The 57,671-nt window shown below is 56.4% G+C and carries 36 protein-coding genes, 4 tRNA genes and 1 other annotated feature (1 of these 41 running past the window's edge); of the genes, 24 read left to right on the top strand and 16 right to left on the bottom strand.

Annotation, left to right across the window (positions count from 1 at the left end; genetic code table 11):
* The 4 genes from A6U95_RS28535 to A6U95_RS28520 all read right to left on the bottom strand — a co-directional run.
* A protein-coding gene (locus A6U95_RS28535; protein ID WP_065686955.1) for a type I secretion system permease/ATPase crosses the window boundary here: on the bottom strand, window positions 1–847 show its 5' end (the start). Its footprint begins 1,292 nt before the window's first position; only the first 847 of its 2,139 coding nucleotides appear in the window; it begins with the start codon at window positions 845–847; the stop codon falls past the left edge of the window.
* Window positions 848–873: 26 nt separating this feature from the next.
* On the bottom strand, window positions 874–2,271 hold the full coding sequence (locus tag A6U95_RS28530) for a TolC family outer membrane protein (protein WP_173409791.1): 1,398 nt from the start codon (window positions 2,269–2,271) through the stop codon (window positions 874–876).
* Between the two features lie 186 nt (window positions 2,272–2,457).
* Entirely contained in the window at window positions 2,458–23,757 is a 21,300-nt protein-coding gene (locus tag A6U95_RS28525; protein ID WP_065686954.1) for an Ig-like domain-containing protein, read from the bottom strand.
* A 680-nt stretch (window positions 23,758–24,437) separates the two neighbouring features.
* Window positions 24,438–25,829: an MFS transporter gene (locus A6U95_RS28520; protein ID WP_065686953.1), complete on the bottom strand. Its 1,392-nt coding sequence runs from the start codon at window positions 25,827–25,829 to the stop codon at window positions 24,438–24,440.
* 203 nt (window positions 25,830–26,032) lie between these two features.
* On the opposite strand from A6U95_RS28520, the gene pncC reads away from it, so the two are divergent.
* The 13 genes from pncC (at window position 26,033) to luxS (ending at window position 35,894) form a co-directional block, all read left to right on the top strand.
* A complete protein-coding gene (gene pncC, locus A6U95_RS28515; RefSeq protein WP_065686952.1) occupies window positions 26,033–26,521 on the top strand; it encodes a nicotinamide-nucleotide amidase in 489 nt (162 codons plus the stop codon).
* Between the two features lie 112 nt (window positions 26,522–26,633).
* Complete coding sequence (gene recA / locus A6U95_RS28510) at window positions 26,634–27,698, top strand: recombinase RecA (RefSeq protein WP_065686951.1); 1,065 nt, start codon at window positions 26,634–26,636, stop codon at window positions 27,696–27,698.
* A 58-nt stretch (window positions 27,699–27,756) separates the two neighbouring features.
* On the top strand, window positions 27,757–28,290 hold the full coding sequence (recX, locus tag A6U95_RS28505) for a recombination regulator RecX (protein ID WP_065686950.1): 534 nt from the start codon (window positions 27,757–27,759) through the stop codon (window positions 28,288–28,290).
* A 131-nt stretch (window positions 28,291–28,421) separates the two neighbouring features.
* Window positions 28,422–31,049, top strand: a complete 2,628-nt coding sequence (gene alaS / locus A6U95_RS28500) for an alanine--tRNA ligase (RefSeq protein ID WP_065686949.1) — start codon at window positions 28,422–28,424, stop codon at window positions 31,047–31,049.
* A gap of 254 nt (window positions 31,050–31,303) precedes the next feature.
* Window positions 31,304–31,489, top strand: coding sequence for a carbon storage regulator CsrA (gene csrA / locus A6U95_RS28495; protein ID WP_004091602.1), 186 nt, complete (start codon window positions 31,304–31,306; stop codon window positions 31,487–31,489).
* Window positions 31,490–31,821: 332 nt separating this feature from the next.
* Window positions 31,822–31,914, top strand: a tRNA-Ser gene (locus A6U95_RS28490).
* 3 nt (window positions 31,915–31,917) lie between these two features.
* Window positions 31,918–31,994: transfer RNA gene (locus A6U95_RS28485), tRNA-Arg, on the top strand.
* A gap of 61 nt (window positions 31,995–32,055) precedes the next feature.
* Window positions 32,056–32,132, top strand: a tRNA-Arg gene (locus A6U95_RS28480).
* A gap of 51 nt (window positions 32,133–32,183) precedes the next feature.
* A tRNA-Arg gene (locus tag A6U95_RS28475) sits at window positions 32,184–32,260 on the top strand.
* Between the two features lie 318 nt (window positions 32,261–32,578).
* Window positions 32,579–33,145 (top strand): fructose-1-phosphate/6-phosphogluconate phosphatase, encoded by a 567-nt coding sequence (gene yqaB, locus A6U95_RS28470; protein WP_065686948.1) that lies wholly within the window; start codon window positions 32,579–32,581, stop codon window positions 33,143–33,145.
* A complete protein-coding gene (locus A6U95_RS28465) occupies window positions 33,142–33,570 on the top strand; it encodes a YqaA family protein (RefSeq protein WP_024530730.1) in 429 nt (142 codons plus the stop codon). The genes yqaB and A6U95_RS28465 overlap by 4 nt, the downstream gene beginning before the upstream one ends.
* A gap of 81 nt (window positions 33,571–33,651) precedes the next feature.
* Complete coding sequence (gene gshA, locus A6U95_RS28460) at window positions 33,652–35,214, top strand: glutamate--cysteine ligase (protein WP_065686947.1); 1,563 nt, start codon at window positions 33,652–33,654, stop codon at window positions 35,212–35,214.
* A 164-nt stretch (window positions 35,215–35,378) separates the two neighbouring features.
* Entirely contained in the window at window positions 35,379–35,894 is a 516-nt protein-coding gene (gene luxS, locus A6U95_RS28455; RefSeq protein ID WP_021182180.1) for an S-ribosylhomocysteine lyase, read from the top strand.
* Between the two features lie 60 nt (window positions 35,895–35,954).
* On the opposite strand, the gene A6U95_RS28450 is transcribed toward luxS, so the two are convergent.
* Window positions 35,955–37,244, bottom strand: coding sequence for an HlyC/CorC family transporter (locus A6U95_RS28450; RefSeq protein ID WP_065686946.1), 1,290 nt, complete (start codon window positions 37,242–37,244; stop codon window positions 35,955–35,957).
* Between the two features lie 64 nt (window positions 37,245–37,308).
* A complete protein-coding gene (locus A6U95_RS28445; RefSeq protein ID WP_024530732.1) occupies window positions 37,309–38,103 on the bottom strand; it encodes an inner membrane protein YpjD in 795 nt (264 codons plus the stop codon).
* 166 nt (window positions 38,104–38,269) lie between these two features.
* On the opposite strand from A6U95_RS28445, the gene ffh reads away from it, so the two are divergent.
* The 6 genes from ffh (at window position 38,270) to A6U95_RS28415 (ending at window position 42,465) form a co-directional block, all read left to right on the top strand.
* Window positions 38,270–39,631, top strand: a complete 1,362-nt coding sequence (ffh, locus tag A6U95_RS28440; protein WP_021182183.1) for a signal recognition particle protein — start codon at window positions 38,270–38,272, stop codon at window positions 39,629–39,631.
* Window positions 39,632–39,845: 214 nt separating this feature from the next.
* Window positions 39,846–40,094 (top strand): 30S ribosomal protein S16, encoded by a 249-nt coding sequence (gene rpsP / locus A6U95_RS28435; protein WP_004932501.1) that lies wholly within the window; start codon window positions 39,846–39,848, stop codon window positions 40,092–40,094.
* 18 nt (window positions 40,095–40,112) lie between these two features.
* Complete coding sequence (gene rimM / locus A6U95_RS28430; RefSeq protein ID WP_021182184.1) at window positions 40,113–40,661, top strand: ribosome maturation factor RimM; 549 nt, start codon at window positions 40,113–40,115, stop codon at window positions 40,659–40,661.
* 52 nt (window positions 40,662–40,713) lie between these two features.
* Complete coding sequence (gene trmD / locus A6U95_RS28425; RefSeq protein WP_021182185.1) at window positions 40,714–41,457, top strand: tRNA (guanosine(37)-N1)-methyltransferase TrmD; 744 nt, start codon at window positions 40,714–40,716, stop codon at window positions 41,455–41,457.
* Window positions 41,458–41,534: 77 nt separating this feature from the next.
* Window positions 41,535–41,891 (top strand): 50S ribosomal protein L19, encoded by a 357-nt coding sequence (gene rplS / locus A6U95_RS28420; RefSeq protein WP_024485183.1) that lies wholly within the window; start codon window positions 41,535–41,537, stop codon window positions 41,889–41,891.
* A gap of 193 nt (window positions 41,892–42,084) precedes the next feature.
* Window positions 42,085–42,465, top strand: coding sequence for a VOC family protein (locus A6U95_RS28415; RefSeq protein WP_065686945.1), 381 nt, complete (start codon window positions 42,085–42,087; stop codon window positions 42,463–42,465).
* Here the strand turns inward: A6U95_RS28415 and A6U95_RS28410 are convergent.
* The 6 genes from A6U95_RS28410 to A6U95_RS28385 form a co-directional block, all read right to left on the bottom strand.
* Window positions 42,462–43,109: a helix-turn-helix domain-containing protein gene (locus A6U95_RS28410; protein ID WP_065686944.1), complete on the bottom strand. Its 648-nt coding sequence runs from the start codon at window positions 43,107–43,109 to the stop codon at window positions 42,462–42,464. The two genes, A6U95_RS28415 and A6U95_RS28410, sit on opposite strands and share 4 nt — an antisense overlap.
* A 121-nt stretch (window positions 43,110–43,230) precedes the next feature.
* On the bottom strand, window positions 43,231–43,449 hold the full coding sequence (locus A6U95_RS28405) for an ogr/Delta-like zinc finger family protein (RefSeq protein WP_025120391.1): 219 nt from the start codon (window positions 43,447–43,449) through the stop codon (window positions 43,231–43,233).
* 58 nt (window positions 43,450–43,507) lie between these two features.
* Window positions 43,508–44,062, bottom strand: a complete 555-nt coding sequence (locus tag A6U95_RS28400; protein WP_065686943.1) for a lysozyme — start codon at window positions 44,060–44,062, stop codon at window positions 43,508–43,510.
* Window positions 44,046–44,264, bottom strand: a complete 219-nt coding sequence (locus tag A6U95_RS28395) for a holin (RefSeq protein WP_021808134.1) — start codon at window positions 44,262–44,264, stop codon at window positions 44,046–44,048. Before A6U95_RS28395 ends, A6U95_RS28400 begins: the two co-directional genes overlap by 17 nt.
* Before the next feature lie 279 nt (window positions 44,265–44,543).
* Window positions 44,544–45,308, bottom strand: coding sequence for a DUF481 domain-containing protein (locus tag A6U95_RS28390; RefSeq protein WP_065686942.1), 765 nt, complete (start codon window positions 45,306–45,308; stop codon window positions 44,544–44,546).
* 203 nt (window positions 45,309–45,511) lie between these two features.
* Window positions 45,512–46,858 (bottom strand): anaerobic C4-dicarboxylate transporter, encoded by a 1,347-nt coding sequence (locus tag A6U95_RS28385; protein WP_021182193.1) that lies wholly within the window; start codon window positions 46,856–46,858, stop codon window positions 45,512–45,514.
* 663 nt (window positions 46,859–47,521) lie between these two features.
* Here A6U95_RS28385 and A6U95_RS28380 point away from each other — a divergent pair.
* Window positions 47,522–48,595, top strand: coding sequence for a 3-deoxy-7-phosphoheptulonate synthase (locus tag A6U95_RS28380; RefSeq protein ID WP_065686941.1), 1,074 nt, complete (start codon window positions 47,522–47,524; stop codon window positions 48,593–48,595).
* A gap of 6 nt (window positions 48,596–48,601) precedes the next feature.
* A complete protein-coding gene (tyrA, locus tag A6U95_RS28375) occupies window positions 48,602–49,723 on the top strand; it encodes a bifunctional chorismate mutase/prephenate dehydrogenase (protein ID WP_065686940.1) in 1,122 nt (373 codons plus the stop codon).
* Between the two features lie 39 nt (window positions 49,724–49,762).
* On the opposite strand, the gene pheA is transcribed toward tyrA, so the two are convergent.
* From pheA to bamD, 4 genes are all read right to left on the bottom strand, one after another.
* Entirely contained in the window at window positions 49,763–50,920 is a 1,158-nt protein-coding gene (gene pheA / locus A6U95_RS28370) for a bifunctional chorismate mutase/prephenate dehydratase (RefSeq protein ID WP_065686939.1), read from the bottom strand.
* A gap of 84 nt (window positions 50,921–51,004) precedes the next feature.
* Window positions 51,005–51,130: a sequence feature (Phe leader region), on the bottom strand.
* Complete coding sequence (gene pheL, locus A6U95_RS31340; protein WP_192958309.1) at window positions 51,082–51,129, bottom strand: pheA operon leader peptide PheL; 48 nt, start codon at window positions 51,127–51,129, stop codon at window positions 51,082–51,084. It overlaps the preceding feature by 48 nt.
* Window positions 51,131–51,254: 124 nt before the next feature.
* Window positions 51,255–51,599, bottom strand: a complete 345-nt coding sequence (gene raiA, locus A6U95_RS28365) for a ribosome-associated translation inhibitor RaiA (protein WP_021182197.1) — start codon at window positions 51,597–51,599, stop codon at window positions 51,255–51,257.
* Between the two features lie 312 nt (window positions 51,600–51,911).
* A complete protein-coding gene (gene bamD / locus A6U95_RS28360; protein ID WP_021808131.1) occupies window positions 51,912–52,643 on the bottom strand; it encodes an outer membrane protein assembly factor BamD in 732 nt (243 codons plus the stop codon).
* Between the two features lie 132 nt (window positions 52,644–52,775).
* Here bamD and rluD point away from each other — a divergent pair, with 132 nt between their 5' ends.
* From rluD to clpB, 3 genes are all read left to right on the top strand, one after another.
* Window positions 52,776–53,753, top strand: coding sequence for a 23S rRNA pseudouridine(1911/1915/1917) synthase RluD (gene rluD / locus A6U95_RS28355; RefSeq protein WP_065686938.1), 978 nt, complete (start codon window positions 52,776–52,778; stop codon window positions 53,751–53,753).
* Window positions 53,753–54,484, top strand: a complete 732-nt coding sequence (gene yfiH, locus A6U95_RS28350; RefSeq protein ID WP_065686937.1) for a purine nucleoside phosphorylase YfiH — start codon at window positions 53,753–53,755, stop codon at window positions 54,482–54,484. Before rluD ends, yfiH begins: the two co-directional genes overlap by 1 nt.
* A gap of 130 nt (window positions 54,485–54,614) precedes the next feature.
* Window positions 54,615–57,188: an ATP-dependent chaperone ClpB gene (gene clpB / locus A6U95_RS28345; RefSeq protein ID WP_021808129.1), complete on the top strand. Its 2,574-nt coding sequence runs from the start codon at window positions 54,615–54,617 to the stop codon at window positions 57,186–57,188.
* The last annotated feature ends 483 nt before the right edge of the window (window positions 57,189–57,671 follow it).

Raw genomic sequence — 57,671 nt, 5'->3', positions numbered from 1 at the left:
CGAACGGCATATCCGCCGCCGCACCCACGGTGGTGGAGGTCAGCAATTCCCGTACCTGATCGATCTCCCGCAACTGCGAGATAAACGAGCCGGTCGATTTTGGCCGCGCTTCGTTTTTGATTGCCAGGGCGCGGGCAAACAGCATACCGGAGATCTTCAGGTCGATTTTCTTGCCCATCAGATCGGAGATCACGGTGCGCGACAGGCGGATGGCATACTCCAGCGCCGCCGCGATCAGCACCCCAAAGAACAGCACCCACAGGGTGGAGTAAGACTGAGCCGGAATAACCCGGTCATAGACCTGCATCGAAAACAGAATACCGGCGAGTGCCAGTACGTTGCTGATGATTGATGCCAGCGAGATCTCGCCGATTTGCCGTTTGGCCCCGCGAAAGTGTTGCCAGAACCAATGTTTGCGGTAGGGCTGTACGAAGTCGTCGATGCGCGCATCCTGCCCGCGCTTCGCCGCTCCCAGCAGCACAATGGTGCCTTGCCCTTTCAGCAGTAGTTCCACCAGCTCGGCCTCTCGTTGCACGTCGCCGCTGTCGTTGAGCCAATACAGCGCCTTGCCTTCGCTGTCGAGGGATTCGATCACCATCAGGCCGCCGTCATCGATCTCGATCAGCGCGGGCAGGATCTCGTTACGCCAGCGGACTTTCTCCCGTGGCTGCAAGCTGACGCTAAGCCCCATCAGGTGGCCCAGGCGTTCCAGGCGGCGCGGGGCCGGCAGTTGTTCATACCAGCGCATTTGCTGGCGGATGGATTTGATATCGACAGCCAGACCGTAGCCGTTGGCCGCCCGGGCCATGGCTGCGATCCAGGCTTCGAGTGATGCAGGTTGTGACATAAGCGCTCCTGGCAAAATCATTCAGACTATAGCGACGGTAAGTTGTCGCCACTGGCTCGTTGGCGCTCGATACCCAACATATCCAATAAGTTGTCGACCGCAGAGGCGTAGCGCACCGCTGCGTCCCAGCCGTCGTACAGGGCGATGACGCGTGAGCTTTCTGCCTGCAGTACGTCTTGTTCCACGCTGAGCAGGTCGTTCAGGCTGCGCTTGCTGAGCTTGTACTCGTCCTGGTAGACGCTGCGGGTGTAGTCCGCGCTGCTCAACTGCTGTGCTCCGGCCAGCTCTCGCTGCTGCGCCCCAATCAGATCCGCATAGGCGGTGGAGGCTTTCTGGTTCATGTCCAGCTTGGCGGCCTCGACCTGAGCCTGTGCCGCCTGACGATCGCCCTCGGCGGCATCGACCTTGGCATTGACCGCGCCGCCCTGGTAGATCGGGGCTTGCACCACTAGCTGCAACTGATCGTTCCAATAGGATTGGGCGTCTTTGCCATCGCTCTCATAGCGGGTGCGGCCAGCCTGGACCGAGATGGTAGGCCAGTGCTGGGCCTCGGCCTGGCGAATGCGCTGGGTAGCGGCCTCCTGCTTGGCCTGGGCGCTGAGCACCGCATTGCTTTTTTGATAGGGCAGCGACTTGAGGGTGATTTTCTGTTGCAACAGTTGCTGCGGCAGGTCCGGCAGTTTATCCGGCACGACGCCGGTCAATACGGTAAGCTGCGCCAGGGCCGAACGGTGCTGGGCGCGATACTGTTCCAGCGTGGCGTTCATCCCGGCGATGCGGGTTTGCGCCTGTAACACGTCGGATTGCGAACTGAGGCCAGCATTGGCCCGCAGCTCGGCGATTTCCTTGACCCGGTTCAGTGACACCAGGTTGCGCTCCGCCGCAGTGCCCAAGTCCTGATAGCGTTTGACCTGCAGGTAAGCCTGCAGCGTTTGCTGGCCCACCTCGGTCATGGTTTGGTACAGCGTGTAGCGATAGGCGTCGGAGAGGTTATTTTGCTCCTCAATGCTGCCGCTGGTTTTGCCGAAGTCATACAGCAACTGGTTCAGGGTTACACCTGCTGAGGCGTTGTTGTTCAAGGTGCCGGAGGAGTCGGTCTGGCTGGATTTGCCAAAATTGCTGTTGAGGGCAATTTGCGGGAACCAGGCGCTTTGCGCCAGCGCCAGATCGGCTTTACCCACGTTAATCTGTGCCGAAGCCTGGGCGATCTGCGGGTTACGAGCAAAGGCTCGCAGGATCGCATCCTGTAACGTCAGCGTCATTACCGAACGTTCTGTCGGTGCGGCTTGCCAGTTAAATTCGACCTGCGGTGCGGCGAGAGTCTGACCTGTCAGCCCGCCTAATCCGCCTAATAACAGTCCGATTGTGGCCGCACGCCGTAGCGTGAGCCGAGCTCCATCCATGCCATAAAGGTGTCTTTTCATTATCGCTACCACGTCTTTGCCGATAACCGCGCTTGGTTGCCGTTTCGGCTTTGTTATTGTGACGATCGTTAATTTCGGCGGCCCGTCTCCCGAACGTAACCGCCGCACTACCTTGGCCTGAACTCTGTCATTCCCATGCCACTGGCTCGCTGCTTACGAGCCAGTGGCTGACGGATGGGCCGGGTACTACACCAGATTGACGTGCAGGCCTTGCTGCACCAGGACATCTCCCAGGGTGTTGCCGCTTTCAAGGGCGGAGTTGTGGTAAACGTCGAACACTTGGCCATCGACCGTCCGTTGGCCCACCGAGCTCCAGGTGCCGCCTTCGGCCTGGGTCAGATTGACCTGGTCACCGACGCTGCCCTTGATCAGCAGGTTGTCACTGGCAGCATCCTTGACGTTCAGCGCCTCGTGCAGATCCAGCGTGATGCTGTTGGTGCCGCTGGTGCCCAAATCGAAGATATCGATGTGTTGCACCTTCAGGCCCAAGGCCGTCAGATCCAGGTTGAGGTTTTTGCCATCCAGCTCCAAGGTATCGATACCCGCGCCGCCGTCGATCGACAGGAAGTCGAGGGCGTTGACGTGGATCACATCGTTACCGCTGCTGCCATGGATGGTGTCGCCGCTGGCAGTAGTGCCATCCGCCAAATTGATGGTGACGCCGCCAATGCTGAAGGTGGTGTCCTCAACCGTGGTAACACCAGCGGTATCGACTGGCAGCGTTGGGTTCACCACCAGCGTGCTGGTGACTGGTTCGTTGGTATCCGTGGTGGTCTGGGTACTGCTGACCTCGCTGGTTGGCGTGCTGGTTTCTGTCGTGGTGTGTTGCACGGCGGCGACCTGGGCATGCTGTACTGTAGTGAGATCGGTCGTGCTGTCGGTGCTGGTGTTTTCGGAACCCGACGTATCCAGTGACAGCGTTTCGACCGCCGCGTTGGCCGTCATCAGCAGTGGCAGTTCGATACCGGATGTCAGCCCCGCAGAGACGCTGACCCCGTTACCCGCCAGGTCTGTGACCGAAGCCGCCACTACGGTGCCCAACAGGGTAGGGATCAGGTTGAGCACGTTCAGACCCTTAAGGGCGTTGGTGGTGTCGAATTTCACCGTCCAATGTCCGGTAGCATCTACGGTGCCTAGCAAGGTGCTACCCAGCAAGGTCACGCTAACCTTCGCGCCTTGCTGCACGTTTAGGCTGGTACCGCTGACGGTCAGGCCGTTGGTCAGAATGCCCAGAGCACCAGTCAGGGTCCCCAGGGCATCGATGCCCAACAACGGCAGCGCATGGATTTTCACCGTGGCATTGGCGTTGGCCGAGCTGGTGTTACCGTAGCGGTCGGTGACGGTTACGCCGACCGACAATGGCCCATCAGCCAGATTGACCAGGTTCAGAGTAGGAACGCTGACGCTCCATTTCCCGTCGTTGCCTACGGCGGCGGTCAATACCAGCCCTCCCACATTGACGCTGACGCTGCCGCCGATGGCGTTGGTGGTGGTGCCGCCGATCAGTTGGTTCAGGTTGGCTTCGCTCAGGTTGAGGAAACCATCGCCAAACAGACTGCCCAGGCTGACGGTCGGCAGGTTGTGGATACCCACGCCCAGATCGGCGCTGATGCTACCGGTTTTCCCTGCGGAGTTGGTGACCGAAACCCCCAGTGACAGATTGCCGTCCAGCAGGCTGGACAGGTTGAGCGGCGTCAGGCTGAGTGACCAGCTACCATCTGCTTTCACCTGGGTGGTGTAGGTATTGCTTCCCAGGTGAACCTGAATGGTAGAGCCTGGTGCGTTGGTAGCGTGACCGCTGATGATCTGGTTGCCGGTCGCTTCCAGCGCATTCAGCAGGCCATCGCCGCCGAACAGCGGATCCAGCGTCAGGGTTGGCAGGGCGTTGATCAGCACGTTGAGTGGGCTAACCTTGCTGACGGTGTTTCCTGCCGCATCGGTGAGGCTGGCGGTGACGTTGGTCAGGCCATCCAACAGCCCTTGCAGATCCAGAGCTGGGATCGGCAACTGCCATTTGCCGGTGGCATCAACGCTCGTGGTGTAGGTGTGGCTGCCCAGCGTCAGGGTGATGGTGGTCCCTGCCGACACGTTACCTGCGTTGCCGCTCAGGATCTGCGGTGACAGCAGGTCGCTCAGATCCAGCGTACCGTCGCCAAACAGCGGGTTCAGCGTCAGCGTTGGCAGAATGGTCGCCACGTTGAGGCCTACGCTGGCACCGCTGGTATTACCTGCCGGATCGGTGACCGTGGCGCTGACGATCAGATTGCCCGCCGCCAGATCCGCCAACTGCAGCGGGTTGATGTTGGCGCTCCAGCTACCGTCTGCACCGACCGTGGCGTTCAGTTGCAGCGTACCGACCTTGATCACCACCTGGGAACCCGCCGCCGCATTGGTGGTGGTACCGCTGATGGTCTGGGTCAGCAGCGCTTCGGCCGCATTGAGGAAGCCGTCGCCGCCAAACAGCGGGTTCAGCGCCAGCGTTGGCAGCTTGTTGACGATCACATCAATCGCCGTATTCAGTACCCCGATGTTACCGGAACCATCCAGCACCGAAACGCCAACGTTGACATTGCCGTCCAGCAGGGTATGCAGATCGGCAGGTTGCAGCACCAGGCTGAACTTGCCGTCGGCACCGACGGTGGTCAGGAAGTTTTTACCGCCAAGAGAAACCTGTACCTGCGCACCTGCGCTGGCGAAGGCCACGGTACCGCTGACGGTTTGCGCTACCAACGCTTCCGCCGCGTTGAGGAAGCCATCACCACCAAACAGCGGATCGAGCGTAATCACCGGCAGTTTCACATCCAACTGTAGCCCGGCAGTGGCGCTGGTGGTGTTACCCACCGCATCGGTCGCCGAGGCGGTGACGGTAAAGTTACCGTTGCCCAGCCCTTGCAGGATACCGAGGATATCCGGCGTGACGGTGGCGCTCCACTTGCCACCATCGCCTACGGTGGCCGTCAGCGTTTGCGAACCGGCAATATCCAGATTGATGGTGGCACCCTTCGCCAGATTGGTGACGGTGCCACCGATAGTCTGGTTCAGCAACAGGTCTGCCACGTTAAGGATACCGTCGCCAAAGATCGGATCCAGCACGATGTGCGGCAGATTGTGGATGATGGCGGTGATATCGATGTTTTTGCTCACCACGTTACCGGCAGAATCGGTCACCGAGACGCCCAGCGCCAGATTGCCGTCGCTCAGGGCGGCCAGATCCAGTGGTGGGATCGACAGGCTCCAGGCTCCACCCGCACCCACGCTAGCGGTATAGGTTTTGGTGCCCAGGCTGACGCTAACGCTGCCGCCGCCGATACCAAGACCGTTAATCACCCCGCTGATGGTTTGTGATACACCGGCTTCTACCGCATTCAGCAGGCCATCGCCAAAGGCGGTGACCGGGCCTATCACTGGCAGGTTCTGCGTAAGGACATCGATATCGATCAGGTCGTTGACCACGTTGCCGTGGGAATCAACGATTTGCACCTGTATCTGCGCCAGACCGTCACCCAACAGGCTCAGTTGGCTTGGCAGCAGCGAGACGCTCCACTGGCCGTTGCCGCCCACGTTGGCATCCAGCGTTATCCCGGCAACGGTGACATGCACCACCGCACCGTTGTAATCGCCGGTGGCGTTACCGCTGATCACCTGAGTCAGCAGCGATTCGGCCAGGTTCAGCACGCCATCACCGCCAAACAGGGCGTTAACCCCCGCACCGAGCGTTTTGTTCAACGCCACGTTCAGCGTCACGTCGGTATGGCTGCTGTTGCCAGCGGTGTCGGTCAGGGTGACGCCGATGATCTGCGGCCCATCGGTCAGGCTTTGCAGATCGAGCGACGGCAGCGGAATGCTCCATTTGCCATCCGGGCCAACAACCACACTGGCGGTCAATGGCCCCAGAGTAACGGTGACGGTTTCGCCAATGCCGCCGGTCCCGGTCAATGTCTGGCCGAGCAGGGCTTCTACCAGCGTCAGGATATTGTCCCCGGTCAGCAGATCGACCGACAGCAGCGGTGCCGTAGTATCGGTAGTAATGACGTGTGTTGCAGGCGTGGTGTTGCCTGCTGCGTCGGACAGGGTGGCATTAATGGTGCTACTGCCCTGTGGCAGGTTAACCAGATCTGCTGGTGGCACGTTGACCGACCAGGTGCCGGCGCCGCTGACCTGCGCACTGTAGGTTTTGCCGTTCAGCGTGACGGTGACAATGCGGCCTGCTTCCGAGACCGAAGCGGTACCGGAGATCGCCTGGGCGACGGTGCTTTCACTGGCGTTCAACACGTCGTTACCCGCGAAGGTATTGATGGTGAGCGTCGGTGGAATGCGGTCGACCAACACGGTTTCGCTGGCGGTAAACACCGTTGGCAGTGGTGTCAGCAAGGTGGTGCTGGCCGAAACCACGATATTGCCGTCAACCGGGAAGGTCACCACAGTGCTGAAGGTGCCATCCGCCAGGGTGGTAACCGGGATCCCCAGTGGCAAACCACCAACGATAATGGTCACTACCTGACCAAGCCCGATCCCACCAACCACTTTACCGGTCAGGTTGATGATCAACCCGACTTCGCTGGCGTTAACGATGTTATCGCCGGTGATCGGATCAACGGTAATAATCTGGCCCGGAGGCGTCAGGTTAACGGTGAAGTTGTGGTTGTCGACGGCAATATTCCCGGCCTGATCGCTGACCTGAGCCGTGATGTTTGGTGTCCCGCTCAGGGCTTTCAGATCGGCTGGTGGCACCGATACACTCCAACTGCCATTCGCCAACACCACCCCGGTATAGGTTTTGCTGTTGAGCGTAACGGTCACCTGTTGCCCAACCGCGACGTTGGTGGAGGTACCGGTTATCAGCTGTACCGATTGGCTCTCGGCATAGTTGATGATGTTATCCGCCGTGAAGTTACTGATGGTGACGGACGGCAGTGTGTTGACCGAAATATGTACCGAAGAACCAGCCGTGCCTTGGTTGCCTGCGGCATCCGTGGCGGTCACGGTGATGGTGTTATCGCCCTCGGCCAATGCTGTTAACTGCGGTGTCGTCAACGCCAGGCTCCAGTTGCCGCCGCTGACCTGTGCGGTAAAGGTTTGGCTACCGATCTTCACGCTAACGGTTGCTGCGTCACCGGCGCTACCAGTGAGGATTTGCCCCAGGTTGGCCTCGGCCAGGTTGAGGAAACCGTCACCAAACGGTGTGTTGATGGTTGGCACCGGCGCGGTGAGATCGCTGGAGAAGTTCAGACTACTGCTGTTGGTGTTGCCCGCGGCATCGGTCGCCGTGACGGTCAGCACGTGTGGCCCATCCAGCAAGGTGCTCAGGGTGGCCGCAGGCAGCGGTAACGACCAGTTGCCGTCGATATCAACCTGCGCGTTGTAACTGACGCCATTGACATCGATCACCACTTTCACCGCCTGGCCTGCGCCATTCACCCCGGTGGTGCCGGTGATCGTCAGCGCACCGGCGGCTTCGCTGATGCTCAGCACACCGTCAACACCAAATGGCGGAATGATGGTAGGAGTCGGCAGCGTCAGCAGGGCGTTAACGTCCAGCGGTGCGGTGGTAGCCGTATTGCCAGCACGGTCCTCGACGGTGACCTCAACGGTATGCTGCCCGTTGGTGAACACGGCAAGCTGTGCTGCGGTGAGTTGCAGAGACCAGCCACCCAGCCCATCGGCTTGAGCGGTAAAGGTCTGCTGATTTGGCAGACCTTCGTCCACCGTCACCGTGACGATCTGGCCGCTGCCGATCAGACCGGTTTTGCCGGTCAGGGTTTGCGTCAGCGCGGCTTCGGCAATATTCAGCAGGCCATCGCCAAACGGTAAGTCCAGGGTTGGCAACGGCAGCTTGTTGACCAGGATCTCCAGCGAGCCGGTAGTGCTATTGGTGTTACCCACTGCATCGGTAACCGTCACCGTAACCGGCCAGTTGCCGTCCGGCAGGCCGAGCAGGGTGGCACTGTCGAGTGGCAGCGTCCAACTACCATCGGCATTTACCGTAGCGTTCAGGGTCAGGCCGTTAACGTTCACTTTCACGGTCTGGCCAAGATTGCTGGCGATGCCGGTGGTGCCGGTAAGGGCTCCGCCCAGCAAGGCTTCGGCGTGGTTGACAATGCCATCGATAAACGGCGTGTCGAACCCGGCCACCGGCAGCCCGGTGAGGATGCTGTCAAAGTCCAGCGTCACGCCGTGGCTGTTGCCGCCTTTATCGGTGGCAACCACGCTGATGGTGTGTGGGCCATCCAGCAGCCCCAGCAGATCGGTGGTTGGCAGGGTGACACTCCACTGGCCGTTGTTGCCGACCGTGGCGTTGTAGTCTTTACCGTTGAGGCTGACCACCACCGTTTGACCGTTGCCGATAATGCCGGTGGTGCCGGTCAACAGCTGATTGACCCCGGCTTCCACCAGGTTCAGTGCGCCGTCGCCAAACGGCAGGTTAATGGTTGGATTCGGCAGGATATGCGACAGGATCTCCAGCGAACCACCGGCGCTGGCAGGGTTACCCGCCGCATCCACGGCGGAGACCACCACCTGCACGGTGCCGTCTGCCAGCAAGGCCAGGGCATTGGCTGGGATCAGCGCGCTCCAGGTACCATCGTTATTCACGATACCGTTCACCACGTAGGTGCCAATCTTGACCAACACCGGAGTGTTAACCAGCAGGTTGGCTGCTGCACCGCCGATTGGCGTAGCAATCCCCAGTTCGGCAATATTAAGAATATTGTCACCGAACAGCGGGTTCAGCGTCAGCGATGGTAGCGTATGGGTGTTGACCGCCACCGTGATGGAGTCTGACACGCTGTTACCTGCGGCGTCGGTGACGCTCACGCCGATGGTCACGCTACCATCCAACAGCCCTTGCAGGATATTGCTTGGGATATTGACGCTCCACGCACCGGTCGTTGGATCCGCCAGGGCGGTGTAAACGTTGGCTCCCAGCGTAACGGTAACGGTCAGGCCCGGATCGGTATGCCCGCTCAACACTTGCCCCAGCAGCGCTTCCGCCAGGTTGAGGATGCCGTCACCAGCGAAGATATCGATCTCCAGTAATGGTGGCACGGTGTCAACAGTGACGTTATGGGTGGCGCTGGCCGGGTTCTCGGCGATATCGGTCACCGAGGCTGTCACGGTCTGCGAGCCTTGTGGCAATGCCTGCACGTCGGCTGATGGAACCGTCGCGCTCCAGCTGCCGTCTGCTTGTACCACTGCGGTGTAGGTTTTGCCGTTAAGCAGCACGCTGACCACCTGGCCAGGCTGCACATGGCTCGATCCCCCGCTGATGATGATGGCAGCATTCGCCTCATTGGCGTTGATGATGTCATCACCGGCAATCACGTTGACCGACAGCTGCGGCAGATTGCCCGCATCGGTGATCACGGTGAGGTTGTGGTTGGCGGTAGCCTGGTTGCCAGAGGTATCGCTAACCGTGGCGGTGATGGTGTCTTTACCGTCTGGCAAGGCCCCCACATCCACAGCCGGAACCTGCAGACTCCAACTGCCGTCCGCGCCGACGATGGCGGTATAGGTTTTGCCATTGAGCGTTACGGTAACCTGTTGCCCTTGTTCGACGCGCTGGCTACCCCCGCTGATGGTCAGCGGCAGGTTGGATTCCGCCAGGCTGAGGTAGTCATCGCCGGACAGGGTGTTGATGGTCAATAGCGGTGCCTGGGCCGGGTCGGTATCCAGGGTGATGCCGTGGCTGACGCTGCCGGTGTTGCCAGCGGCGTCGGTCAAGGTGGCGGTGATGGAGGAGATACCGTTCGGCAGGTTAGCCAAATCGCCAGCCGGAATGGTGACGCTCCAACTGCCATCCGCCAGCACCAGCCCGTTATAGGTTAAGCCGTTGATGGTGACTTTCACTACCACTGGCTGGCCGCTGTCGTTGATCGGTGCAGTACCGGTGATTTGCAGCGCTTGCTGGCTTTCGGCGATGTTGATGATGTCATCACCGCTGACGGTGTTGATGGTCAGCACCGGCACGGTCAGATCGACCGTGGCGCTGGAGGTGATGCTGGAAGTGTTGCCAGCCACGTCGCCGACGGTGACCCCAATGCTGGTTGGGCCGTCAGGCAGGGCCGCCAGATCGGCACTTGGTACGCTCACGCTCCAGTTGCCGTTGTTATCGACGATGCCGGTATAGGTTTTCCCTCCCAGTACCACGCTGACGGTTTGCCCGCTACCGCTGATGCCGGTGGTGCCGCTCAGCGTTTGATCGCTGGTGGATTCCGCCTTGTTCAGATAGCCATCACCAAACGGCGTGTTCAAGGTGGCAACCGGCAGGCTGTTGATCAGCACACCCAACTGCTGCGAACCGGTGACCAGATTGCCCGCTTCGTCGGTGGCACTGACGGTGACGGTCAGGTTGCCATCGCCCAGGATCGTCAGATCGGCTGAAGGAACGGTCGTCGTCCAACTGCCATCGGCCTGCACTATCGCCTCGTAGAACTTACCGTTCAGTGCAATGGTGACCGTCGCACCGGCGGCAACGTTGGTGGAACTCCCGCTGATGCTGATCCCTGCGGCGGCTTCGATGGCGTTCAACTGGTTATCGCCGGTGATTGGAGCAATCGCCAGGGCGCTCTGAGTGAGATCGACCGTAACGTCATGGGTGGCGCTGGCCGGGTTACCGGCTTTATCGGTTACGTCGGCGGTGATCGTTAAACTGCCGTTGGTCAGCAGAGCCAGGTCGGCCGCCGGTACGCTGGTGCTCCAGGAACCGTCTGCCTGCACGGTGGCGGTATAGGTTTTGCCATTGAGGGTGATGGAAACGATCTGCCCGGCTTCAACATTCAGGCTGCTGCCGCTCAGGGTTTGCGTTGCCTGCACCTCGGCACCGTCAATAATATTATTGCCCGCAAAGGTGCCGATGGTCAGCACCGGTGCGTTCAACGCGCTGGCATCAACCCCGATGGCGTGGGTGACGCTGGTGCTGTTACCGGCGCTATCTGTCAGGGTGGCGACCAGGTTATAGCTGCCATCGGACAGTGCGGTGAGATCGGCGGTTGGCAGAGAAGTGCTCCACGAGCCGTCCGGCTGAACCACTGCGGTGTAGGTTTTACCGTTCAACGTCAGCGTCACGGTACGACCAGCATCCCCGATGGAGGCGGTGCCGGAGACGGTCTGGTTGAGCAGCACCTCCGCGCTGTTAAGCACGTCATCCCCGGCAATCACACTGACGGTGAGGGTTGGAGCGACCTTATCGACCACGACAGTGCCGTTCAGGGTATTGCTGTTGCCCGCAGCATCGGTGACTACGACGTTGAGCAATGGCGTCCCATCCGGCAATGCCTGCAAATCGCCAACCGGAACGGTGACGCTCCAGTTGCCGCTATCGTCCACGGTACCGGTGTAGGTTTTATCCCCAAGGGTCACGGTCACGGTTTGCCCCGGCGTGGTGATGCCGGTGGAGCCGGTGATGGTCTGCGGCTGGCCCGCTTCCGTACCGTTCAGGATGCCATCGCCAAACGGCGTATTGAGGGTGGCGTCCGGCAGGTTATGGATAAATACGCCCAAGGTATGGCTGCTGCTGACCGGGTTACCGGCCTGGTCGACAGCGGAAACGCTCAGGTTGATATTGCCGTCTGCCAACAACGCCAGATCGGCTGGTGGTACCAGCACGCTCCAGGAACCGTCCGCCAGCGTAATGCCGGTGTAGGTTTTACCGTTCAGCGTCACGGTCACGCTTGCGCCGGTAGCCAGGTTGAGGCTGCTGCCGTTGATGGCTAATGGCAGCAGGCTTTCGGCCAGATTCAGCTTATCGTCACCGGCAATCACGTCGATGGCGATGCCGCTCAGGGCCGTGTTGACCACCACGTTATGCGTTGCCGTTGCCGGGTTGCCGGAGGTATCGCTAACGGTGACGCTAATGGTGCTGTTGCCCTGAGCCAGTTGGCCCAGATCGGCGGCGGATACGCTGGTGCTCCAGGTACCGTCTGCCAGCACGGTGGCGGTGTAGGTTTTGCCATTCAGCGTGATGGTCACCAACTGGCCCGCTTCTACATGGGTGGTGGTGCCGCTCAGCGTCTGGCTGGTTTTCACCTCTGCGCCGTCGATAATATCGTTACCGGCAAACACATTGATGCTCAAGGTTGGCAGATCCAGCGGATTGGCATCGATCGTCACGGTATGGGTGACGGTGGTGGTGTTGCCCGCTGCATCGCTCAGGGTGGTGGTTAATGGATAACTGCCATCACCCATTGCTTGCAGATCGGCGCTTGGGATGGTGGCACTCCAGGTGCCGTCGTTGGCAACTACCCCGGTGTAGGACTTACCGTTGAGGGTCACCGTGACGGTACGCCCGGCATCACCGATGGAAGCGGTGCCGGAAACCACCTGGTCGCTGAGGCTTTCCAGGGCGTTAACCTTGTCATCCCCGGCAAACGGCTTGACCGCCAGAGTTGGTGGCACCAGATCGACCTGCGCCGTAGTGCTGCCAGGCACGCTGTTACCTGCGGAGTCCGTAGCGGATACGCTGATGGTGTTGCTGCCCGCTGGCAGGTTTTGCAGATCGGCCGATGGGATGGAAACGCTCCAGTTACCGCTGCCATCCACGGTTGCGGTATAAGTTTTGCCACCCAGAGTGACGATCACGCTTTGTCCCGCACCAGGGATGCCGGTGCTGCCGCTCAGCAGTTGTGCTGTGGCGGCCTCAGCCTGGTTGAGGAAACCATCGCCAAACGGCAGGTTGATGGTTGGCTCCGGCAGGGTATGGATATGCACGTCCAGTGAATGACTGTCGCTGACCGGATCGACACCCGGGTTGGAGACGCTGGCGGTGACCGTCGTCAGGCCGTCTTGCAGTGCCAGCAGATCGGCGCTGTTCACCGATACGCTCCAACTGCCGTTGGCCAGAACAGCGCCGGTGTAGGTCTTGCCGTTCAAGGTTACGGTAACGGTTTGGCCAGCGTTCACATTGACGGTGGTCCCGCTGATGGTCAGCGGCTGTGAGGCCTCGGTCAGGTTCAGCTTATCGTCACCGGCAATCAGGTTGATGGCGATGCTTTCCACCGCCGTATCAACGCTGATGGTATGGCTGCTGGTGGCCGGGTTGCCTGCCTGATCGCTGACGCTGGCGGTGATGGTAGCCTGGCCATTGGCCAGCAACGCCATATCGGCCGCCGGAACGTTAACGCTCCAGCCGCCGCCTACCTGCACGCTGGCGAAGTAGGTTTTGCCGTTCAGGGTTAGCGTCACGGTCTGGCCGACTTCGACATTGGTGGTGGTACCGGACAGGGCCTGAGTGACCAGCGCTTCGGCCCCGTTAACGATATCGTCCCCGGCGAATGCGCCGATGCTCAGCGTTGGCAGATTGGCCGGGTTGGCATCGATATTGAGGCTGTGGGTGACGCTGGTGCTGTTGCCCGCCGCGTCGGTGAGGGTAGCGACCAGGTTATGGCTGCCATCGCTGAGCGCTTGCAGATCGGCAGCGGGCACGCTGGTGCTCCACGATCCATCTGGCTGCACCACGGCGGTGTAGGTTTTGCCGTTCAAGGTCAGGGTGACGGAGCGGCCTGCATCCGCGACCGAGGCAGTGCCGGACACGGTTTGTGCCACCAGTACTTCGGCGGCGTTCAGCACATCATCCCCGGCAACCAAGCCCACGGTGAGGGTAGGCGCAGTGGCATCAACGGTGACGGTGGTGTTCAGCGTATTGCTGTTACCGGCGGCATCGGAGACCACTACAGACAAGGCTGGCGTGCCGTCTGGCAGCGCTTGCAGATCGGCCGCAGGGACGGTGACGCTCCAGTTGCCACTGCCGTCTACGGTGCCGGTGTAGGTTTTACCGCCCAAGGTCACGGTAACGGTTTGCCCCGGCGTGGTGATGCCGGTGGACCCCGTGAGTGTCTGAGGCTGGCCCGCTTCCGTGCCGTTCAGAATGCCGTCGCCAAACGGTGTATTTAGGGTGGCTTCTGGCAGGCTATGGGTAAATACGCCCAGGTTGTGGCTGTCGCTGACCGGGTTACCGGCCTGATCGGTGGCGGTGACGGTCACGGTGGTGGTGCCATCGGCCAGCAACGCCAAGTCGGCGGCAGGCACGGAGACGCTCCAGGAGCCGTCTGCCAGCGTGGTGCCGGTGTAGGTTTTACCGTTCAAGGTGACGGTAACCGTAGCCCCCACGGCCAGGTTGGTGCTGCTACCGCTGATGGCCAACGGCAGCAGGCTTTCCGCCAGGTTGAGTTTGTCATCACCGGCAATCACGGCAATCGACAGCCCGCTGAGGTCGGTATCGACGGTCACCTGATGACTGCCGCTGGCTGGGTTACCTGCACTGTCGTTGACGGTGGCGGTAATGGTGGTCTGGCCGTTGGCCAGTAGCGCCAGATCGGCAGCCGGTACGCTGGTGCTCCAGGAGCCATCCGCCAAGACGGTCGCCGTATAGGTTTTACCGTTCAGCGTAATGGTCACGATCTGGCCCGTTTCCACATGGGTGGAGGTACCAGACAGGGTCTGAGCGGTTTTGACTTCCGCACCGTCGATAATGTCGTTACCGGCAAACACGCCGATGCTGACGGTCGGCAGGTTGGCCGGGTTGGCATCGACGTTGATGCTGTGGGTGACGCTGGTGCTGTTGCCTGCGGCATCGGTGAGGATCGCCACCAGGTTGTGGCTACCGTCGCTGAGCGCTTGCAGATCGGCAGCGGGTACGCTGGCGCTCCACGAACCATCTGGCTGCACCACGGCGGTGTAGGTTTTGCCGTTCAAGGTCAGGGTGACGGTGCGACCCGCATCCGCGATTGAGGCGCTGCCGGAGACGCTCTGTGCCACCAACACTTCGGCGGCGTTCAGCACGTCATCGCCAGCAATCAGGCCCACGGTGAGGGTAGGCGCGGTTGTATCGACGGTGACGGTGGTATTCAGCGTATTGCTGTTACCGGCAGTATCGGTAACCGTGACGGTCAAGGCCGGCGTGCCGTCTGGCAGCGCTTGCAGATCGGCAGCAGGAACGCTGACGCTCCAGTTGCCACTGCCGTCTACGGTGCCGGTGTAGGTTTTGCCGCCCAAGGTCACGGTAACGGTCTGGCCTGGCGTGGTGATGCCGGTGGACCCCGTGAGTGTCTGAGGCTGGCCCGCTTCCGTGCCGTTCAGAATGCCATCGCCAAACGGCGTGTTCAGGGTGGCGTCTGGCAGGCTATGGATAAACACGCCCAGATCGTGGCTGCCGCTGACCGGGTTACCGGCCTGATCGACGGCGGTCACGCTGAGGGTGGTGGTACCATCGGCCAGCAAGGCCAAGTCGGCCGCAGGCACGGTGACGCTCCAGGAGCCGTCTGCCAGCGTGGTACCGGTGTAGGTTTTACCGTTGAGCGTAACGGTCACGGTTGCACCCGTGGCCAGGTTGGCACTGCCGCCGTTGATGACCAACGGCAACTGGCTTTCCGCCAGGCTGAGTTTGTCGTCACCGGCAATCACGGCGATAGACAGCCCGCTGAGGTCGGTATCGATGGTCACGTCATGGCTGGCACTGGCCGGGTTCCCGGCGCTGTCGCTGACGGTGGCGGTAATGGTGGTCTGGCCGTTGGCCAGCAGTGCCAGATCGGCTGCCGGTACGCTGGTGCTCCAGGAACCGTCTGCCAGTACGGTGGCGGTGTAGGTTTTGCCGTTCAGGGTGAGGGTGACGGTCTGGCCTGCTTCCACATGGGCAGTGGTACCAGACAGGGTCTGGGCGGTTTTCACTTCGGCGCCGTCGACAATGTCGTTACCAGCAAACACGCCGATGCTGACGGTCGGCAGGTTGGCCGGGTTGGCATCGACGCTGATGCTGTGGGTCACGCTGGTGCTGTTGCCCGCCGCATCGGTGAGGGTGGCCACCAGGTTGTGGCTACCGTCGCTGAGCGCTTGCAGATCGGCGGCTGGCAGTGAGGCGCTCCAGGTGCCGTCCGGTTGTACTACGGCGGTGTAGGTTTTGCCGTTCAAGGTCAGTGTGACGGTGCGGCCTGCATCACCAATCGAGGCGGTGCCGGACACGGTCTGTGCCACCAACACTTCGGCGGCATTCAGCACATCATCGCCAGCAATCAGGCCCACGGTCAGGGTTGGTGCGGTTGCATCGACGGTGACGGTGGTGTTCAACGTGTTGCTGTTGCCAGCGGCATCGGTGACCACTACAGACAAGGCCGGAGTGCCGTCTGGCAGCGCTTGCAGATCGGCAGCAGGAACGCTGACGCTCCAGTTGCCGCTGCCATCCACGGTGCCGGTATAGGTTTTACCGCCCAGGGTGACCGTAACGGTTTGCCCCGGCGTGGTGATGCCGGTGGACCCCGTGAGGGTCTGTGGCTGACCTGCCTCTGCGCCATTCAGGATGCCATCACCAAACGGCGTGTTCAGCGTGGCGTCCGGCAGCGTGTGGATAAACACGCCCAGGTTGTGGCTGTTGCTGACCAGGTTGCCGCCCTGATCGACGGCGCTGACGCTGACGGTGGCGGTGCCATCGGCCAGCAGTGCCAAATCGGCGGCCGGGACCTGAACGCTCCATGAGCCGTCTGGCAGGGTCAGGCCGATGTAAATCTTGCCATTCAGCGTCACGGTAACGATGGCACCGAGCGGCAGATTGGCGCTGTCGCCGGAGATCGTCAGCGGTTGCAGACTTTCGGCCAGATTCAGTTTGTCATCCCCTGCGATCACGGAGATGGACAGCCCACTGAGGTTGGTATCGACGGTCACGTCATGGCTGGCGTTGGCCGGGTTACCGGCGCTGTCGCTGACGGTGGCGGTAATGGTGGTCTGGCCGTTGGCCAACAGTGCCAGGTCGGCTGCGGGTACGCTGGTGCTCCAGGAGCCGTCTGCCAGCACGGTGGCGGTGTAGGTTTTGCCGTTCAGGGTGAGGGTGACGGTCTGGCCTGCTTCCACGTGGGTGGTGGTACCGGTCAGGGTCTGAGCGGTTTTCACTTCGGCGCCGTCGACAATGTCGTTACCGGCGAACACGTTGATGCTGAGCGTCGGCAGGTTGGCCGGGTTGGCATCCACACCGAGGACATGGGTAGTGCTGGTGCTGTTCCCTGCGGCATCGGTGAGGGTAGCGACCAGGTTATGGCTGCCATCGCTGAGCGCTTGCAGATCGGCAGCGGGCACGCTGGTGCTCCATGAACCATCCGGTTGCACCACCGCAGTGTAAGTCTTGCCGTTCAAGGTCAGGGTCACGGTGCGGCCTGCATCACCAATCGAGGCGGTGCCGGACACGGTCTGTGGCACCAACACTTCGGCGGCATTCAACACATCATCCCCGGCCACCACATTAACGGTGAGGGTTGGTGCGGTTTCATCAACGGTGACGGTGGTATTCAACGTGTTGCTGTTACCGGCGGCATCTGTGACGGTCACTGACAAGGTTGGTGTGCCGTCCGGCAGCGCTTGCAGATCGGTGGCAGGAACGGTGGCGCTCCAGTTACCGCTGGCATCCACGGTGCCGGTATAGGTTTTGCCGCCCAGGGTAACCGTGACGGTCTGCCCAGGCGTGGTGATGCCGGTGGACCCCGTGAGTGTCTGAGGCTGGCCCGCTTCTGCACCGTTCAGGATGCCATCGCCAAACGGCGTGTTCAGGGTGGCGGTTGGCAGGCTATGGATAAACACATTCAGATCGTGGCTGCCGCTGACCGGATTACCGGCCTGATCGACGGCGGTGACGGTCACGGTGGTGGTGCCATCGGCCAGCAACGCCAGGTCGGCGGCAGGCACGGAGACGCTCCAGGAGCCGTCTGCCAGCGTGGTGCCGGTGTAGGTTTTACCGTTCAGGGTGACGGTAACCGTAGCCCCCACGGCCAGGTTAGTGCTGCTACCGCTGATGGCCAACGGCAGCAAGCTTTCCGCCAGGCTGAGTTTGTCATCACCAGCGATGACGGCGATAGACAGGCCGCTGAGGTCGGTATCGACGGTCACGTCATGGCTGGCGCTGGCTGGGTTCCCGGCACTGTCGCTGACGGTGGCGGTAATGGTGGTCTGGCCGTTGGCCAACAGTGCCAAATCGGCTGCGGGCACGTTGGTGCTCCAGGAGCCGTCTGCCAAGACGGTCGCCGTATAGGTTTTACCGTTCAGCGTGAGGGTGACGGTCTGCCCGGCTTCCACGTGGGTGGTGGTACCGGACAGGGTCTGGGCGGTTTTCACTTCGGCGCCATCGACAATGTCGTTACCGGCAAACACGCCGATGCTGACGGTTGGCAGGTTGGCCGGGTTGGCATCCACACCGAGGACATGGGTAGTGCTGGTGCTGTTCCCCGCGGCATCGGTGAGGGTAGCGACCAGGTTATGGCTGCCATCGCTGAGTGCTTGTAGATCGGCGGCGGGCAATGACGCACTCCACGAACCATCCGGTTGCACTACGGCGGTGTAAGTCTTGCCGTTCAAGGTCAGGGTCACGGTGCGGCCCGCATCCGCTACCGAGGCGGTGCCGGACACGGTTTGCGCCACCAGCACTTCGGCGGCATTCAGCACATCATCCCCGGCCACCACGTTAACGGTGAGGGTTGGCGCGGTCTCATCGACGGTGACGGTGGTGTTCAGCGTGTTGCTGTTGCCCGCCGCATCGGTGACCGTCACGGTCAAGGCTGGCGTGCCGTCCGGCAGCGCTTGCAGATCGGCGCTTGGCAGCGTGACGCTCCAGTTGCCGTTGGCATCCACGGTGCCGGTGTAGGTTTTACCACCCAGGGTGACGGTAACGCTCTGCCCAGGCGTGGTGATGCCGGTGGACCCCGTGAGGGTCTGCGGCTGGCCCGCTTCTGCACCGTTCAGGATGCCATCGCCAAACGGCGTGTTCAGGGTCACGTCCGGCAGACCATGGATAAATACGCCCAGGTTGTGGCTGTCGCTGACCAGGTTACCGGCCTGATCGACGGCGGTGACGGTCACGGTGGTGGTGCCATCGGCCAGCAACGCCAGGTCGGCGGCAGGCACGGAGACGCTCCAGGAGCCGTCTGCCAGCGTGGTGCCGGTGTAGGTTTTACCGTTCAGGGTGACGGTAACCGTAGTCCCGACGGCCAGGTTGGCGCTGCTGCCGTTAATGGCCAGCGGCAGCTGGCTTTCCGCCAGGCTGAGTTTGTCGTCACCGGCAATCACGGCGATAGACAGCCCGCTGAGGTCGGTATCGATGGTCACGTCATGGCTGCCACTGGCCGGGTTCCCGGCACTGTCGCTGACGGTGGCGGTAATGGTGGTCTGGCCGTTGGCCAGCAGTGCCAGATCCGCAGCCGGTACGCTGGTGCTCCAGGAACCGTCTGCCAGCACGGTAGCGGTGTAGGTTTTGCCGTTCAGCGTGAGGGTGACGGTCTGGCCTGCTTCCACATGGGCAGTGGTGCCAGACAGGGTCTGGGCGGTTTTCACTTCGGCGCCATCGATAATGTCGTTACCGGCAAACACGCCGATGCTGATGGTCGGCAGATTGGCCGGGTTGGCATCGACGTTGATGCTGTGAGTCACGCTGGTGCTGTTACCCGCAGTATCGGTGAGGGTGGCGACCAGGTTATGGCTGCCATCGCTGAGCGCTTGCAGATCGGCGGCGGGCAGGCTGGTGCTCCACGATCCATCCGGTTGTACTACGGCGGTGTAAGTCTTGCCGTTCAAGGTCAGGGTCACGGTGCGGCCCGCATCGGCGACCGAGGCGGTGCCGGACACGGTTTGCGCCACCAGCACTTCGGCGGCGTTCAGCACATCATCGCCAGCAATCAGGCCCACGGTGAGCGTTGGCGCGGTCTCATCGACGGTGACGGTGGTGTTCAGCGTATTGCTGTTGCCCGCCGCATCGGTGACCGTGACGGTCAAGGCCGGTGTGCCGTCTGGCAACGCTTGCAGGTCGGCGCTTGGCAGCGTGACGCTCCAGTTGCCGTTGGCATCCACGGTGCCGGTATAGGTTTTGCCGCCCAGAGTCACGGTGACCGTTTGCCCCGGGCTGGTGATGCCGGTGGTGCCGGTAAGCGTCTGTGACTGACCCGCCTCTGCGCCATTCAGGATGCCATCGCCAAACGGCGTGTTCAGGGTCACGTCCGGCAGGCCATGGATAAACACGCCCAGATTATGGCTATCGCTGACCGGATTACCGGCCTGATCGACGGCGCTCACGGTCACGGAGGCGTTACCATCGGCCAGCAAGGCCAGGTCGGCGGCAGGCACGGTGACGCTCCACGAGCCGTCTGCCAGCGTGGTGCCGGTGTAGGTTTTACCGTTCAAGGTCACGGTAACCGTAGTCCCGACGGCCAGGTTGGCGCTGCTGCCGTTGATGGCCAGCGGCAGCTGGCTTTCCGCCAGGCTGAGTTTGTCGTCACCGGCAATGACGGCGATAGACAGCCCGCTCAGGCTGGTGTCGACGGTCACGTCATGGCTGGCGTTGGCCGGGTTACCGGCGCTGTCGCTGACGGTGGCGGTAATGGTGGTCTGGCCGTTGGCCAGCAGCGCCAGATCGGCTGCGGGTACGCTGGTACTCCAGGAGCCGTCTGCCAGCACGGTAGCGGTGTAGGTTTTACCGTTCAGGGTGAGGGTGACGGTCTGGCCTGCTTCCACATGGGCAGTGGTGCCAGACAGGGTCTGGGCGGTTTTCACTTCGGCGCCATCGATAATGTCGTTACCGGCAAACACGCCGATGCTGACGGTTGGCAGGTTGGCCGGGTCGGCATCGACGCTGACGCCGTGGGTGACGCTGGTGCTGTTGCCTGCGGCATCGGTGAGGGTGGCGACCAGGTTGTGGCTGCCATCGCTGAGCGCTTGCAGATCGGCGGCGGGCAGGCTGGTGCTCCACGATCCATCCGGTTGCACTACGGCGGTGTAAGTCTTGCCGTTCAAGGTCAGGGTGACGGTGCGGCCCGCATCGGCAACGGACGCGGTGCCGGACACGGTCTGCGCCACCTGCACCTCGGCAGCGTTGAGGATATCGTCGCCCGCGATGGTATTGATGGTGAGGGTTGGCGCGGTCTCATCGACGGTGACGGTGGTGTTCAGCGTATTGCTGTTGCCCGCCGCATCGGTGACCGTCACGGTCAAGGCTGGCGTGCCATCTGGCAGCGCTTGCAGATCGGCGGCAGGAAGGGTGACGCTCCAATGGCCGCTGCCATCCACGGTGCCGGTGTAGGTTTTACCGCCCAGAGTCACGGTGACCGTTTGCCCCGGGCTGGTGATGCCGGTGGTGCCGGTAAGCGTCTGTGGCTGACCCGCCTCTGCGCCATTCAGGATGCCATCACCAAACGGCGTGTCCAGTGTCACCGCAGGCAAATCATGAGTGTAAACGTCCAGATTGTGCGTGGTGGTTACGGTAGAACCATCGTTGCCTGTCACGCTGGCAGAAATGGTGTTGTTGCCTTCGGCCAGCAGTTGCAGATCGGCGCTAGGCACCTGCAATGTCCAACTGCCGTCGGCCAATACCAGAGCGGTATAGGTTTTGCCATTGAGCGTGACGGTAACGGTAGCCCCGGTGGCGACGTTGGCCGTGGTGCCGCTGATGGCAAGAGGAAGCCCGGCTTCGACGGCGTTGAGCTTATCGTCGGAAGAGACAATGCCGATATTGATGGCCGAGAGTTGGTTATCTACGGTGATAAGCTGCGGCGCAGTGGTTGTCGTATTGCCAGCCTGATCGCTAAGCGTGGCGACCATCTCATAGCTGCCGTTGGTCAGGGCGGCCATATCTGCGGCAGGCACGCTGATGCTCCATTTGCCATCTGCGCCTACGATCCCGGTATAGGTTTTGCCATTGAATGACACGCTGACCACTAGCCCGGCTTCGCTGACGGAGGCGGTGCCAGTAATATTTTGCGCGGATTTTTGCTCGTCGGCGGTGACGACATCATCGCCGGTAAATTTATCCAGCGTCAGCACCGGTGGCACGGTATCTACCTGCAAGTGCTCCGTCACGGTGGTGCTGTTACCTGCGCTGTCGGTGGCCGTCACGGTGAGGGGATTATCCCCTTGGGCCAACGCCTGCAGATCTGCGGCAGGCAGTACCAGGCTCCACTTGCCATCCGCGCCAGTAACTGCGGTGTAGGTTTTACCATTCAGGGTAACGACAATGCTCTGGCCTGGATTGCTGGTGCCGCTCAGGGTCTGTGATGTTTGCGCCTCGGCGGCGTTGAGTACATCGTCTCCGGCCAGTTTGTTGACGGTCAGAACGGGGGCGGTCAAATCGACGGTGATGTTCTCATGCGCATTGGCGCTTTGGCCTGCTTTGTCGGTGACGGTGGCATTGAGCGTGATCGAACCATTGGCCAGCGCGGCCAGATCGGCGGCAGGCAGTGAAAGCGACCAACTGCCATCGCCTTGAACCACGGCGCTATAGGTTTTGCCGTTCAAGGTGATGGTAACGGTTTGCCCCGCTTCGACATTTTGCGTATGGCCGCTCAGCGTTTGGGTGCTTTTCGCTTCGTTGGCGTTGATCACGTTATCGCCGGTCAGGGCGCTAATCGTGATCTGAGGGGTAGGATTAACTACGGTGGTATCAACCGAGATCTGATGATCGACCGTGGTTTGGTTGCCCGCTTTATCGACGGAGGTCACGATTAACTCGTAGTTACCGTTTTTCAGCAAAGCCAGATCTGCCGCAGGCAGTTGCAGGCTCCACTTGCCATTGCTACCCACTGTCGTGGTGTAGGTTTTTCCGTTCAGGGTAATGGTTATTGTCAGCCCGGCTTCGCCGGTACCGCTCAGCGCCTGTGCCGCTTTTAACTCGGCACCGGTCAGATGGTCATCGCCGGTTAGTTTGTTGACGGTTAAGACAGGCGGGGTGGTATCGACCAGTACGCTGATCGTTTTTTCGACGCTGATCCCATCCTGGTTAGTCACTTTAACCGTCAGTTGATAATTGCCGTCTTTCAGGCCAGCAAGCGCTGTAGAGCTGAAATCAAAGCTCCACTTGCCATCGGCCCCGACGGTAGTAGTGTAACTTTTACCGTTGAGCGTCAGCGTGATGGTCGCGCCCGCAGCAACGCCGGTGGTCAGGCCACTCAGCAACTGGGCAATTTTAACTTCACTGGCGTTCAGAACGTTGTCCTGACCCAGTTTTCCGACGGTCAGGGTAGGTTGTTCTGGCGGTACGGACGGTTCGTCATTGCGGTGGTCGTTCTTCCCCGTCCCGGTAGCGATGGCGACGCCAGCCCCAAGCGCCAGGCCAGCCAGAATGGCGGCAATGGCACCGTTGGACAATTCATGATTGTTAATCAGCAGAGGCGAAACGTCAGACAGTGATTCAAACTGCGGTGTGATCAGCATGGGTTCGGCGGTAGCGGCGGTTGCCGGGAATATCGCGTGCTGAATGGCACCATTGCCATCATCAAACACCAATTCGCTGTGTTTGCCGTCGGCGTCCAGTTCAAAGAAGCTTTGATAACGCACCGTTGTGCCATCTTTCATGTGCACGATCAGATCGTTACCTTGGCGTTCATAGCTGCTCACCAAAGCCTGAGTGCCATGGATCCGCACAATGCTGCTTTGCGTCAGGCTTACGGAACGGGTACCGGTTGTGACGTCTGCGATTTTTGCACCGCCGTGACGAGCAATAATATCAACAGCCCCAAGGGTAAAATTGGATTGTGCCATGTGGTTAGCCTCTGAACGCCAAAGTTAATTTGCATAGCGCGCCAAAGCCGCGGGTGTGACTTTTGTAGGCGCGCTGGAATGCCCAAGGGGGGGCCCTAGAGCTAAATTTAACCTGGTGTTTTGATGACTAATTAATACAAAGTTAACTATAAACTCATCCCTGAAAGGGTTTTATGATTAAGTTTCCTAACTTATCTGTGAGGTAAGGTATAAGCGAGCTTTGATAAAAATGCCATAGGTGGCAATGATTATTGTGCCTGCTTGTTATTGATAAAAATTCTTATCTGCCAGGGTGGATTAGTATCCATATGAAATTAATGGTTTCTAAAACTACCCGGTCACTTTATTTTTTTTAAGATAAACTGCATTTTACTTACCTGTTACCCTATCGATGAATAAAAATAAAATTATACAAAATCAATTGGTTAACTTTTTTATTTCGAGGGTTGTACTTATTTTAAAGTTGGTGCTACCGAGAGGGATAAATAAGGCCATTACATGACAAAACTAACGGTTATTGAGGGTTTTATTGGCACTTATCTGCGGAATAATAAAGGGGTATTTTTTGAAACTGTGAAGTAAAGATTATTTATTTATAAGTTATGCTACTGATTTTATGGGGCCGCATAAGAAAACCTTCATGTTATAGGGTGGGGCGTGGCGGACCACGCCTGGCTGACCTATAGCATGGTGTAGGCTTTTTTCAGACCGGTGTCTTCTTCGGGGTCTGCACCTTGAGGATGGGCAGGCTCTTCTTCCGGCAGCGGTTCCGCCAACGGAGCTTCTGCTAGCGGATCGGGAGCGGCCTCCGGCGCGGGCATTGTATCTTGAATGGTCTGCTCATCGAACGTCGGATTTAATGCCGGGGAAAGTGGGGAACTGGAGAGGCTGTCTGGCATGGCGATATGGGGCACTGGCGCATCCTGTACAAACTGCGACTCATCCTGTTTCACCGTTCTGCTGCAGGCCATAATCAACAGACCACACAGTGCGAAAAACACGTACAGGATATTCCCACCCAAAGGCTGGATCAGCGCACCGACGGCCAGCGGCCCGATGCTGGCTCCCACGCCAAACGCCATGAGCAGACAGGCGGCCAGGGAGACGCGGCGTTCTGGCTCAATCATGTCGTTGGCCAGCGCTACCGCCAGTGGATACAGGGTGAACTGCAACATGCTGACCATGAAGCCGACGATCAGTAATACCGGGAAATCGATATGAGGCAATAGGGCCAGCGGTAAGGCGGCAATCACCAGCAGTAGTGCGTTAACGCGCATCAGCAGCGTGCGGTTGTAACGGTCTGACAACCAGCTCAGCGGAAACTGTGCCACCAGCCCGGCAAAGATAGCAATGGCCATAAACAGGCCGGTTTGCTGAGTGGTTAATGCCTGCTGGCTGGCATATACCGGTGCCAGCCCATAGAAGGAGCCTACCACCATGCCGATCACCAGCGTGGTGGCCAACACTTTAGGGATAGCGTGCACAAAATAGCGCAGTTCCATGGGAGCGGGCGACATATGCCGGGCATTAGTGCGGGTTGTCAGGGCGATCGGCACCAGGCAGAGGGAAAAACACAGCGCGATGAGCAGCAATGTGCTGATGCCAAGGTTGGCTTGCAGCATCAATACGATCTGCCCCAGCGACATGCCAAGGTAGGAGGCCGCCATATAAAAGCCGAATACCATGCCGCGCTGATTGGATTCGGACTGATCGTTCAGCCAGCTCTCCAGCACCATGTACTGGCACATCATACACAGGCCGATAATCAGCCGCAGCACCACCCAAACCGGGATGTATTCCGTCAGGCCGTGGCCCAGCACCGCAGCGGTAATGATCCCGGCGCAGGAGACATAGGCGCGGATATGCCCTACGCGGGCAATCAGAAAGTGGCCGACCTTGCCGCCGATCACCAGGCCGATGTAGTTGGCGGCGATAATGGCCCCGATCAGGGCGCCACTGACGTTGATGGAGGTTAACCGCAGGGAAATGTAGGTGGTCAGTAACCCGGAACCCAGCAGCATCAGCAGGGTGGTGGTATACAGCGGAAAGAATACACCTAACGTTTTTTTCACTCGGCCTTCCTGTTTTAGTCGAAGATTGAGGCAAACGGGTTTGCCGCAACAAGCTGGACGTATCCCCGATACTAGCAGTTAGTACAACGGCTTAAAACCGCAGCACTGCGAAGCGCTTGGCATTTCGGCCGGTAAAATGCCGTAGAGGCTTGATAAATGCTACCATCAGGCGCATATACCTTGATTGATTAAAAGGAGAGGCCATGAGTGAGAAGCGGTTGCGTGAGCTCAGTATTGCCGTCGGGCAAAGGCTAAAGGCCGATGGGCGTTGGATCAGCTGCGCAGAGTCCTGTACGGGCGGCGGTATTGCCAAGGCAATCACCGATATCGCCGGCAGCTCGGCCTATTTCGATCGCGGCTTTGTCACGTACAGCAACGCGGCAAAGCATGAACTGCTAGGGGTGGCGGAAGCGACCTTGCAGGCTCATGGCGCGGTCAGTGAGGAAGTGGTGCGCGAGATGGCGCAGGGCGCGATGCACGCAGCCAAGGCCGATCTGGCGCTTTCGGTCAGCGGCATTGCTGGCCCAGACGGTGGCAGTGTGGAAAAACCGGTAGGTACCGTCTGGTTTGGTTTTGCCGAACGTTCCGGCCGGGTGCTGGCACGCAAAATGCAATTTACCGGCGATCGCGATGCGGTGCGCCTGCAGGCAACCCTTTATGCGCTGCAAACGGCGCTTGATGAATTTTTGTAAAATTAGGCTTGATACTGTATGACCATACAGTATAATTAGCGACAATTTCCTGCACAACATACATTCAGCGGCAATGTGAGTCACTCTGACATTGCGCAACGAAGGAGCAAAAATGGCTATTGATGAGAACAAGCAAAAGGCGTTAGCTGCAGCACTGGGCCAGATTGAGAAACAGTTCGGCAAAGGCTCCATCATGCGTCTGGGTGAAGACCGCTCCATGGACGTAGAAACGATCTCCACCGGCTCGCTGTCACTCGATATCGCACTGGGCGCAGGCGGCTTGCCAATGGGCCGTATCGTCGAGATTTATGGCCCGGAATCCTCCGGTAAAACCACCCTGACTCTGCAAGTTATTGCCGCTGCGCAGCGCGAAGGTAAAACCTGTGCGTTTATCGATGCCGAACATGCGCTGGATCCTATCTACGCCAAGAAACTGGGCGTGGATATCGACAATCTGCTGTGTTCTCAGCCGGATACCGGTGAGCAGGCGCTGGAAATCTGTGATGCGCTGACCCGTTCCGGCGCGGTTGACGTCATCATCGTCGACTCCGTAGCGGCGCTGACGCCGAAGGCGGAAATCGAAGGTGAAATCGGTGACTCACATATGGGGCTGGCGGCACGAATGATGAGCCAGGCCATGCGTAAATTGGCCGGTAACCTGAAGAACGCCAACACCTTGCTGATCTTCATCAACCAGATCCGTATGAAAATTGGCGTGATGTTCGGTAACCCGGAAACCACCACCGGGGGTAACGCCCTGAAGTTCTACGCTTCTGTCCGTCTGGATATCCGCCGTATCGGTGCGATCAAAGAAGGTGATGAAGTTATCGGCAGCGAAACCCGCGTGAAAGTGGTGAAGAACAAAATCGCTGCGCCGTTCAAACAGGCAGAGTTCCAGATCCTGTATGGCGAAGGGATCAACAGCCGTGGCGAATTGGTCGATCTGGGTGTGAAACACAAGATGATCGAGAAGGCCGGTGCCTGGTACAGCTACAACGGTGAGAAGATTGGTCAGGGTAAGTCCAATGCCTGTAACTTCCTGAAAGAAAACCCGGCCATTGCTGCGGAACTGGATAAAAAACTGCGTGACCTGTTGCTGCACAGCAATGGTGAACCGGCTGCTGCCAGTGCCGAGAAGGCCGATGACAACGAAGCAGAAACCAGCGAAGAGTTTTAATCTTTGCCGGTGGGTATACGCCCCTTAGGGCGTATACCGATCACCAAGGCTTGCAGATATGAATGATGTAGGTTCCCAATCTGTTGGTAATCAGCAAAATACGTTGATTAGCCGTGCGATGCGGCTATTGTCACAACGCGATCATAGTGAAGCCGAACTGCGCCGCAAACTTGCGGCGCCGCCATTTATGGCGAACGCCAGATTCGGTAGCAAATCCCCTACAACTCCCCCCGAAGAACCCGTCGATCCCGCAATCATTGAACAGGTGATTAGCTATTGCTACCAGCATAACTGGCTGGACGATCGGCGTTTCGCCAATAGCTTTATCGCCAGCCGCAGCCGCAAGGGATATGGCGCGCAACGCATTCGCTCAGAACTGATGCAAAAGGGCGTGGATAAAGAGATGGTGCAGGATGCCTTGGCAGAATGCGAAATCGACTGGTGTGAGCAAGCCAGGGAGATCGCGCTGCGCAAATTTGGCGATCCGTTACCGGTAGAATGGAAAGAGAAAGCCAAGGTGTTGCGCTATCTGCTCTATCGCGGCTTCTTCCAGGAAGAAATTCAGTCGATTTACCGTGATTTTGAGCAATGAATGCACACGGCGTTTTACTTCCCCCCGAAGAAAATTTATCTTATCCCCACATTTAGTTCGTGAGCCAGAGGATATCGTCAGGATGTCGAGCCTCTTTCACGCATCGTTATTCTAGTCTTTCCGGGAAAATTATGAGCAAGAGCACCGCTGAGATCCGTCAAGCGTTTCTCGATTTCTTTCATAGTAAAGGCCACCAGGTTGTAGCAAGCAGCTCCCTGGTACCTAACAATGATCCGACATTGCTGTTTACCAATGCCGGCATGAACCAATTTAAAGACGTTTTCCTGGGGCTGGACAAGCGCGCCTACTCGCGTGCCACCACTTCACAACGTTGCGTGCGTGCCGGTGGCAAGCACAACGACCTGGAAAACGTCGGCTATACCGCCCGTCACCATACTTTCTTTGAAATGTTGGGCAACTTTAGCTTCGGTGACTATTTCAAGCACGATGCCATCAGCTACGCGTGGGAACTACTGACCGGTGAAAACTGGTTCAACCTACCGAAAGAAAAGCTGTGGGTCACCGTCTATGAAACCGATGACGAAGCTTTCGACATCTGGCAGAAGCAGATTGGCGTGCCTGCGGAACGTATCATCCGCATCGGCGATAACAAAGGCGCGGCCTTTGCTTCCGATAACTTCTGGCAGATGGGCGACACCGGCCCATGCGGCCCGTGCACCGAGATCTTCTTCGATCACGGTGACCATATCTGGGGTGGCCCTCCGGGTAGCCCGGAAGAAGATGGCGATCGCTATATCGAGATCTGGAACATCGTGTTCATGCAGTTCAACCGCCAGTCTGATGGCACCATGCTGCCGTTGCCGAAGCCTTCGGTGGATACCGGTATGGGCCTCGAGCGTATCGCTGCGGTGCTGCAACATGTCAATTCCAACTACGAAATCGATCTGTTCACCACCCTGATTGCCGCCGTCGCTAAACTGACCGGCGCAACCGATATGGGTAACAAGTCGCTGCGCGTGATTGCGGACCATATCCGTTCTTGTGCTTTCCTGATCGCCGATGGTGTGATCCCGTCGAATGAAAACCGTGGCTACGTGCTGCGCCGTATCATTCGCCGCGCGATCCGTCATGGCAACATGTTGGGCGCGAAGGATACCTTCTTCTACAAGCTGGTTGCTCCGTTGATCGAAGTGATGGGCCCGGCTGCCGAAGAACTGAAACGTCAGCAGGCACAGGTTGAGCAGGTACTGAAATCCGAAGAAGAACAGTTTGCTCGTACGCTGGAGCGCGGTTTGGCGCTGCTGGATGACGAACTGGCCAAGCTGCAGGGCGATACCCTGGATGGCGAAACGGCATTCCGTTTGTATGATACCTACGGTTTCCCGGTGGATCTGACCGCCGACGTCTGCCGTGAGCGTGGCCTTAAGGTTGATGAGCAAGGCTTTGAGCTGGCGATGGAGGCTCAACGCCGCCGTGCGCGTGAGTCCAGCGGTTTTGGCGCGGACTACAACAGCCTGATCCGTGTTGACGGCGCAAGCCAGTTCAATGGTTACGATCGCGAAGAGCAACAGGCGAAAGTGACCGCTCTGTTCCGTGATGGTCAGCCGGTGGATGAGATCCATGCGGGTGAAGAGGCCGTGGTGGTGTTGGACGAAACGCCATTCTATGGCGAATCGGGTGGCCAGGTTGGCGATAAAGGCGTGCTGAAAGCGGCCGGTAGTGAATTCGTAGTGAGCGATGCGCAGAAATATGGCCAGGCTATCGGTCACCTGGGCAAGCTGGCTAGCGGTTCGCTGAAGCTGAATGACCGCGTTGATGCGGTGATCGACAGCGAACGCCGTAACCGTATCCGCCTGAACCACTCCGCTACTCACCTGTTGCATGCGGCATTGCGCCAGATCCTGGGGGAGCACGTAGCGCAAAAAGGCTCGTTGGTTAACGACAAGTACCTGCGTTTTGACTTCTCGCACTCCGAAGCGATGAAACCAGAACAAATCCGCGCGGTAGAAGATTTGGTTAACCAGCAGATCCGTCGTAACCTGTCGGTGCAGACCGAAGTGATGGCGTTGGATGATGCCAAAGAGAAGGGCGCGATGGCACTGTTTGGCGAGAAGTACGATGACCACGTGCGTGTTTTGACTATGGGCGATTTCTCTACCGAACTGTGTGGCGGTACGCATGCCAACCGTACCGGTGACATCGGCCTGTTCCGCATCCAAAGTGAGTCTGGTACCGCAGCCGGTATCCGTCGTATTGAAGCTGTGACGGGTGAAGGGGCGATAGCGACCTTGCATCAACAGAGTGACTTGTTACAGGATGTTGCTCACCTGGTGAAGGGTGACAGCAATAACCTGAGTGATAAGGTGCGTGCGGTGCTCGATCGCACTCGTGCGCTGGAAAAAGAACTGCAACAGCTGAAAGACCAGCAAGCTGCGCAGGAAAGTGCTTCACTGTCGAGTCAAGCCAAACTGGTCAATGGCGTGAAGCTGTTGGTCAGTCAGTTGGATAACGTAGAGCCGAAGATCATGCGTACCATGGTTGACGATCTTAAAAATCAGCTGGGTTCTGCGATCATCGTGTTGGCCACGGTGGAAGAAGGCAAAGTCAGCCTGATTGCGGGTGTTACCAAAGATCTGACCGACCGGGTTAAGGCCGGCGAGCTGATCGGCAACATCGCACAGCAGGTTGGCGGCAAGGGCGGTGGACGCCCTGATATGGCAATGGCTGGGGGCAGTGATGCCAGCGCCTTGCCTGCGGCATTAAACAGCGTAGAGGCCTGGGTGGCCGCGAAACTGTGAATATAAATAAATAGGCGCGTTACTGACGCCGTAAGCCACTGTGGCTTATGGCGTTTTTAGACTGTGCTAACACAATGTAGTGACAATTGCGGGAACAAAGTTTTCCAGGTCGGCTAAACTTATTCTTAATCTGGAGTGACACCAAGTCTGCTTACATTTATTGTGGGTTCTTGACTTACGTTTTCACTGCATATAATGGATAATGGCGGGGAAACTGAGAGACCCGACTCTTTTAATCTTTCAAGGAGCAAAGAATGTTAATTCTGACTCGTCGAGTTGGTGAAACCCTCATGATTGGCGATGAGGTTACGGTCACAGTGCTAGGGGTTAAAGGCAACCAAGTTCGTATTGGTGTGAATGCCCCCAAAGAGGTGTCTGTTCACCGCGAAGAAATCTACCAGCGCATCCAGGCCGAGAAGTCTCAACAGACGACTTACTGATTTCTAAGTAGCGTCTCGTTTTATAACGAGACGCTTCTTGCTTTTCTTGACCCGCTTTCCTCCTTCTTTTCACACTTGTTGTCATCTCCCCCACTTTTTTGCCAATAATCTTTCTCCTGCGATCAAACTCTTATCCGCGGTAGCACGGCATTTTCTTGTTGATAAAGCACTCTTTTTGCCGCGAAATCACCCATGTTGCCTGTGATTTGTGCAAACGCGCAAGAGTTGGGAAAAATTGTTTGACTTATAAACCCACGAAAGTAATATGTGCGCCACGCAGTGCCGATGAGCTTCTCTAAAGCAAGTTAGGCACGATTCGCAAGAAGCGTACTGGTGAGGTGGCCGAGAGGCTGAAGGCGCTCCCCTGCTAAGGGAGTATGCGGTCAAAAGCTGCATCCGGGGTTCGAATCCCCGCCTCACCGCCATTTGCATCCATAGCTCAGCTGGATAGAGTACTCGGCTACGAACCGAGCGGTCGGAGGTTCGAATCCTCCTGGATGCACCATATTTTGCAGTATGGTGGGGTAGTAACGACATACCATACGGTATCAAAAAAGAATTCCTGTGCATCCATAGCTCAGCTGGATAGAGTACTCGGCTACGAACCGAGCGGTCGGAGGTTCGAATCCTCCTGGATGCACCATTCTTCAAGTGAAGTTTCACGGAACGAAACCCATCGCTAAAAAATAAAACTGCATCCATAGCTCAGCTGGATAGAGTACTCGGCTACGAACCGAGCGGTCGGAGGTTCGAATCCTCCTGGATGCACCATATTATAATGTACTTATCGCAAACGCTAATTTGTAGATAGAGACAATATGGAAGGTAGCACTAGGGAGGATAATGTTGCACTGCAACGGCCCAACGGCCCAACGGGCGAAGCGCAGGATTGCGCTGAATAGTCCTCCTGGATGCACCATTTTATAGAGAAACCCGCTTCGGCGGGTTTTTCGTTTTCTGCTTTCCAACTTCCGTCTTTGCTTCTTATAAGCTCTCTTCTACACCGCATTTTCCGTCATGCTCTGGCAGCGACAACCTTCCGGCTTTACGCTAAAGTAGCTTTCTTTGCTCAATGGTCATGGAGTCACGATGTACGATCGCTATCAGGGTCTGATCTTCGACATGGACGGTACCATTCTGGACACCGAGCCGACGCATCTCAAGGCGTGGCACGAGGTGTTGGCACGTTACGGAATGAAGTTTGATGCGGCCGCCATGACAGGGCTGAACGGCTCACCTACCTGGCGCATTGCTCAGGCGGTGATTGCCGCACATCAGGCCGATCTCGATCCTCATCAGCTGGCCGCCGAGAAAACCCGCGCGGTAGAAAGCATGCTATTAGACACGGTGCGTCCGTTACCGCTGATTGAGGTGGTGAAGTCTTATCATGGCCGCCGTCCCATGGCGGTAGGGACGGGCAGTGAGCACCGGATGGCGGAGATGTTGCTGCGTCATTTAGGGCTGCTCGACTGCTTTGATGCCATCGTCGGGGCTGATGATGTTCAACGCCACAAGCCGGAGCCGGATACCTTCCTGCGCTGTGCGGAGTTGATCGGCGTACCTCCTGAACACTGCGTGGTGTTTGAAGATGCCGATTTCGGCATTCAGGCCGCCAGAAGCGCCAATATGGCCGTGGTAGACGTTCGCACGCTGTGAGTAGTACGCTGGCGGTCATGTCGCTGTTTGGCAGCAGCTTCCTTAGTGCGACGCTGTTGCCTGGCAATTCAGAGATCGTGTTGGTTGCGTTGTTGACCAACAGCAGCGCTTCACCAGGTTTACTGGTGCTGGCTGCAACGTTGGGAAATACCCTGGGTGGGTTGACCAACGTCATTATCGGGCGCCTGTTACCGGCGTTGAAACCACAACGCGGGCTGGAAACGGCTCTTGGTTGGTTACAACGCTTTGGCCCGGCTGCGCTGTTGCTCAGTTGGGTGCCGGTTGTGGGCGATTTATTGTGCGTGTTGGCAGGCTGGCTGCGCATGCCATGGGGCGCCGTTACGCTGTTTCTGTGTATCGGAAAAGCGTTGCGTTACATCATCTTGACGATGATTACGCTGCAGGGTATCGCCTGGTGGCATTAACCAAGTGAATATAACTCAATATTCTCTAGGGAGCGGATTCAGTATGCTTACAGCTATCGTTTTTAGAAGCGGGAGGTCAATTTGATCCCGGACGTATCACAGGCGCTTTCTTGGTTGGAAGCCCACCCTCATGCATTAAAAGGGATCCGGCGCGGTATTGAGCGTGAAACACTGCGGGTAACCGCGGATGGCACGCTTGCCAGTACGGGTCATCCAGAACAACTGGGGGCGGCATTAACGCACCATTGGATCACCACGGACTTTGCCGAGGCGCTGCTAGAATTTATTACACCGGTTGATGATGACCTCGATCACTTGCTGACGTTCCTGCGCGATATCCATCGTCACGTGGCGCGCAATCTGGGTGATGAGCGCATGTGGCCGTTGAGCATGCCGTGCTTTATCAACGCCGAGCAGGATATCGAATTGGCGCAATTTGGCACCTCCAACATTGGCCGGATGAAAACGCTGTACCGTGAAGGGTTGAAGAACCGCTACGGCGCGTTGATGCAAACCATTTCCGGGGTGCACTACAACTTCTCTCTGCCGCTGGAGTTTTGGCAGGCGTGGGCTGGCGTTGAGGATGAAGAGAGTGGCAAAGAGCAGATCTCTGCGGGATATTTCCGCCTGATCCGCAACTACTACCGCTTTGGTTGGGTGATCCCATATCTGTTCGGGGCATCGCCAGCCATCTGTTCCTCGTTCCTCAAAGGCCGGGAAACCGATTTGCCGTTTGAGCGCAATGAACGGGGCATGTGCTATTTGCCTTATGCCACCTCGCTGCGCCTGAGCGATCTGGGCTATACCAATAAGTCGCAGAGCAATCTGGGCATTACCTTTAACGATCTGCAAACCTATGTGCAAGGTCTGAAACGCGCTATTGCGACGCCTTCAGAAGACTATGCCAAGCTGGGAGTGAAAGAGGGCGATCGTTATCTGCAACTTAACAGCAACGTGTTGCAGATCGAAAACGAACTCTATGCCCCGATCCGGCCAAAACGCGTCACCCACAGCGGTGAGACACCGTCAGATGCGCTGTTACGCGGCGGTATCGAATATATCGAGGTGCGCTCGCTGGACATCAACCCATTCTCGCCAATCGGTGTGGATGCGGTGCAGGCGCGTTTCCTGGATCTGTTCCTGGTGTGGTGCGTATTGGCGGATGCGCCAGAAATGAGCAGCGATGAGTTGCTATGCACTCGTAAAAACTGGAACCGGGTGATCCTGGAAGGGCGTAAACCAGGCCAAACCATTGGCATCGGCTGTAACGATACTCGTGAACCGTTGGATAAGGTCGGCAAAGCGCTGTTTGGCGATCTGAAGCGCGTGGCCGAAGTGTTGGATAGCGAGGCGGGCGATCGACAATATCAGCAGGTGTGTGAACAACTGGTGGCGGCGTTTGACGATCCGGAGCTGACGTTCTCGGCCCGTATCCTCAAGGAAATGAAAGCGCAAGGCACCGGTAACGTTGGCCTGGAACTGGCGGAAAAATATCGCAAAATGCTGATTGCGGAGCCGTTGGAACTGCTGACCGAAGAGCAACTCGCTCAGGAGCAGCAAGCCTCGTGGCAGCGCCAGCGCGACATAGAAGCCAGTGATACGCTAAGCTTTGAACAGTTCCTGAAGGAAAACGGCGGGGGCTGAAAAAGAAAAAGGCCACATCACTGTGGCCAAATACACATCTCTGAAAACAGTGATGATGATAACAAATGCGCGTCTTTCATAGATTAAGACCCGCAGGGTTGGAAAAGGTTTCATCGGTACGAAAAAAGTTTCGAAATAAATTCATTTTACCAAGAGGTGATGACATGCCACTGCTGGATAGCTTTACCGTAGATCATACTCGCATGGCGGCGCCGGCTGTCCGCGTTGCTAAAACCATGCAAACCCCTCATGGGGATACCATTACCGTATTCGATCTGCGTTTCTGTCGCCCGAATCTGGAAGTGATGCCAGAGCGTGGGATCCATACCTTGGAACATCTGTTCGCTGGCTTCATGCGAGACCATCTGAACGGCAACGGCGTGGAGATCATCGATATCTCGCCAATGGGCTGCCGTACTGGTTTTTATATGAGCCTGATTGGCGTACCGGAAGAGCAGCGCGTGGCCGATGCCTGGCAAGCCGCGATGGCTGACGTCTTGAAGGTGACTGACCAGCGCAAGATCCCTGAACTCAATGAGTTCCAATGCGGTACCTACCATATGCACTCGCTGGAAGAGGCGCAGGAAATTGCCAAGCATATTCTTGAGCACGGCGTGGTAGTGAACCATAACGAAGAGCTGGCGCTGCCGAAAGATAAGCTGCAAGAGTTGCACATCTAGATTCGGTGCAAAAACGCAGTGAAAAAAAGACGCGAAAGCGTCTTTTTCTTTGGCTTGTATCTAGTGGTTCTGCACGCTGGCCTGTAAGGATTTTATCGGCGTGACGCGCACCTGCTTGATCATATTGTCCTGCACGTCGAGGATATCAATATCATAGTGGCTGATGCGCACCCTGGTCCCGATGCTGGGGATCTCTTCCAGCTCTTCAAGCAGCATGCCGTTGATGGTTCTGGCCTCGGTGGCTGGCAGCGTCCAGTTGAAGGCCTTGTTCAGCTCACGCACGTTGGCACTGCCGTCGATCAGTACCGAGCCATCGCTCTGTGGATTGACTTCTTCCGCCAGCGTAGGTGACATTGAGGTGGTGAAGTCGCCGACGATTTCTTCGAGGATATCCTCAACCGTCACCAGCCCCTGGATATCACCATACTCATCGACCACGATGCCGACCTTCTCTTTGTTACGCTGGAATTTCACCAGTTGAACGTTGAGTGGCGTGCCCTCTGGCACGTAGTAGATCTCATCGGCCGCCCGCAGCAGGTTCTCTTTGTTGAACTCTTTTTTCTCGGTCATCAGCCGGTAGGCTTCGCGTACGCGCAGCATGCTGATGGAGTCGTCCAGTGAATCGCGGTACAGCACGATGCGGCCATGTGGGGAGTGTGTCAGCTGGCGCATGATCGATTTCCAGTCGTCGTTGATATCAATCCCGACGATCTCATTGCGCGGCACCATGATGTCTTCCACCGTCACCTTCTCCAGATCCAGTACAGAAATCAGCATGTCCTGATTACGGCGCGAAATCTTCGACTGGGACTCGTTTACAATGGTGCGCAGCTCCTCTTTGCTCAACGCGCCGCTGATACGTACGTTGGTGCGGATGCCGAAAATCCGCAGCACCAGGGTGGTAATGCCATTGAGCAGCCACACCAGTGGGAACATGACTTTTTGCAGCGGGGCCAGCAGGAAGCTGCTAGGGAAGGCAATTCGTTCAGGATAGAGAGCGGCAAAGGTTTTGGGTAACACTTCGGCGAACAGCAGCACGACAAAGGTCAGCACCCCGGTGGCGATTGCCACGCCAATATCGCCATACAGGCGCATCCCGACGATGGTCCCCAGCGCAGAGGCCAGGATATTGACCAGGTTGTTGCCAATCAGCACCAGGCCAATCAGGCGGTCAGGCTTTTGCAGCAGCTTTTCTACCCGGCGTGCGGCGCGGTTGCCTTGTTTGGACAGGTGGCGCAGACGATAGCGGTTGAGCGTCATCATGCCGGTTTCGGATGCTGAAAAATAAGCGGAGACCACGACCATAATCACCAAAATGAAAATGAGGGTCTCTGTCGAAACGTGCTCCAACGCGGTATTCCTTATGTTGGGGGAGAAGAGTGCCTCGGCGGGGCGATGGAGCGCCAGGCCAGACTTAGCGCACCATCATCAGTTCCTGGAGCAGGCGGCTCCCGAAGTAGGCCATGGTAAGCAGAAAAGAGCCGGCAAAGCTGAACCAGACCACGCGGCGGCCACGCCAGCCCTCGTGATAATGGCCCCACAGCAGCACGATATAAACAAACCACGCCATGATGGACAGCACGGCCTTATGCACGTTCTCTTTGCTAAACAGGTTGTCCATATACAGCAGGCCGGTACACAGCGTCAGCGTCAGCAGCACCACACCGATCTGGGTGATATGAAACATCTTACGCTCAATACTCATCAGCGGCGGCATATCGGCACTGAAACTGAGTTTTTTATGTTTCAACAGGTAATCAAGCCAGGCGAGTTGCAGGGCGTACAGCGTGGCAATAATCAGGGTGGAGTAGGAGAACAGCGCCAGGCCGATATGCACCATCAACTCCGGGCTGGCTTCCAGATGGGTGATAAACTCCCCAGGCAGAAAGCTGGCAAACGCCAGGTTAATCATTGCAAAGCTGTAGACGATTGGCAGCAGGAACCAGCCGCGATCGCGGGAGGCGACGTAGGTCATCACCGAACAGATAATCAGGCCAACGATGGAGCCGATGTTTAGCAGGCTGAGATTTTGCCCGGCGCTGACGTCAAAAATGCGCTGCTGAAGGGCAATGGCATGGCAGACCAGCGCCACCACGGCCGAGACCAGCGCCAGCCGACGGTATGCGCTATTCTTCCGCAACAAACTGGGAATGATCAGTCCAAGGCTGAGCAGGTAGGCCATCAAAGCCACAAGAGAGAATACTGGCATAGCGTTATTTAGCATCGGCATGGTTAATTGGAATGCCAGTATAACGTTGAGCGGCCCCTACTCCAACCAATCTCCAACGCTGAGGCAGAGATCGTTGTAGCAACGTGTTATAATCGCCGCAATTGTGTCGCCACTGCGGCCTGACTCTTACGTTGAGCATGAGACGATGTTTGAAAATTTAACCGATCGATTGTCGCGCACCCTGCGCAATATCAGCGGCCGCGGGCGGCTGACCGAAGAGAACATTAAAGAAACCCTGCGTGAAGTGCGTATGGCATTGCTGGAAGCGGACGTTGCGCTGCCGGTCGTGCGTGACTTCATCAACCGTGTGAAAGAGAGCGCGGTTGGGCATGAAGTTAACAAAAGCCTGACGCCGGGCCAGGAATTCGTCAAAATCGTCAAGAGCGAGCTGATTGCCGCGATGGGCGAAGTGAACACCGAGCTGAACCTGGCGGCGCAGCCACCGGCGGTGGTGCTGATGGCGGGCCTGCAAGGTGCGGGTAAAACCACCAGCGTGGCCAAGCTCGGCAAGTTCCTGAAAGAAAAGCAGAAGAAAAAAGTCTTGGTGGTTTCTGCCGACGTGTATCGCCCTGCGGCGATCCGGCAGTTGGAAACCCTGGCGGAAGGCGTCGGCATCGACTTCTTCCCGTCAGACGTTAAAGAAAAACCGATCGACATCGTTAACCGTGCGCTGCAACAGGCCAAGCTGAAGTTCTACGACGTGCTGATCGTCGATACCGCGGGCCGCTTGCACGTAGATGAAGCGATGATGGACGAAATCAAACAGGTACATGCGGCGATCAAGCCGGTGGAAACCCTGTTTGTGGTCGACGCCATGACCGGCCAGGATGCGGCCAACACCGCCAAGGCCTTTAACGAAGCGCTGCCGTTGACCGGCGTAGTGTTGACCAAGGTCGATGGTGATGCGCGCGGTGGTGCGGCGTTGTCTATTCGCCACATTACTGGCAAACCGATCAAATTCCTCGGTGTGGGTGAGAAAACCGACGCGCTGGAGCCATTCCATCCGGATCGCGTGGCCTCACGTATTCTCGGCATGGGCGACGTGCTGTCGCTGATCGAAGATATCGAGAGCAAAGTTGACCGCGCACAGGCGGAAAAACTGGCTAGCAAGCTGAAGAAGGGCGACGGTTTCGATCTGACCGACTTCCTCGACCAGCTTAAGCAGATGCGTAATATGGGCGGTATGGCCAGCATGCTGAGCAAACTGCCGGGCGCTGGCCAACTGCCAGACAACGTCAAATCGCAGATGGATGACAAAGTGCTGGTACGCATGGAGGCGATCATTAACTCAATGACGCTGAAAGAGCGTGCCAAGCCGGAAATTATCAAGGGGTCACGCAAACGTCGTATTGCGATGGGCTCCGGCATGCAGGTGCAGGATGTTAATCGGTTGTTAAAACAATTCGACGATATGCAGCGCATGATGAAAAAGATGAAAAAAGGCGGAATGGCGAAGATGATGCGCGGCATGAAAGGTATGATGCCGCCGGGCTTCCCAGGCCGTTAAAACCACGCCGCAGCAAGGCTGTGGCGGGTTTGCCGATTTACCGATCACGGTAAAACCTGTCCGAGAGTGTGATGGTGCAAAAACGAATTACCGGCAATCTACGCTTTAGATTGCTTTTTGCGCCAAAATGAGTAAAATTTTCGGGCTTTTTATATTGCAACCGGGCCCCGTCCCTCAATGGGGCCCGGCTGTTTTATTAACTAAAGAGGATGTTATGGTAACAATTCGTTTGGCACGTGGCGGCGCTAAAAAGCGTCCGTTCTATCAAGTAGTAGTGACCGACAGCCGCAATGCTCGTGATGGTCGTTTCATCGAGCGTGTAGGTTTCTTCAACCCAATCGCATCTGGTCAGGCTGAAGCACTGCGTCTGGACCTGGATCGCATTGAGCACTGGGTTGGTCTGGGTGCTACCGTTTCTGATCGCGTTCACGCGCTGATCAAAGACGCTAAGAAAGCAGCTTAATCTGTCGCGGTGGTGGCAATGAGCAAGCAACTCAAACCGGTAGCACCTAAGCAGCCGATTGTACTCGGTAAGATGGGGTCTACTTACGGCATCCGTGGTTGGCTCAGAGTGTTTTCATCCACCGAGAACGCCGAAAGCATATTTGACTATCAGCCCTGGTTAATCCAGCGCTCTGGTCAGTGGCAGTTTGTCGAGTTGGAAGACTGGAAACGCCACAGTCAGGATCTGATCATCAAGGTCAAAGGCATTGACGATCGGGATGCTGCGAATTTACTGACCAATTGCGAGATTGTCGTAGATTCCGAGCAGTTGCCTCCGCTGGAAGGCGATGATTACTACTGGAAAGACCTTATGGGCTGCCAGGTAGTCACCACTTCCGGATACGAACTGGGTAAAGTCATCGATATGATGGAAACCGGTTCTAACGACGTAATGGTCGTGCGGGCAAACCTGAAAGATGCATTCGGTATGAAGGAGCGGTTGGTCCCGTTTCTTCATGGGCAGGTTATCAAGAAAGTCGATCTCGCCGCCAAGATTATCGAGGCTGAGTGGGATCCTGGTTTTTGACCTCCGGATTTAATGGTCGAAGCAAGTGGAATAACAAAATGGGGATTGGCTGGTGTTCATTGGTATCGTAAGCCTGTTTCCTGAGATGTTTCGCGCAATCACCGATTACGGGGTAACTAGCCGGGCAGTAAAAAATGGCCTGCTGAGCGTGCAGTGTTGGAGTCCGCGTGACTTCACCTACGACCGGCATCGTACCGTGGACGATCGCCCTTATGGCGGCGGCCCGGGAATGCTGATGATGGTGCAACCCTTGCGGGAAGCTATTCATGCAGCAAAAGCAGCGGCAGGCGAGGGAGCAAAGGTGATTTATCTGTCACCTCAGGGGCGCAAGCTGGATCAAACCGGTGTGCGCGAACTGGCGGCTAACCAGAAGATGATCCTGGTGTGTGGCCGTTACGAAGGGATAGACGAGCGCGTGATCCAAACCGAAATTGACGAAGAATGGTCAATCGGCGATTACGTTCTCAGCGGCGGTGAACTACCGGCAATGACCCTGATCGATTCGGTCGCCCGCTTTATACCGGGTGTTCTGGGCCATCAGGCTTCGGCAGAAGAAGATTCTTTCGCTGAGGGATTGCTGGACTGCCCGCACTATACCCGCCCGGAGGTGTTAGAAGGGATGGAGGTTCCGCCAGTTTTACTGTCGGGCAACCATGCCGAGATACGTCGCTGGCGCTTAAAGCAGTCGCTGGGCCGTACCTGGCTTAGAAGACCTGAACTTCTAGAAAGCCTAGCTCTGACTGACGAGCAAGAGGTGTTGCTGGCCGAGTTCCAACGGGAACATCGGGCTAAGTAACAGGACTATGAAGGGAACGTCTGAGCGTTGTCTCGACGAGACCGATATATCAGTTTACCTAGGGTAAGAGACATATTATGAGCAACATTATTAAGCAAATTGAACAAGAGCAGATGAAGCAAGACGTACCTGCATTCCGTCCGGGTGATTCCGTGGAAGTGAAGGTATGGGTCGTTGAAGGTACCAAAAAACGTCTGCAGGCATTCGAGGGCGTGGTTATCGCTATTCGTAACCGCGGTCTGCACTCTGCATTCACTGTTCGTAAGATTTCCAACGGCGAAGGTGTTGAGCGTGTATTCCAGACTCACTCCCCAGTAATCGACAGCATTACTGTTAAACGTCGTGGTGCCGTTCGTCAAGCCAAACTGTACTACCTGCGTGAACGTACTGGTAAGTCTGCTCGTATCAAAGAGCGTCTGAACCGCGTTAACTAACGCTGCATCCAAAAGTTAATAGTTATAAGGGGGTTACCGTCATGGTAATCCCCTTTTTTTATGGTGCGGGGGAATAGCGTTGCGGTTTGACGATGATGGCCACACTCGTTAACTCGTCTGTCGTATTTATCCAATACGCGGGAAGGCGGATTTGTGAAACTACCGCCACTGACCACTGAATGGAGCGCCTGCAATGCAATTTGCCTATACGATTTTATATGTTGATAACGTGCAGAAAACGATGGATTTCTATCATCGAGCCTTTGGCTTTGAGATCCATTGTTTGCATGAAAGCGGGGACTGGGGAGAATTGGCTACCGGTGCCACGCGGCTGTCATTTTGCTCAAGAGAGTTGCTGGCTGGGCAGGGCAAAAAGAGCGCTAAAAGTGATTATCATCATCCGGTGTTTGAAATTGCCTTCACTACCGACGATGTGCCGAAAGCGCTGAAAACAGCGTTGGCTGCCGGTGCGGTACTGGTGGAAGATATTCAGCACATGCCCTGGGGGCAAACGATATGCTACGTGGCAGATCCAGAGCATAACCTCGTCGAGATTTGTTCTGCAATGGCTTAATCGTAGCCTTCACCAAACGCCTGTTGCCAATGGGGACTGATACGGAATGCAGCAGGCGTGATCCCTAGCCAGTGTTGGAACTCCCTGTTCATGTGCGATTGATCACAATAGCCACCGTTCAGTGCGATTTCTGTCAGGGAGACACGATCGCAGGCAGTTAGCACTGATGCAGTTCTTCTCATCCGTAATAGACGAAGCCAGAATAACGGGTTCTTGCCGGTTTTGTTCTTCACCAGTCGTTCCAGAGTACGAACGCTGATCCCCAACTCCTGGCTTGCCTGAGTCAGAGAGTTGGCAAGCCGTAACGACTGCAATGTTTCGGCAAGCTGCGTATCCACACGCACGGTATCGTGAATGATGGACCGTAATGTTGGATGGTCCGGTGTTAATCGGCAAGCGTTGAGGTAATGGAATAACTTGCCCTCATCGATAACACAATCTGGCTGAAACCGGAAACCCTCATAATGGTCCCCTGCAGCGCTTTCCACGCCATAGGCACAGGTGTCGATCTCAGTGATCTTCATCTGCTGTTGCCCATTCCTGTCCGTCAGAAAAATTAAATCCCGACAGCCATCAGGAACAACAATTTGCCGTGTCATTTTTGGCGAATGAAAACTCCAGTGTTCCAAGACCAGTTGTTGCATTTGATCTCCTTATCATCTCAAAGACCCGGATTTCCAAAGCTTACCATCTATTTCCTCTGGTTGGATTATCGTTATTCTGGTGAAACCAAGGGATTACCAGATGGTAACCCCCCTTTTTTCATTACATCGCGGCGGCGCGCTGTTTGCCTTCTTGTGGGTGAGGCTGCGCCGGAATGATGTCGCCGGGTGAAACGATGACCCGGGCCACGGATTCATGGGTGGCAAAGGTACAGCTGCAATTAATGTTACGGCATTGGTGATAGCGTTCTTTGGTCGATTCACTCAGATAACGGCTGGAGCGAGTGTGTGCCACGCTACCGCACAGTGGACAATGCATCATAGAGACCCCCTCTTGATAAAACGGTGAAAAACTATTCGTCAGCAATGCTCGAAAAAAGTTACTGAGCGAGCTGTTCTTTCCCTGGGAAACTTGTGGTGTTCGGCGTGCTGAGACCCTTTAGACACAGATCACGTTCGGCGGCCCTGCGGCGTTCCAGCCCGCGGTTTTTGACGCCATTGACATAAATCCAGCGCGGTAACTGATCGCAAGCCTGCTGCCATTGGCCATGGTTAAGGAAATAAACCAGGGTCGAGCGACAGGCGGCCCCCGTACCGACGTTAAAGGCAAACGCCATGACGGCATCATAAGTGGCCTGGGGCATCTGCTGTGGCAGGCATGCCGCCATGCGGCTCTCTACCCGGCGGATATCTTCCATCAGGTTTTCCGCCGCTTGCACTGGCGTGATGGACTTACCTGGAATAACGCCAGCCGTATGGCCGACACCTTGCGTCCAAACCCCTGCTGCGCATTGATACGGGGTTAACTGGCACCCCTCAAAATCGGCAATCAGATACAGCCCTTGTTCGGAAGTTTTAATTTGATTGGCCTGCGGCAACAGCATGGCGATCGCCAGAATGGCCAGGGCGCTGCAACGCTTAACGATTGAGTTCATCAAAAAGTCTCCGTGCTGCCGCATCGCGTTCGATGCTTTTGAGGATCTCCAGACTCTTGCGTCTGTAGTACCAATTAACCAGGAAGGTGCCGATCCCTACGGCCGCGCCGATCAGAAAGGCCACATCCTGCGGTGAGAGCTTGCCAAGCCAGGCGAGAAACAGCGCTGCGGAGTAGGTAATGAATGAGGTTAATCTCTCCATCCTATTAACCCCACATCTGCTGTCGCAGCGGATTGTTTTGTAGGATAACGCGACGGTCGGCCACGATAAGCGGGTCGATACTGGCCTCATTTGCCGGGTTTATCATGGTTTTTACCTTAGCAATAATTACTGTATATGCATACAGTATTAATCAAAATGCTAAAGTCGTCAAGCAAGGATAGGACTATTTTTAGCAAATTAGCCAATACGGGAATGGGCATAAAAAAAGCCCATTAATTATGGGCTTAGAGAAGGACTGCGCGGAGCTGTAAGACGAGATTACAAACCGTACACCAGCGTGACTGAAGTCGTGGTATCGGTATTTTTCGGCGCCGAGGCAGGTGGTTTGGTGTTGTAGACCACCGTGTAGGCCAGCCGTAGGGCGAAGTCGTTATTGATGGCGACGTTTAACGCGGTTTCGGAGTTAACGGTGGTTTCGTCGTTCGCCAAAGCGGACAGGCCTTCGGATAGGCGGGCCGTGTCTGTCAGCCTGTAGGAATAGTTGGCTGCGCCATAGGCCAGGGCGCGAGTGGTGCGGCCACCGCCGTGGTATTCATCATGGCGAACGCCTGGGCCGAATTCGACACGCAGGTCCTGGCGTGGGTCGCTAAAGATCTGGCGCCCGTAACCTCCGGTCAGCGTAGAGCGTGAATCGTAACCGTTGTAACGATCGTTCAACCAGCCAACCTGGCCAAACATATAATTACGAGCCGTCAGATTATAACGGGTACGGCCACCGGCCTGGTATTTCTCCGAGGAGCGTACGTTGGAAGAGGTGGTGTTGTTCGCCGAGCCCCACAGGCTGTAAGCCGTATCGCTGTTAAACCAGGTCATGGTGGTGTTGGCCAACAGGGTTGAGTTCTGTGTGTTGCCGGACTGGGCGTTATAGCCAGCTTGAACATTACCATCAAACGGCTTCTTGGCGGTGGCCGGATCGTCCATCGCGGTGAAGAGGGTATTATCGGCTAATACGGAAACACTGGTGAAGGCGGTCAAGCAGCTAAAGAACAGCGGAATGGCGCGATGAGCGCGTAAAGAGAGCATTTTGGATCCAGTAGTTAAGTGTGATTATAAGTGATAGCGGTCACATTATATCGATTCGCCGAGGGGACAAAAATAGGCCTGGTTAGCTTATGTTTTTAGTTTAAACAGGGGACTTATGCACTTTTCGTCTAGTGATACCGGTGGCTTTTTGCGGGGGTGTTAACAGTGGCAACGGGGATAGCCCGTTGCCGGCAGAAATGCGATTAAAGGAAGGTCATCACCAGCAGATAACCGGTGATGCAGGAGCACAGCACGCCGATCAGGCCAGGGATGATGAAGCTGTGGTTAATGATGAATTTACCGATGCGAGTGGTGCCAGAGCGGTCAAAACCGATGCAGGCCAGATCGCTTGGGTAAGTGGGCAACACGAAGTAACCATAGGCCGCCGGGAAGAAGGCCAGCAACATTTTAGGTTCGACACCTAACTGCAAGGCCATTGGTGCAACGGCGGCCAGGGCAGCGGCCTGGCTGTTAACCAGTTTGGAAACCAGGAACAAGACGATGGCGTAAGTCCAGGGCTGGCTTTTCACCACGTCTTCCAGCACCACCTTCAACTCTCCCATATGTGCCTGGAAGAAGGTATCACTCATCCATGCCACACCGAATACCGAGAAGATGGCGACCATTCCCGCTTTGAACACGGCACCGTTGGCGATATCACTAGGTTTGACTTTACAGCCCATCAGGATCACGGCACCGGCGATCAGCATCATCATCTGGATCACCAGATTCATCGACAGCGGTTTCAATACGCCCTTGGCATCGGCAAAGGAAGGACGCAGATCGGCAAAGGCACCGAGCATGACCACGATAGCGATAGCGCCGAAGAAGATCAGCGTTGACCAGTAAGCCTGCTTGGGAAATGTTTGATTGAGCAGGGTTTCAGTACCGCCATAGATATAGGCTCGCTGCTCCGGATCTTGGATCCTGGCCTGAAAATCCGCATCCTTATCCAGATCTTTGCCGCGGCGCAGGCTCCACAATGCCGCCATCAATACGCCGACCAACGAAGCCGGGATCGAAACGGCCAGGATCTCCAGCAGCGAGTAGGCCTTGCCGATCCCATGACCGGCCGCAATGATCGAAACCAGTGATACCACAGCCACGGAAACCGGGGATGCGGTGATGGCCATCTGCGAGGCGACAGAGGCGACGGCCATAGGGCGCTCTGGGCGGATCCCTTTTTTGATGGCGATGTCAGAAATGATCGGGAACATGGTGTAGACCACGTGACCGGTACCGCACAGGAAGGTCAGCGTCCAGGTGGTAAAGGGGGCGAGTAAGGTGATGTGTTGTGGGTGGCGGCGCAGTAGCCGCTCGGCATATTGCATCATGACATTCAGACCGCCAGCGGTTTGTAACACCGAGGCACAGCCGATCACCGCTAAAATGGTGAGCATGACATCTACAGGAGGTTTGCCTGGTTCCAAACCGAATATAAAGCACAGCAGAAATAAGCCAATACCACTTATTAAGCCTAACCCCATACCGCCAAATCGGGTGCCGACTAATAGGCAGATAATAATAATTGCGAATTGCAATGTGATCATGAGAGTCCCTTGTCAGAAAGAAAAAACTGCTAACGCTCATCGCTCCTCAATGCAGGCGGTACGGGCTCTGTCTTCGCAGAGTAACCCTAAAGAGGTGTGAGCGATTTATGCCATAGTTATTTATTTGGCGAGGGATAACTGTGAGATCCCGCAATATTTATTCAATAGAGTGACTATTATTTCTGATATAGATTCAAATGAATAAAGAATGAAAATCAATTGCCAGTTAAATGTATGACAATTGTTTTATAGTTGTTTAATTTGGCTATGGATGGGACGGGCTTGCCAAGGAACTTGTTACCTGCGCGGCGTGGCATGCAGCGTTTCTACACGCAGAGGAAGTTGTTTTTTGAACTCATGAGGGGCAATGAACAACCCACTTTAGTGTTCAATTTTATTTACATTGCGTAGTTTTTAGGGGGGCTTCTGTTGGTGGTTCTTCGTTATGTTATATTGCGCGATCAATTTTTTTATAAAATAAAACAATGACTTAATCTTATTCTTGTTTCCTGTGGCCGGTGATTGTCTTTCCTGTTTATGATGGTAATTTTTTATTTACAGCAAATGGATTGAAAACTTTACAAGGAGTGGTTAAGGTAGCACCTGTAACGCTCGATGTTTTAATTACGCACACGCATAACGGCAAACGACAGGAATAGCATCATGCAAAAAGACGCGCTCAACAACGTACATATCAGTGCAGAACAGGTTCTGATCACCCCGGAAGAACTGAAGAACCAGTTCCCACTCAGTGCCAACGATGAAACGGAAATCGCTACGGCCCGCCAGACCATTGCCAATATCCTTAAAGGGCAAGATCACCGTCTGCTGGTGGTCTGTGGGCCATGTTCGATCCACGATCCTGATGCCGCGCTGGATTACGCGCGCCGTCTGAAAACCCTGTCGGCTGAATTGAGCGATCAGCTGTATATCGTTATGCGCGTCTATTTTGAAAAACCAAGAACCACCGTCGGCTGGAAAGGCCTGATCAACGATCCGTATATGGATGGATCCTTTGATGTAGAAGCGGGGTTGCACATTGCGCGTCGCCTGCTGTTGGATCTGGTCGGTATGGGCCTGCCGTTGGCGACCGAAGCGTTGGATCCGAACAGCCCGCAATACCTGGGCGATCTGTTCAGCTGGTCGGCGATCGGTGCGCGTACTACAGAGTCTCAGACGCACCGCGAAATGGCTTCCGGCCTTTCAATGCCGGTGGGCTTCAAAAACGGTACGGACGGTAGCCTGGGTACGGCTATCAACGCGATGCGCGCTGCATCCATGGCGCACCGGTTTGTCGGTATCAATCAGGCTGGCCAGGTTTGCCTGCTGCAAACCCAGGGTAACCCAGACGGCCATGTGATCCTGCGCGGCGGTAAAACGCCTAACTACAGCGCTGAGCACGTTGCCGCCTGCGAAAAACAGATGCAGGACGCGGGACTCCATCCGTCCTTGATGATAGATTGCAGCCATGGCAACTCAAATAAAGACTATCGCCGTCAGCCAGCGGTTGCCGAATCCGTAGTTGAGCAGATCAGAGCGGGTAACCGTTCGATTACCGGCATCATGCTGGAAAGCAATCTGCACGAGGGCAGCCAGTCTTCTGAACAGCCGCGTGTGGATATGCGCTACGGCGTATCGGTGACCGATGCCTGCATCAACTGGGAAAGCACGGAGACGCTGCTGCGCCAAATGCATCAGGATCTCGGCGCTGCGCTGATGGCACGCACTGGAGAGTAGTGAGTTATGGTGGCTGAACTGACCGCATTGCGCGATCAAATTGACGAAGTGGATAAAGCGCTGCTTGCCCTGTTGGCGAAACGCCTGGAGCTGGTAGCGGAAGTAGGGGAAGTCAAAAGCCACTACGGTTTACCGGTTTACGTACCTGAGCGCGAGGCGGCAATGCTGGCCTCTCGCCGCCAGGAAGCGGAAAGCCTCGGCGTTCCACCAGATTTGATCGAAGACGTGCTGCGCCGCGTGATGCGCGAATCCTACACCAGTGAGAACGATAAAGGCTTCAAAACGCTGTGCCCACAGCTGCGCCCTATCGTCATTATTGGCGGTAATGGCCAGATGGGCCGCCTGTTTAACCGGTTGCTGACGCTGTCGGGTTATCAGGTCAAAGTGTTGGATCAAGAGGATTGGCCGCAGGCGGATAGCCTGCTGGCGGATGCCGGGATGGTGATTGTCAGCGTGCCGATCCATATCACCGAGCAGGTAATCGCCCAACTGCCGCCGCTGCCGCAGGACTGTATTCTGGTCGATCTGGCTTCAGTGAAGAACCGGCCGTTACAGGCGATGCTGGCCGTACACAGCGGCCCGGTATTGGGGTTACACCCGATGTTTGGCCCGGATGTTGGCAGCGTGGCCAAACAGGTAGTGGTGTACTGCGATGGCCGTCAGCCGGAGGCCTACCAGTGGCTGCTGGAGCAGTTGCAGGTTTGGGGCGCGCGTTTGCATCGTATCAGCGCCGTCGAACACGATCAGAACATGGCCTTTATCCAGGCGCTGCGCCACTTTGCTACTTTTGCTTACGGCCTGCATCTGGCTGAAGAGAACGTACAGCTGGAGCAGTTGCTGGCGCTCTCTTCGCCGATCTATCGGCTGGAGCTGGCGATGGTGGGGCGGCTATTTGCTCAGGATCCGCAGCTGTACGCCGATATCATCATGTCTTCGGAAGACAACATTCATCTGATCAAACGCTACTATCAGCGCTTTGGTGAGGCGATCAAGCTACTGGAACAGGGCGACAAGCAGGCCTTTATTCAAAGCTTCCAGAAGGTGGAGCACTGGTTTGGTGATTATGCCCAGCGCTTCCTGGTTGAGAGCCGTTCTTTGCTGCGTCAGGCGAACGATAGCCGTCAATAGATGAAAAAGGGTTCGGCATAGCCGAACCCTTTTTGCTACTTAAGACGGATTGACCGGCACCACGTTTTCGCTTGGATAGCAGCCCAGCACTTTCAGCGAGCGGGTAATCGGTGTCAGCCCTTTCAACGCCTTCTCCATCGCGACAGAACGCAGGTTAGCCTGCACATCAATGTAAAACATCTCTTCCCACGGGTTACCGTTGATTGGGCGTGATTCCAGCTTGGTCATGATGATGCCATTGTCACGTAGCACCAACAGGGCTTCCACCAGAGCACCGGATTGTTGACCGGTGGCCATGATCAGCGTGGTTTTGGCCGGAACCTGCTCAGAAACCTCAATCGCCTTACGCGCCAGAATAATGAAGCGAGTGATGTTCTGCTGCTGATTTGCCAGGTTATGTTCCAGCACTTGCAGGTTGTACAGCGCACCACCGGCCTCGCTGCCCAACGCCGCAGCTTTTGGTGAGTTCAGCTTGGCGACCTTCTCCATCGCGGCGGCGGTGCTTTCGCAATACTCAATCTTCCAGTGGGGATAGCGGTTCAAATACTGGCTGCACTGCTGGAAAGGTTGCGGGTGGCTATAAACGGTTTCGATCTGCTGCAGATCGGTGTCGTTGGCTACCAGCACGCAGTGATCGATCGGCAAGGTTAGTTCACCCACGATCGACAGGCTGGTATGTTGCAGCAGGTCGTACACATCGTTGATCGATCCGGAGCTGGTGTTCTCGATCGGCAAAATGGCGTAATCCGCCTGGCCGGTTTCCACCTGGGTAAAGATGTCCTGGAATTTCTGACAGCCGCATTCGATAAGCTGATCAAAATGGCGAGCGGCGTACTGGCGGGCGGCCAGATGTGAGTAAGAACCTTTTGGACCCAGGAAGGCAATGCGCGCGGAATGTTGGCTAGTCTGGTTAAGCTGGTGCTGCAACAGGGCCTGCTGGGTCAGCACGGAGTCTTCGATAATCAGCTGGAACAGGCGGGTGACGTAAAAGCCATCGAGGTCATAAGGTTTGGCCGCGCTGATCAAGGCGTCCAACAGATCGCGCTCACGCTCTTTATCGCGGATCGGGCGGTGCGAATGCAGTTTGGTTTTGCCCACCTCTACCGCCAGTTCACGGCGCTCTGCCAGCAGGGCCAGCAATTTCATATCCAGTGCGCTGATGCGTTCGCGCAGCACGAGTAACGGGTTATCAGTCATAATCAGCTTTGCCTTGTATTCTTCTAATCCCGTCGTCTTGCAAGCCGCAGCTTGAAGCCCAGCGGGGCGGGTTGTCAAATAGCCATAAAAAAAGCCCCCTGTTTGAGGAGGCTTGGTTGTTCGTCTTCGCATTCTTTCTCACACGACGAAACGCCTCCCAATCAGGGGAAGGTAAAAAAGAATGCGAAGAAAAACGGTTTACGGCTCATGGTGTTCCAAAATGTGTGTAAATCAGGGTTTAAAGTAACCGCTGGCTTTTCACTGTGTCAATAGAAACCGGCAGACAAAAAACGCGCCCTCGGGCGCGTTTGATGTGAAACAATCACTTGCAGAGTTATTCCTCTTCTTCCTGCGTGATTACCGGAGCCAGGTCTTTCACGCTGGCATAAGCGCGGCGTGCTTCGCTCTTGTGTTGTACCTTGTTCAGCTGACGCTCAAGTTTGGCAATCAGGTCATTCACGGCGGTATACATGTCTTCATGTTTGGCGCTGGCAACCAGCGGACCGTTAGGCGTGGTAATGGTAGCGTCGACGGCAAACCCTTTAGGTTCTTTAGATAAGACAATGTGTGGGTTGATCAGCTGCGCCTGCCACTTTTCCAGTTTACTGAGACGGTCTTCGACATGATTACGGATTGCGGGGGTGATATCCATTTGTTTGCTGGTAATGTTGAGTGTCATATAACTTACCTCTCTGTCTTTCCGTCTTGGATAGATTCAGCATACCGCTCTTTTTGCCGAAATGCGTGATGTAAAACACAAATTTTTGTCACTTTTTGCAAAGTTAGTTCAATCTGTGATTTAGCGTCTGAAACCGCCATCTAACACTTGAGTCTTGGCAGCAGAACGCGCATTATCGATAAGTTAACCGGTGGTAAAGCCTTGCTAACACCGTGTTTTTGCTTGTGTATTCATCCTGAAAATGGACGAATTTGCAGCAAATGAAAACGGCAGCCGAAGCTGCCGTTTTGTTTTTCTGCCCATCTCAAAGACTCAAGACGCGTTAGCGGCGATGATTTTCGCTACCTTGTCGGCCTGAGCATTCAATTGCAACTGGCGATAGGCGTTTTCCATCAGCGGCAGTGCATCGCGGGTCGCTTTGGTATCTGGGAATTCACGCATCATCTGCTCAACGCGATTAACTACCGCGACGTAAGCGCCACGTTTAGTGTAGTATTCCGCCACTGAGAGCTCGTACTTGGATAGACGGTCCTTCAGGAATACCAGACGCTTGTAGGCATCGGTCGCGTATTGGCTGTTCGGATACTGCTGGATCAGCTGGCTGAAGTCGCGGAATGCGGCGCGGGCATGCTGTGGATCGCGGTCAGAACGGTCAACCCCGAAGAAGCCTTGCAGTGCACTGTCATCCAACGCCATATCTGTCAGACCGCGCATGTACATGACGTAGTCAATGTTCGGATGCGTTGGGTTCAGGCGCATAAAGCGATCGATAGAGGCCTGTGCCAAAGGTAAATCGGCAGATTTATAGTAGGCATAAATCAGATCCAATTGGACCTGCTGAGAGTACGGCCCGAATGGATAGCGGTTATCTAACGCTTCGAGTTGCGTAATCGCGCCCTTAAAGTTACCGTCCTGCAGTTTTTGCTGGGCAGTAGCATAGATTTCCGAAGGCGGGCTGTCGGGAACCGTATCCTTGGATGTGGAGCAACCTGCCAGCGCCAGGCTCAACGTGGCTGCCGCCACCAGATATTTCATACGCGTCATGACGTTTAGATTATCCTCAGGGTGTTATTTTGGGAGACTGTCCGTTAAGCTCCCGACAAAAGACCAGTTACAATAGCACATTATATTAAACGGCATCGCCGTGAAAACCCAACGTTAACGAAGAAGCTGCATATGGCACAACAAGTACAACTCACCGCAACGGTGGCCGAAACTCAACTCGGACAACGTTTAGATCAGGCTTTGGCCGAATTGTTCCCTGATTATTCAAGATCTCGCATAAAAGAATGGATCCTGGAAGACAGGGTACAGGTCAATGGCAAAACGATAAACAAGCCGAAAGAGAAGGTACTGGGGGGAGAGACGGTCGCCATTGATGCACAGATTGAAGAAGAGGCCCGTTGGGAACCGCAAGACATCCCGCTGGATATCGTCTATGAAGACGCCGATATTCTGGTGATCAACAAGCCTCGCGGTCTGGTGGTGCACCCAGGTGCGGGTAATCCGGATGGGACGGTGCTTAATGCATTGTTACATTATTTCCCGGAGATTGCCGACGTACCGCGTGCCGGTATCGTTCACCGTTTGGACAAAGATACCACCGGCCTGATGGTGGTTGCCAAAACCGTTCCAGCGCAAACCCGTCTGGTAGAGGCATTGCAGGAGCGTGAGATCACCCGTGAATATGAAGCGGTGGCGATCGGCACCATGACCGCGGGTGGCACGGTGGAGCAACCTATTGCCCGCCACTCCACCAAACGTACTCACATGGCCGTGCACCCAATGGGCAAACCTGCGGTGACTCATTACCGCATTATGGAACATTTCCGCGCCCATACCCGTTTGCGCTTGCGCCTGGAAACCGGCCGTACGCACCAGATCCGTGTGCATATGGCGTATATCGACCATCCGCTGGTGGGCGATCAACTCTACGGTGGCCGTCCACGTCCGCCAAAAGGGGCATCAGAGGCCTTTATCAACACGTTGCGCGGCTTTGACCGTCAGGCACTGCATGCAACTATGTTGCGCCTGTATCATCCGATCAGCGGTATCCAGATGGAATGGCATGCGCCAATCCCACAGGATATGGTCGATCTGATCAACGCGCTGAAGCTCGATACCGAAGAATTCAAAGATCAGATGGATTGGTAATGAGTTCGCTGATTGTACCCGATTGGCCGTTGCCTGCAGGGGTAACAGCCTGCAGCTCCACTCGTCATGGCGGTGTCAGCCTTCCTCCCTATGACTCACTGAACCTCGGTGAGCATGTTGGTGATGATGCACAGGCCGTGGCGCGTAACCGCCAATGCCTGGTAACGGCGGCTGGCTTGCCGCAGATGCCACTGTGGCTGGAGCAGGTACATGGCACTCGTGTACTGACGCTTGATGGCCAAACGCCTGAAGATTTGCGCGCCGATGCGGTTTACAGCAATGTGGCCGGATTGGTCTGCGCGGTGATGACGGCGGATTGCCTGCCGGTGCTGTTTGCTTCACAAGCAGGTGATGAAGTTGCCGCCGCGCATGCCGGTTGGCGTGGCTTATGTCATGGCGTGCTGGAAAATACCGTGGCGCGCTTTGCTGCGGCACCAGAAAACATCACTGCCTGGCTAGGCCCGGCGATCGGCCCAAACCGGTTCGAAGTTGGGGCTGAAGTGCGTGCGGCATTTATGGATATTGATAGCGCCGCCGCTGCCGCTTTTACTCCCCATGGTGAAAAATTCCTCGCAGACCTCTATCTTTTGGCTCGCCAGCGCCTTCAACGTGCTGGTATTTTCGCCATTTATGGCGGTAATCGTTGCACAATGAACGAAATGAGTCATTTTTTCTCCTATCGGCGCGACGGAACAACCGGACGTATGGCAAGTTTGATCTGGGTGAGATAACCTACTGCCCTAGGACGATCCACTGATGCATGACGTTGTACTCATAATATAGTGTCGAGATAACCTTGAAAATTTGAGGGATGACCTCATTTAATCTCCAGTAGCAATTTTGACCTACATTGGAGGTGTTATGCGTCTGGATCGTCTTACTAACAAATTCCAGCTTGCCCTCGCCGATGCCCAATCTTTGGCCCTTGGGCGCGACAATCAATTTATTGAACCGTTACATCTGATGAGCGCCCTGCTCAATCAGGATGGGGGCACGGTTCGCCCATTACTGACTTCTGCCGGGATTGATGCTGCGCGAGTGCGTACCGACATCGATCAGGCATTGTCTCGTCTGCCACAGGTTGAAGGTACCGGTGGGGATGTTCAACCCTCACATGAACTGGTACGCGTCCTCAACCTTTGCGACAAGCTGGCGCAAAAGCGGGCAGACAAGTTTATTTCATCCGAACTGTTTGTGCTGGCGGTGCTTGAAGATCGCGGTAATTTGACCGATCTGCTGAAAGCTGCCGGTGCCACAGCGGACAAAATAGCCAAAGCCATTGAGCAAATGCGGGGAGGAGACAGCGTGGATGACCAAGGTGCTGAAGATCAGCGTCAGGCTCTGAAAAAATACACTATCGATCTCACTGAGCGTGCGGAACAGGGCAAGCTTGACCCGGTGATTGGCCGTGATGAAGAGATCCGCCGCACCATTCAGGTGCTGCAACGCCGTACCAAAAACAACCCGGTACTGATTGGTGAGCCTGGTGTCGGTAAAACCGCCATCGTTGAAGGCTTGGCTCAGCGCATTATCAACGGTGAAGTTCCCGAAGGGCTGAAGCATAAACGTGTGCTTTCCCTGGATATGGGCGCGTTGATTGCCGGGGCGAAATACCGGGGCGAATTTGAAGAACGCCTGAAGGCGGTGCTGAGCGATCTTTCCAAACAGGAAGGCAGCGTCATCCTGTTCATCGATGAGCTGCATACCATGGTGGGTGCCGGTAAAGCCGATGGCGCGATGGATGCTGGCAACATGCTCAAACCCGCGCTTGCCCGTGGGGAACTGCACTGCGTAGGGGCGACCACGCTAAACGAGTATCGCCAATATATAGAGAAGGATGCTGCGCTGGAGCGCCGCTTCCAGAAAGTCTATGTCGCGGAACCGAGCGTGGAAGACACCATCGCCATCTTGCGTGGCCTGAAAGAACGCTATGAGCTGCATCACCACGTGCAGATCACGGACCCGGCGATCGTAGCGGCGGCAACGCTATCGCACCGCTATGTTTCCGACCGTCAGTTGCCGGATAAGGCCATCGACCTGATCGATGAGGCCGCCTCCAGCATTCGTATGCAGATGGACTCTAAACCGGAATCGCTCGATCGCTTGGAGCGCCGCATCATCCAGTTGAAACTGGAAGAGCAGGCACTGAACAAGGAATCGGATGACGCCAGCAAGAAACGCCTGGAAATGCTGAGTAGCGAGCTGGAGCAGAAAGAGCGCGAATACTCAGAACTGGAAGAAGAGTGGAAAGCGGAAAAGGCTTCGCTGTCTGGTACCCAGAATATCAAGGCGGAACTGGAACAGGCCAAGATCACGCTGGAGCAGGCGCGCCGCGTAGGTGACCTTGGGCGCATGTCTGAACTGCAGTATGGCAAAATCCCTGAGCTGGAAAAACAGCTTGAGGCGGCCACGCAGGCAGAAGGCAAGACCATGAAGCTGCTGCGTAACCGCGTTACCGACGCCGAAATCGCTGAAGTATTGGCGAAAGCGACCGGTATCCCGGTAGCCAGAATGCTGGAAGGTGAGCGCGACAAACTGCTGCGTCTTGAGCAGGAACTGCACTCACGGGTGATTGGCCAGGATGAAGCGGTGAACGCGGTGTCCAATGCTATTCGCCGTAGCCGTGCCGGCCTTTCCGATCCTAACCGGCCGATCGGTTCATTCCTGTTCCTGGGGCCTACCGGGGTGGGTAAAACCGAACTGTGTAAGGCGTTGGCTGGGTTCCTGTTCGACAGTGATGACGCGATGGTGCGTATCGACATGTCCGAGTTTATGGAGAAACACTCCGTATCGCGGCTGGTGGGTGCGCCTCCAGGTTATGTTGGTTATGAAGAGGGCGGTTATCTGACAGAAGCGGTGCGCCGTCGTCCGTATTCAGTGATCCTGCTGGATGAAGTGGAAAAAGCGCACCCAGACGTGTTCAACATCCTGTTGCAGGTGTTGGATGACGGACGTCTGACAGACGGACAAGGTCGTACCGTTGATTTCCGTAATACCGTGGTGATCATGACCTCTAACCTGGGTTCCGATCTGATCCAGGAGCATTTCGGTCAGATGAGCTATCCACAGATGAAGGAATCGGTCATGGAGATGGTGAGCCAACATTTCCGTCCGGAATTCATCAACCGTATCGACGAAGTGGTGGTGTTCCATCCGCTCGGCCAGAAACATATCGCGCAGATTGCCAAGATCCAGTTGGCACGTCTGTACCAGCGTCTGGAAGAGCGCGGCTACGAAGTCAGCATCACGGAACCAGCCTTGGAGCTGTTGGGCAAAACGGGTTACGACCCTGTGTATGGTGCGCGGCCGTTGAAACGCGCTATCCAGCAGGAAATCGAAAACCCGCTGGCACAGCAAATCTTGTCTGGCAAGTTGATCCCAGGCAAACCGGTGACGCTGGACGTGGAAAACGACCATATCGTTGCCAAGCAATAAAAGTAGCTGTTGGTAGCTATATAGAAGGGGGCGGTTTTTACCGCCCCCTTTTCTTTGGCTTTAGCCTGGTTGACGGGTTTTCTTCGAGCAAAACTCTTAAAACCGTCCTTTTTTGCTCAATAAATACCCATGAATGACGTTTTGGCTGGTTTTTTGAACGCTTGAAAAGTTTTTTGAATTTAGGGGTTGCGCCCTTCTGAGAACTCCCTATAATGCGCCTCCACTGACCGGGAACAACGACTCCTCTAACGAGAACCAGTCGCCCAGCCAGGAAGAAGCAACCCGGTGAAAACACCGCGTCTCGTAAGAGAAAAAGGTTGACTCTTCAGCGGGAAAGCGTAATATGCACCTCCCGCGTTACCAAGAAATATCACGGTAACGAACGCTCTTTAACAATTTATCAGACAATCTGTGTGGGCACTCACAAGACGATATCCAGCTACTTCGGTAGCAAAAAAATATCAAGTCTTGAAGAGTGACCAA

It is taken from the genome of Serratia sp. 14-2641 (assembly GCF_001692375.1).
GTDB lineage: Bacteria > Pseudomonadota > Gammaproteobacteria > Enterobacterales > Enterobacteriaceae > Chania > Chania fonticola_C.
The sequence above is the reverse complement of the archived record's forward strand: the minus strand, read 5'-3'. Positions and strand labels throughout refer to the sequence as shown.

Excerpts from the sequence above, each read along its gene's own strand:
- A6U95_RS28530 (WP_173409791.1), bottom strand. The coding sequence starts at position 2,271 with ATGAAAAGACACCTTTATGGCATGGATGGAGCTCGGCTCACGCTACGG.
- A6U95_RS28525 (WP_065686954.1), bottom strand. The coding sequence starts at position 23,757 with ATGGCACAATCCAATTTTACCCTTGGGGCTGTTGATATTATTGCTCGT.
- pncC (WP_065686952.1), top strand. The coding sequence starts at position 26,033 with ATGAGTGAGAAGCGGTTGCGTGAGCTCAGTATTGCCGTCGGGCAAAGG.
- recA (WP_065686951.1), top strand. The coding sequence starts at position 26,634 with ATGGCTATTGATGAGAACAAGCAAAAGGCGTTAGCTGCAGCACTGGGC.
- recX (WP_065686950.1), top strand. The coding sequence starts at position 27,757 with ATGAATGATGTAGGTTCCCAATCTGTTGGTAATCAGCAAAATACGTTG.
- alaS (WP_065686949.1), top strand. The coding sequence starts at position 28,422 with ATGAGCAAGAGCACCGCTGAGATCCGTCAAGCGTTTCTCGATTTCTTT.
- csrA (WP_004091602.1), top strand. The coding sequence starts at position 31,304 with ATGTTAATTCTGACTCGTCGAGTTGGTGAAACCCTCATGATTGGCGAT.
- yqaB (WP_065686948.1), top strand. The coding sequence starts at position 32,579 with ATGTACGATCGCTATCAGGGTCTGATCTTCGACATGGACGGTACCATT.
- luxS (WP_021182180.1), top strand. The coding sequence starts at position 35,379 with ATGCCACTGCTGGATAGCTTTACCGTAGATCATACTCGCATGGCGGCG.
- A6U95_RS28445 (WP_024530732.1), bottom strand. The coding sequence starts at position 38,103 with ATGCCAGTATTCTCTCTTGTGGCTTTGATGGCCTACCTGCTCAGCCTT.
- ffh (WP_021182183.1), top strand. The coding sequence starts at position 38,270 with ATGTTTGAAAATTTAACCGATCGATTGTCGCGCACCCTGCGCAATATC.
- rpsP (WP_004932501.1), top strand. The coding sequence starts at position 39,846 with ATGGTAACAATTCGTTTGGCACGTGGCGGCGCTAAAAAGCGTCCGTTC.
- rimM (WP_021182184.1), top strand. The coding sequence starts at position 40,113 with ATGAGCAAGCAACTCAAACCGGTAGCACCTAAGCAGCCGATTGTACTC.
- rplS (WP_024485183.1), top strand. The coding sequence starts at position 41,535 with ATGAGCAACATTATTAAGCAAATTGAACAAGAGCAGATGAAGCAAGAC.
- A6U95_RS28415 (WP_065686945.1), top strand. The coding sequence starts at position 42,085 with ATGCAATTTGCCTATACGATTTTATATGTTGATAACGTGCAGAAAACG.
- A6U95_RS28410 (WP_065686944.1), bottom strand. The coding sequence starts at position 43,109 with ATGCAACAACTGGTCTTGGAACACTGGAGTTTTCATTCGCCAAAAATG.
- A6U95_RS28405 (WP_025120391.1), bottom strand. The coding sequence starts at position 43,449 with ATGATGCATTGTCCACTGTGCGGTAGCGTGGCACACACTCGCTCCAGC.
- A6U95_RS28400 (WP_065686943.1), bottom strand. The coding sequence starts at position 44,062 with ATGAACTCAATCGTTAAGCGTTGCAGCGCCCTGGCCATTCTGGCGATC.
- A6U95_RS28395 (WP_021808134.1), bottom strand. The coding sequence starts at position 44,264 with ATGGAGAGATTAACCTCATTCATTACCTACTCCGCAGCGCTGTTTCTC.
- A6U95_RS28390 (WP_065686942.1), bottom strand. The coding sequence starts at position 45,308 with ATGCTCTCTTTACGCGCTCATCGCGCCATTCCGCTGTTCTTTAGCTGC.
- A6U95_RS28385 (WP_021182193.1), bottom strand. The coding sequence starts at position 46,858 with ATGATCACATTGCAATTCGCAATTATTATTATCTGCCTATTAGTCGGC.
- A6U95_RS28380 (WP_065686941.1), top strand. The coding sequence starts at position 47,522 with ATGCAAAAAGACGCGCTCAACAACGTACATATCAGTGCAGAACAGGTT.
- tyrA (WP_065686940.1), top strand. The coding sequence starts at position 48,602 with ATGGTGGCTGAACTGACCGCATTGCGCGATCAAATTGACGAAGTGGAT.
- pheA (WP_065686939.1), bottom strand. The coding sequence starts at position 50,920 with ATGACTGATAACCCGTTACTCGTGCTGCGCGAACGCATCAGCGCACTG.
- raiA (WP_021182197.1), bottom strand. The coding sequence starts at position 51,599 with ATGACACTCAACATTACCAGCAAACAAATGGATATCACCCCCGCAATC.
- bamD (WP_021808131.1), bottom strand. The coding sequence starts at position 52,643 with ATGACGCGTATGAAATATCTGGTGGCGGCAGCCACGTTGAGCCTGGCG.
- rluD (WP_065686938.1), top strand. The coding sequence starts at position 52,776 with ATGGCACAACAAGTACAACTCACCGCAACGGTGGCCGAAACTCAACTC.
- yfiH (WP_065686937.1), top strand. The coding sequence starts at position 53,753 with ATGAGTTCGCTGATTGTACCCGATTGGCCGTTGCCTGCAGGGGTAACA.
- clpB (WP_021808129.1), top strand. The coding sequence starts at position 54,615 with ATGCGTCTGGATCGTCTTACTAACAAATTCCAGCTTGCCCTCGCCGAT.